This is a genomic window from Exiguobacterium sp. TDN 0502, assembly GCF_050846835.1.
GTDB lineage: Bacteria > Bacillota > Bacilli > Exiguobacteriales > Exiguobacteriaceae > Exiguobacterium_A.
Window position 1 is genome coordinate 57,299 of the sequence record NZ_JBOZGJ010000007.1, and the last position, 57,465, is coordinate 114,763.

Genomic DNA, 57,465 nt, shown 5'->3' on the forward strand with positions numbered 1-57,465 from the left:
ACACATCATCGAGTAAGATTTCACCATATCCTTCAGTCGGGATTGGTACGATGACCGTTGCGCTGCGCCCTTCTAGCATCTGCTCCGAAAAACCAAGCGACTGTTCCGCTTGCGCCATTGGAACGAACAAGAAGATATGCATCAGCGTCGTCACTAACAATGCTATGACACTGCTGATGATCAGAATTAACATCGAACCAAGCGGACTGAGCTGTTCAAGTCCGAAGCCGATTGCGGATGTCATGATGACGAAAGATAAAATTAACGTGGGATGGAAGATTTGATCGACGCCTGGAATGACATCTGAGAATAGGATCGACACAAACACACCACACGCAGCAGCTGCCAATGCATAGAGATAAAGCGTACTAACGTCCATCTTCGTTCACCTCGATGTAAGGATGCGAGCCATACAGTTCGTGGTACGCACGCTGATAGGCGGTCCGATTCTCTTCGTATAATAACCGGGCAAGCTCTCTCTCACGCTCATCATGTGCTTCTTGCTGACGGCGTAAGTATTTTTTTTGCGCGGCAAAATGACGTGCTAACCTTGCCTCGATCGACGGTTCTCGTTTACGTGGCAACTCCGGTTTCATCGCTCCACTCCTTTCTGAAGTACTGGCTTTCTTTCTCTTTTACGCTGACAGACTTGAAAATGTTTCAAATTGAATTCCATTTCTTTTCCTTTCATTAAAGAAAAAACGCTTGTCCTCTAAATAGGACAAACGTTTTGTGTCACGCACGTTTAGGACCGATTCGGTCGACGAACGATGAGTCCGTAATAGAGAACGAGCGCCAGACAATCAAGCGTCATGATGATCAGCCCCATCGGAACGGCCGATTGCTCCCCCATGATGCCGACGAGTGGTGAGACGAGTGAGCCAACGAGCATCGGGAGTAACCCGAGAAGTGCCGAGGCACTCCCTGCCGTGGATCCGTAATTTTGCATCGCTAATGTAAAACCGAGTGTTGAGATCAAGCCGACACTTGAGACGACGAAGAACAGTGGAATCATGACGAAGATGAGTTGATCCGTCAACGTCAAAGCGAGGAACAACAAGATACTGGCACTTGCAACGACAGTCAGACTGATCCGCATCAGTCGTTCTGAATCGACACGACCGGCAAGACGACCGGCGATTTGCGCCGCTAAGATAATTCCGATTCCGTTTAAACCGAACAAAAAACTAAACTGCTGCGGCGAAGCGCCATAAATGTTTTGCAAGACGAACGGTGAACCGGAGATATAGGCAAACATCGCGCCCATGACAAACGCTTGGGCAAAGGCATAACCGATGAAGACCCGGTCCGTCAACAGGCGACCGAATGTCTTCAGCGTCGTCGTCAGATTTCCTTCGACGCGCCGCTCAAGCGGAAGTGTTTCCGGTAAACGCAGGGCAACGGCGAGTAACATCAATGTGCTTAAAATGGCTAGCAAGTAAAAGACGAAATGCCAGTCACCGAATCGAAGGAGTTGTCCACCGATGACGGGTGCGAGAATCGGTGCCGTTCCGTTGACGAGCGACAAGGCGGCGAAGAATCGCGTCAATTCTGGTCCCTCGAATAAGTCACGGACGATTGCTCGGGAAATGACGATACCCGATGCACCGGCTGCCCCTTGGATGAACCGGAGCGCAATCAACACCTCAATCGTCGGTGCCATGGCGCAAGCAAGAGACGCGAGCAGATATGCAAGTAAAGCGAGCATCAACGGACGTTTGCGTCCGCGAACGTCACTGAGCGGCCCCACAACCAGCTGTCCGAGCGCCATCCCGAGCATACAAGCGGTTAGACTCAATTGAATCAGGGAGGCACTCGCATCAAACGAGCGTGACATATCCGGAAATGCGGGTAGGTACATGTCGATCGAGAGTGGTCCGAGTGCAGCGAGTGAACCGAGGATCAAGATCAACGTCAGGCGGCGTGGAGTCATCGTTTCTTTCCTCATGACGTCACGTAATCCAAATCATGCAGGACATAGGCAAGGAAAAAGACGACGGATGGATTTTCGTACGTCATTTGAACCTTTTTCAGCTGTGCCCGGTAGCCTGTCTCGTATTCGACACCATTTAGTTTCCGTTCCATGTTCATCTTGATCAGCGCGTCGAGTTTATCAATCACGTCGACCATTTGTCCTTCATACGTCTCGTCCTTTGCTTCAACGACGAACCGCCGAAACGGTGCCCGGATTTCTTCCGGTAAATGATTGATCAACATCTCGCCCTCTGTCCGTTCGAACGCTTCAAAGGCAGCTGCCGTGACGGGTGTCGCATGTTTGACGGGACCGAGGACATCTCCTGTCGTGCCTTCGACGAGATCATGGCACAAGAGACGGGAGACGACCTCTTCGATGTCGATCGTGACGCCGTATTTCTCTGTCTCGATCAAACCATTGAATAGACCGAGTGAGGCTGCCCGAAACGCATGGGTTGCATCATTATCATCAATCGTGTTGAAACGTCCCTTCCAACGCCGTACCGTGTCCATCATCAGAACGTTCTCGATGAAATGAGACATCTCATCTTCTTCCATGACCGATCGTGTCAATCGGCGAATCGAGAGAAGTGGGTGTTGTTCAAGTAGTCCCTGCAGTTCAGCCGCCTTCTGTTCAAAAAAGACAGACTCTGTCATCCGCGCTTCCCGACGTGCATATAGCATCGCATCAAACGTATCGATCGCCTCAACGATCCGTCCTTCCGGTGACTGGTCTTCGGCATGGACGAGATACGTCGTAAACGCCGGTTGAAGCGATTTCGAGAGTAGCGCCACGAGCTGTTCACTTGCCTGCTGCTCCATCGCTTGAATATGTGCATGTAACGTTGGCTCTTTTTTCGTCCGGTGTTTGATTGGTCCGGTGATGACTTCGTTCATGTCATGGAATAGGGCTTTTCCGAGCAATGTCAGGCGGTCGACTGGCGTTTGTCCATTTGCTTCTTCTAAATAGCTTGCCATCAAGCTGAACAAGGCGACGCGAAAGCTATGACTGGCTGCATTATCTGGAAAACGTGGTGCATATTCATCCCAGCGCGGGACGTTTTGCATCCGTGTTAGCATGCGTATGAAATTACCATTTTGCATAAAATCACTCCTAACGAAAGACGGACAGGGTCTCCCTGCCCGTCCAGTGTATTATTTCTCCGACGAACTCGAGCTATGTCCACTACGGAACCAGCCGATGATTAAAATCAAGGCAAGGACGACCCAGAAGATTGTTTGCCATACCGTGCTTTCTGGAAACTCCCGTGGCAAGACATCAATCGATGGGTGTGCAAGCGTCATGACGACAAGTTTTACCCCGACCCAGGCGACGAGCCAAAAAGCTGCCTCTTCGATCCCTGGTCGTTTTTGAAGTAAGACGACGAACCAGCTGGCGAAGTAACGCATGATGACAAGACCAATGATTCCGCTGAAGAAGACGACCCAGAATTGTCCTGTGTTCAGTCCTCCAATCATTCCCCCAACCATCGGTAAGGTCGTCGCCATGGCGACAGCAGCAAGCGTCGAGTCGACGGCAAACGCAAGATCCGAAAACTCGACCTTGACGACCGTCCACCAAAAGTTCGGTGATGCCTTTTGTGAGGCGATTGCATCTGGCACCTGATGTTTATTCGACCGTGCCTCGACAATTCCTTTAAACGCGACATAAAAGAGATAAATTGCTCCAAGGGCCTGAAGTTCCCAAATGGTTGCTAAATACGAAGCGAAGAAAATCGCTACGAAGCGCAACACGAGGGCACCGACCAACCCATAAAAAAGTGCTTTTTTACGCTGATCATCCGGCAGCGGGCGAACGAGTACGGCCATGACCATCGCATTGTCGGCAGAAAGTAACCCCTGCAAAATGATCAGTACGAGTCCAACGGTCGCATACTGCGTAATTAATCCAATATCCATACAAACGAATCCCCTTTTTTGTTCAGTCTATTCATTATATGCCGGTCGACCGGAAAGAAAAAGATGAAAGCTCGACTCAAGTCCTTAACCTTGTGGTTTATTCCCATTGTTTAAGAAAACCTAACACAAAAAAACGACCCGCCATCGACGGATCGTTCCATTTCTTATAAGTTTTGATCGACTTTCTTTTCAGCGTCCGGATTTGGTTTTGTTTTTGGAGAAGAGAACCAACCCCACAGTGCAAGACCGACCATGACTGTCCAGAAGAATGCCTGCCATGGCGTGCTATGCGCAAATCCTTCAGGAAGTTTTAAGGCTTCAAAGATTGTTCCTTCGATTGATGCATGATATTTCGGGTGTTCAAGCGCAAGAACGGCTAGCTTCACACCGACCCAGGCAACGATCGCAAAGGCTGCTGTCTCAAGACCTGGACGCTCTGCGAGCAACTTCACGAAAACACGTGCTGCAAAACGCATCAAGACGACACCCATTAAACCACCCGTCAGGATGACGATGAAGTGCCCTGCATTCAAGCCGCCGATTTCCCCAGTCCCCCAATCGGGAAGGGCAACAGCAAGCGCAACGGCCGCCAAAATCGAGTCAACTGCAAACGCCAAGTCGGCAAATTCGATTTTCGCGACTGTCCGCCAGAATTCACCTTTTGAAACGGGCTCTTCCGACTTCGGTTCTGTATCGAGTTCATTTTCAGCGCCATGATTCTCACCGAGTTTCCTTGCCTTCACGGTCTTATAAATATGCCGCAGACCCATGATGAGCAGGTATGCCGCTCCAAGTGCCTGGATTTGCCAAATGTCGACGAGGAACGAGATTGCGAACAGTGCCGCGAATCGTAAGACGAATGCTCCGGCAAGTCCGTAAAAGAGTGCTTTCTTTTGTTGCTCCCCTGGTAAGTGCTTGACCATGACCGCAAGTACGAGTGCATTATCCGCTGAAAGTAATCCTTCTAGCGCGATCAAGACGAGTACGACCCAGGCATACTGTAATAGTAACTGCCAATCCATCTCTGTCATCCCTTTCTCTAACTACCTGTAAAATAAAAAAGCCTCAATGATTGACTAGGACAAAAACAACAATTACACGTTCACCTGAACATATACTATAGGATAATATACCCGATTGCAAGCAAGTTATTCCTTTAGAGATGGAATGTGTCGATTTTAAGTCGTGCGAGTTTCGTTTATCGGACGTTCGTGATAAAATTCAAGTCAATACTTCTAGCGATGAAACGATGAAACACATTTGCGGAATCATCAGACTTGCTCGTCTCTAGCATTCCTGTCATGTTATTACTATTGAAACACTACAAAAGGACAAAGGGGCCAATGAATATGTCTACCTACCCGATCACGTTACCAACAAAAGAAGAGCGCCATAAGCTGTTCGGTTCGGTACCACCGATTAAAGGAACAAAACCGACTGAAAAAGATAAGATGGTCGACTTGCAAAATACACCGAAGAACTTCCTGTTCGCACTGGATGCTGTCGGCATCTCAAACGTTAAACATCCCGTCGTCATCCAGGACGGAGATCAGACACAAGCGACAGTCGCGACGTTTGAACTGTCAACGTCACTCGTACAAGATCGTAAAGGAATTAATATGAGTCGCTTAACGGAGCAACTCGATCAATACCACAACGAAGGGTGGACAGTCACGAATGCGTCACTTATTCAATTCGCACGCGATTTAGCCGATCGCATGGAACAAACAGAAGGTCAATTGACGATCCGCTACCCATGGTTCTTCACACGTAAAGCACCGGCAACAGGACTCAGTGGCTTGATGAATGCCGAAGTATGGCAAACGGTCAGCGTCAACACAGAGACGGATGAAGCGACATTGTCTGTCGGCTTGACGATCAACGTCACGACACTTTGCCCATGTTCAAAAGAAATCAGCGAATACAGTGCTCACAACCAACGCGGTTACGTCACGATGGAAGCCTCGTTACGTGATGAAGCAGAAGACTTCGATTGGAAACAATCATTGCTTGATGCTGCTGAATCGAATGCCTCAGCGCCACTTCACCCGGTTCTCAAACGTCCGGATGAAAAACGCGTGACAGAGATGGCATACGAAAATCCACGTTTCGTAGAAGATATGGTGCGCTTGATTGCTGCTGACCTGTACGAAATGGATCCAATCGCTTCGTTCTACGTCGAATGCCGTAACGAAGAAACGATTCACCAACATGATGCGATCGCCCGCATCACGTTCGATAAAGACGCACAATAAGTAAACCTGCCGTACGCCCTCTTCGTTAGAGGGCGTACGTTTTTTTGTATACCGGCATTGCTCTCCGTTTTGCGAGCGTTTACACTTAACTCGAATGGAGGGCTGCACATGCTGGAATTGATTCCTTTTTTACTTGAACGACTCGGTATCATGATCATCTTAGCGTTCATCCTCGCGCAGTGGGGACCGACACGGAGGTTGCTCCGTCAGCCGGACGCCGGCTGGCAATTCCGTGTCCTCGTCCTGTTTTTTGCGACGTACGGGATTTTAAGTAACTATACAGGGGTCAAAGTCGACTTAGCAGAATTCTTGCCCCATGCGTGGCTCGAAGACGTCGATGGCACAGCAGCGATTGCGAACACACGAACGATGATTGTCGTCATCAGTGGATTACTCGCCGGTCCACTCGGTGGATTGATGACCGGACTAATCGTTGGGATTCATCGGTACTCCCTCGGCGGATTCACAGCGTTCGCTTGTGCGCTTTCGACCGTCATCGCCGGTGGTATTAGCGGATGGCTTCGTCCTTACTGGCGTGACCGGCTCGGCAGCCAGGCTTTGCTGCCCGTTTGTCTGACTGCCTTTTTGATGCTGTTTGAAATGTCGTTGATTTTACTGTTCGCCCGCCCCTTTGATGCGGCAGTCGAACTCGTCCAGTTCATCTTCTTACCGATGACACTCGTCAATGTCCTTGGTGTCTGGCTGTTTTTATCAATCATCCGACTCGCTGCGAGGGAAGAAGAGACCGTCCGGGCACGCGAAGCGGAACGATCGTTGCATATTGCGGATTTGACACTCCCCCATCTGACGCGTGGTCTACATATCCACACGGCAGAAGCCGTCGCGAAAATTCTGTTGCAACAAACACGGGCAGAAGCCGTCTCGTTGACGGATCGATCCGTTATTCTGGCCCATATCGGTACCGGGAGCGATCACCATCAAGCGGGCAGTCACTGGACGACGAAACCGACCGAACATGTCTTGCAGGACGGACAAGTTCGACTCGTCACGGAACGACACGACATCGGCTGCCCTGTACGGGACTGTCCACTCCAAGCAGGAATCATCGCCCCACTCATCGTCGGGGAAACGACGATCGGGACGTTAAAAGTCTACTATCCGCATGCTGAATCGCTTGATGCGGTCGAAGTCGAACTGATCGAAGGACTGGCGAAACTGTTCTCGACACAACTGGCACTCGGGAACGCACAGCGTCAAGCTGGTTTACTGAAAGATGCCGAAATCCGGGCACTTGAAGCGCAGATTCATCCGCACTTCCTGTTTAATGCGATCAATACGATTTATGCGCTGTGCCGGACAGATGTTGAACAGGCACGCACGTTATTGCTCGAATTATCGACATTCTTCCGCAGTAACCTCCAAGGCGCGCGCTCGACGAAAATCCCGCTCCAAAAGGAACTTGAGCACATTGAAGCGTTCACCTCTCTTGAAGCTGCTCGTTTTCCGAATCGACCGTTTCTTGATATCGATTTAGCAGACGAGACGTCGTCTTTACTCGTCCCGCCGTTCATCTTACAACCGTTGATCGAGAACGCATTTCTTCATGCCTTTTCGACTGAACAGACGGGGTATGTCGGTGTGACGGCATGGTGTGAGTCAAATCAACTTTGTCTCGAAGTCGTCGATAACGGACGCGGGATCGACGCCTCTCGTCTTGTTCGACTCGGTCGAGAAGTCGTTCCGTCCTCAGGCACCGGTACCGCGTTATTTAATACAGCAGAACGGATTCGCAGCCTGTATGGTGAAAAAGGACAGTTTACGATCACAAGTGATGGTCAAAACGGAACGACAATTGAAATCCGTCTCCCGATTGAAGTCAGAAAGGAGGTCCAGCATGCGCACCTTATTGATTGAAGATGAACCGCTCGCACGTGACGAGCTTCGTTATCACGTGACCGCTGCCGGTCTTGAAGTCATCGGGGAAACGGGCAGTGTCGAGGAAGCGGAACGACTCGTCCGCTCCCTTCAGCCCGATTTAGTCTTTCTCGACATCGAACTGACGGACGGAAGCGGTCTTGAAGTCGCGAAACGTTTGAAGTCGATGCCACGTCCTCCGGCTCTTCTGTTTGTGACAGCGTATGATGCTCATGCGCTTGAAGCGTTTGAGCTCAATGCCTATGACTACATCTTAAAACCGTATGATCCGGCACGGATTGTCCGTGCGATTGAAAAAGTCGCGCGACCGCTTCCGAAAAAAGCCCCTCGACTTGAACGTTTAGCTGTCGAGACGGGTGAACAACTGAAATTATTGTCTCCTCAAGATATCGATTACATCGTCGCCGAAAACGGGAAAACGAAGATCGTGACGGAACATGAGGCGTACCCTTCAAACGAGACCTTACTCGAACTTGAACGTAAACTTCAAGATCATCGGTTTTTACGGGTTCATCGCTCGTATCTCGTCAACTTATCAGCAATTGACGCCATCGAGCCTTGGTTCAATGGGGCTTACAACTTAAAGATTCATCAGATTGATGTGCCGGTCAGCCGGACGTACGTCAAACTATTGAAAGAAGCGCTCGGTATTTGAGCGCTTCTTTTTTGTGATTCAACGTTCTTTTTCAACCTTTCATCGGACAAAACCGACAACTCATCTAAAAATCAAAGAAAGCGCTTCCATAACTTGTATACTAAATCCATCATAGTTCATTCAAGAGGAGGAATTTTAGATGAGCGCTACTCCCATCGTTATTGCTGTCATCTGTATCTTATTAATCGCGTATCGTCTCTACGGCACGTTCATGGCCGCGAAAGTCTTAAAAATCAAAGATGATCGCGAAACGCCCGCTCATAAACTAGCGGACGGAAAAGATTACGTCCCAACGAACAAATGGGTCTCGTTCGGACACCACTTCGCAGCAATCGCTGCTGCCGGTCCACTCGTCGGACCTGTCCTTGCTGCGCAGTTCGGATACCTTCCTGGCTTACTGTGGCTCTTGATCGGTGCCGTCATCGGTGGAGCGGTCCATGATATGGTCGTTCTTTTTGCCTCGATGCGCCAAGATGGTCAGTCGCTGTCGGAAGTCGCTAAAAAAGAATTAGGTCCCGTCGCTGGTTTTTGTGCCGGTCTCGCGATGCTGTTCATCATCACGATCACGATGGCCGGTCTATCGATGGTCGTCCTGCACGCACTTGAACATAACCCATGGGGTACATTTGCTGTCTTCTCGACGATTCCGATTGCGATGCTCGTTGGGATTTACTTACGCAAAGGTGGTAATCTAGCACTTGCTTCAACGGTTGGTTTCTTACTGATTCTAGCGGCAATTGGTTTCGGTCCCCAGTTGACGGAAACATTCATCGGTGATTGGTTCGATCTTTCGTCACGTCAGCTCGCGATCGCCCTACCGATTTATGCCTTCTTCGCTGCTGCTTTGCCGGTTTGGCTCTTACTCGCACCTCGCGACTATTTATCAAGTTTCATGAAGATCGGTGTTTTCCTTGCGTTGATCGTTGGTGTCTTCATCATCAATCCGGATATTCGTTTCCCTGCGTTCACGAAGTTTGTTGATGGTGGCGGTCCAATCATCGCTGGTCCAGTCTGGCCGTTCATCTCAATCACGATTGCCTGTGGTGCGATCTCTGGCTTCCACGCTTTCGTCGGTTCTGGTACGACGCCAAAAATGATCAATCGCTGGAGCGATATCAAACCGGTCGCTTTCGGTGCCATGCTTGTCGAGTGTCTCGTTGCCGTCATGGCATTGATCGCTGCGACATCTCTTGAAGTCGGTGACTACTTCGCCATCAACTCAACTCCTGAAGTATTCGCGACGCTCGGTATGAGCACGGTTTATCTCGATGAGCTCTCACGTGAAATCGGTCTTGATCTGGCAGGTCGAACAGGTGGTGCCGTCTCACTCGCCGTCGGTATGACGTTCATCTTCCGCGCCATCCCATGGTTCAAAGAGATTGCCGGCTTCTTCTTCCAATTCGTCATTTTGTTCGAAGCTGTTTTCATTCTGACAGCAATCGATGCAGGAACACGTGTCGCCCGGTACTTGATTCAAGATTTCTTCGGTGAGTTCTACAAACCGCTCAAACGCGTCGACTGGATTCCAGGTGCCATCTTCGCTTCAGCACTCGGAACGTTCTTCTGGGGCTATCTCCTGTTCTCGGGTGACATCGGTTCGATTTGGGCATTATTCGGGGTATCCAATCAGCTAATGGCGTCGATCGGCTTAATCATCGGAACGACGATCATCTTGAAAATCGCTGATAAAAAAGTCTATGCGTTGACGACGTTCATCCCGCTCGTCTACCTTCTGATCACGGTAACGTTCGCGGATATCTGGATGGTCGCAAACGTCTATGCGAATCCGGATTCTCCAGGTTTCAGCATCTTGAATACAGTCTTGTCCGTCACGATGGGGCTGCTCGCGATCGTCATCACGATTTCAGCCGTCAAGAAATGGATCGAATTATTAAATTCACCACGTTGGGAAAATCAAAAACGATCCGCGTAAGTGGATCAATGATATGACAAAGGGGTTGACTCAAAAAAGAATGACTCGTCTTTTCACGCCCTTTCCTCAGGCGAGACACAAGCCAGTTTTCCTGCTTCGTTCAAGCAGGAAAGCGGGTCTTGTTTGTCTCTGACAGCGCAAAAATGCGCTTTTTCCTGTAGGAGTGGCGCGTAATGAGTCATTCTTTTTTACGAGATAAGGGTGGCAGATCATCATTCTGCCACCCTTATCTTTGTGGAAACTGACTTTTAAGTCAGCCCTTTTTCGCATCCCGTTTTAAAATGGATTATAAAAGCAGTCACCATCATAGAAAGTGACGACAAATGAGAAAATCGTCAACAGTACTACACAACTGATCGCGACATAATCGATTCGTGTCGTCGTCTGTTGGTTGTACCACGTCCGCTTTCGTCCGGCACCAAATCCACGAAGATCCATCGCATTGCTGACTGTTTCATTCCTGACGCCAGGGTTTTTTACTCAGAAATTTTTAAATTCGTCGTCCGGATCGTTCCCCATGGTGACACATCCGCACGGACTTCCAGGGCTTTTGCTTTCTCATATTGTTTTCCGCTTCCCTGTTCGACATAATACTGTGTCAGCTGTGGAATCGACACATATCGATCATAATAATCACCAGCGACACTTCCAAAGAATCGTTCATTCGAAATCCGATCGATGTGAGCATAACCAGAAGCATCCGTCTTGAAGCTGACATAGACACGTCCGTTCTGAATCGTCGGACCTGGTTTTAAATCCGGATACTGAAGCATCACGTATTCACCGTAAACGGGATCAAACGGATCAAACGGTTCTGCCCGAAAGCGATACGATGTTCCGAACCAAGAGGTCGCAAAAAAGCTAACGATCAACAAACCGACGGCGCACGTCTGCAATACGGGCATGAGATAGCGTTTCATGACGCCACACCTCCTCTACGGCGCAACCACCATAAGACACCCGACAATAGGAAGATGAGCAGCGCACCGATGAGGAAAAATAAGGACATGTTCAACCGATCCCACGCATAGATGACGTATATCGCGATTTGAACGAGAATGAAATAGAGAAAAGCTGGCCAGACGACGGCATGACGGCGTTCTTGATATAACAGATACAGTAGCGCGGATAATTCAAAAAGGATAGCGAGTAGAATCGCCTGTTCATCGAGCCAAAGGACTCCGACGAAACCAAGCGGAACGATGAATAATAAAGAACGGTGTTTTTGATAGAGGAAGATTCCTAACCCGATAGATACGATTGCTAGCAGAACTGCTTCTGTCACGGAAGGTAATGCAACGGTTGATTCCGCCCGAACGGACAGATAGACGATTGAACTAATAGCAGCAACAATCAGATAGATCATCTCAACGATTCGGCGGTTGGACTCCTCGCGAACAAGCCAGAGCACTGGAACGAGTAAGAATAGCGTCCAGACCGGCCACAGGAATCCGTCATATGACACGAGGAGAAATAAGGATAAGCCGCTGAAAAAGAGAAACAACCAGCTAAACAAAAGTGACGGCAGACGCTGACTGAAGTAAAACCAGCTGAACGACAAAATGACCATCAGACCGAATGATGTCCAGTCGAGATAACTCGCCTGCTCCTGACCAAAGCCCCCGAGACTTGTGAAGATTGTCCATCCGGAAAGGAAAGCGACGACACCGTATGCTTCGTGACGCCACAGCACATAATGCACTAATGCGGCGACAAACACACACCAACCGAGTAACGCGCCTTCCATCGGCAAGTGAAAACTTTGAACAACAACAAGAATCGAGGCACCAAACGCTAGAATTCCACCGATTCGAAAGATGATTGGATGAAGAATACTCCGACGCTCCGAAAGATCTGCCATGACGTAACAGCCCCACATCAGTGCTACGACGAGTCCGATTTTCCAGCCGATCGGCATCGCTTGCCAGTTGGCAGCTAAAAAGCTGAACACAGCTAATGCAACGAACGTACCGCCTACGATTAACAAGAGTGGTAGACGTTGCTTCTCCTTACGATGGTTCTCATAATTAACGATTCGTTCAATGGTTGCTTCGTCCAAAAGACCTGCTTCGCTCCACTCGGTCAACTTGCGTAACTGCTTCACCGTACCCACCTCCTTCGACGTGTTAGATACTTATTAAATTCCCGTTTTAACGTCGTCTCAAGCCCGGAACAACACGGATTTCAAGTTATTTGTTCAGTCCGTCACAGAAATGTTGACAGACAAAAAAAGCCAGGAAGACAGGCTTCCTCGCTTTTTGTAATCAATTGTTTAAACGCGGAAACGGGCAACGAGTACCTGTAATTCTTCCGCCATATCGGATAATGCTTTCGCTGATTGCGAAATCTCTTCCATCGCACTCAACTGCTCTTCCGTCGTCGTTGCGACTTGTTTTGACGCAGATGAGTTCTCTTGCGCGATATGGGCGATTTCCGTCGCAGACGCTGACACTTCTTGGACGTTCGCCGCAATCTCCTCGACCGTCGCCGTCACGTCTTCGATCCGTGGTGTCATCTCCTGCGTGCGTTCAAGGATCTTCTGGAAACGTTCTGCCGATGCTTCTGTCGTCGACAAACCGGCTTTCGTCTGCCCTGAGACTTCCTTCATCAGCGTGACCGACTGATCCGTTTCCTGTTTGATGTTTTGAATCAGCTGCGCAATCTGCTTCGTTGAATCCTGCGACTGCTCTGCCAGTTTACGTACTTCACTCGCGACGACGGCAAAGCCTTTTCCGTTTTCGCCTGCGCGTGCCGCTTCAATCGCCGCGTTCAGTGCCAATAAATTCGTTTGTTCGGCAATGCCATTGATGACATCGACGATTTTTCCGATCTCATTTGAACGATGTGCGAGTGAACTGATGACGCCACCAAAGTTTTGAACAGAGGCATCGATTTCTTTCATCTGCTGGACGTTCTGCAGTACAGCAACTGTTCCGTTCTCAGCTTCTGTAGCCGTTGAACGTGACAGTTCCGAGACGTCCGTCGAGCTCTCGGCGATTCGCATGATGCCGGCTGTAATCGACTGGAGCGAAACAGCGTTCGCATCGAGTTGACGTTTCGATTGATCTGCTCCTGCTGCGACCTGTTGAATCGATCCCGCGATCTGTTCCGATGCCGATGTCGTTTGGGCAGAGTTCGCCATCAATTCCTGGGAAGAGCCCGCCACTTGTGTGATTGACTGATCGAGATTGATGATGATGGAGCGGAGTGAATCGACCATGACGTTAAAGCTTTGTGCGACCTGTCCGACTTCATCGTTTGACTCGACGATGACGGGTTCCGTTAAATCACCAGCTTGAATCCGTTCTGCTCCACGCGTCAAATGACCGAGTGGGCGGAGGATCGACCGCAGAATGAAATAGATGAAGACAGCTGCAATAAGCAACATCCCACCGATGACGGCGAGTGTCGTCCAAAGAATACTCGACGTCGCATCGGTGATTTCATGATCGTACAGTGTTCCGGCAACTTTCCACTTCGTCAGATCGTTCGTCATGAAATCCATCTGCTTGCCTTCATTTTCGAATTCATACGAAAATCGTCCGGCAGGATCCGCATAGAGTGGGGCTACCCAGCTCCCTGTCGCTTTTTCACCTGGTTTTAGTGTCGGGTGCGTAACGAACTTCTTATTCGAATCGAGAATCGTCACATAACCTTCTTTACCAATTTTAATCTTTTTTGCGATTTCCGCGATGCGGTCGACATCGACATCAATCGCCACGACGCCTTTGCCGTTACCCGTTGTCTGTGACAATGTCACCATCATCTTGTTCGAGGCCGCATCAACGTACGGATCGGTGATGACGACTTTTCCGCCTGCTGCTTCCGCTGACTGATACCATGGGCGTTCACGTGGGTCATAATTCTCGGGCATGACCTGTTCCGGGAAAATGTTCATATCTCCTTCCGTCGTCGCGAAATAGATGTTCGCTGCTTGCGGATGCATATCAAGGTATTCCGTCATTTTTTCCTTTAACGCTGCATTTTGTTTTCCTTGTTGATAGAGCGTTCCATCAATCCGGTCCGCAAAAAAGGCAACATCGCGTCGCATCGGATCAATGATGTTCTGAATCTCATCGTTCATCCGATCGACTCCACCGTGGGCCGATTGCAGGATTTGTTCCGTCATCTTTTGTTTCGCGAGATCATAGGCAACAAAGCCAATCACTAACGCAGGAATCATTAAGAGCAGAACTGATGTCACGATTAATTTTTGTTTGATACTCATCGTTCGTTTCATCTTTTGTTCCATGTGTCACTCCATTCTCGAGTGCAGGGACTCGCTATTCTACCTTCTTTATCGGAAGAACAACGAAAATGTTCATAGAAAAATGGATAATCGTTCATAGATTCACATGAAAAAAGACGACTCCTTTTGAGTCGTCTGAGACTGAAGACAACGTGTAATTGTTCTCTAACGAGAAGGATTTGCTTTTTTGTTCGTCTCGCATCGTTTTCCTGGGACAAGCATCGCGCCGCTTCACTTCGTTGCAGGGTCGCTCCTGCTTGTTTTTCCCTAGGAAGCGATTTCGAGTGAACAAAACGCTTCTCTCCTCTTTCTTCCGGGTATAAAAAAAGTAGAAACGAAGAAGGAGGAGGACTTCCAATGATGGGTAAGAGAAATCACCATCATCGATCAGAACATGTCACCATCACATTGGAACAACTGGTCCCGCAGGACCACCTTGTCCGCAAACTCGATGCGGTTATCGATGTCGACTTCATCTATCGTGCCGTCAGCGAAAATAATGGCAGACCAAGCATCGACCCCGTCCTATTAATCAAGATGGCGCTTCTCCAATATGTATTCGGTATTCCTTCCATGCGACGTACCATCAAAGAGATCGAGACTAACGTGGCGTACCGTTGGTTTTTAGGTCTTGGGCTGGATGAGAAGGTGCCCCATTTCTCTACGTTCGGGAAGAACTACGTCCGTCGCTTTCGGGATACGGACGTCTTTGAGAGTATTTTTTATCGTGTCCTCACTCAAGGAATCGAAGCCGGGTTCGTGGACCCTTCGGTCCTGTTTATCGACTCCACCCACATCAAGGCGAACGCAAATAAACGGAAGCTCAAGAAGAAGCTCGTTCGGCGCGCTGCCCAGCAGTACAAGGACGAATTAGATCAAGAAGTCAACGAGGATCGGATCTTACATGGAAAAAAGCCCTTCACCCCCAAGACGAAGAGTGTTGAAGAACGTCAGATAAAGGAGAGCACGACAGATCCGGAGAGTGGCTATTACGTGAAGGGGGAACGTGAGAAGCAATTCGCTTATTCGTGTCATACGGCCTGTGACCGACATGGTTTTGTCCTCGGGATGATTGTGACACCAGGCAATGTCCACGATAGTGTCGTCTTCCCTTCACTTCTTCAAACCGTCACGGAACACTTCGGGAAACCATTCGCCGTCGTTGCCGACGCTGCCTATAAGACGATTCCGATCGCCCACCGTCTTCGCGAACAAGATATTTTAGCAGTCTTCCCGTATACACGCCCCGGAGGGGTGAAGGGGATGTTAAAGAAGAAGGACTTCTTTTATGACGAATACTATGACTGTTATCTTTGTGAGAACAATCAGATCCTCCGTTACCGGACGACGACTCGGGATGGCTACCGGGAGTATGTCTCTGATCCTCGTATTTGCGAGACATGTCCACTCCTTTCACAGTGTACGAAGAGTCGTGATCACAGAAAAGTCATCCTCCGTCATCTCTGGCAAGAAGCAATGGATGAAGTCGAGCATCTCAGACATACGGATGTGAATCGAGCGTTGTATCGAAAACGTCAGGAAACAATCGAACGTGTCTTCGCAGACGCGAAAGAGAAGCATGGCATGCGTTGGACCCGCTACCGCGGAGTGAAAAAAACGACGCTTCAAGCGATGCTTACTTTCATTGCCCTGAACCTCAAAAAAATTGCGAATTGGTCCTGGGATTCCTCAGGGAATCCACGTTTCTTTGACATTTTAGTGATCAATACATACAACAAACCCTCATTTCGCTCACGAAATGAGGGTTTGTCTACAATCTGAGACGACTCCTTTTGAGTCGTCTGAGACTGAAGACAACGTGTAATTGTTCTCTAACGAGAAGGATTTGCTTTTTTGTTCGTCTCGCATCGTTTTCCTGGGACAAGCATCGCGCCGCTTCGCTTCGCTGCAGGGTCGCTCTTGCTTGTTTTTCCCTAGGAAGCGATGTCGAGTTAACAAAACGCTTCTCTGATCCTTCTTTCGGGTATAAAAAGAATGAGACGTTACACGTCACTCCTACAGGAAAAAGCGCGACTTTGCGCTGTCAGAGACAAACAAGGCCCGTTTTCCTGCTCAAATGGAGCGGGAAAACGGGCTTGTGTCTCGCCTGAGGGAAGGGCATGAAAAGACAAGTCATTCTTTTTTTGAGAGTCAACCCATTTGTCTAAAATCTGAGACAATCTGAGACGACTCCTTTTGAGTCGTCTCCCTTGGTAACGCTTAGGCTTCTTGATCGCCCTTCCAGTTCATCATACCGCCTTCAACGTTGACGACGTCGTATCCGTATTGCTCGAGGAAACGACCAACGTTTTCACTGCGTCCGCCGGCTTTGCAGATCAAGTAGTACGTTTCGCCTTCTTGTAATTCTGTATAGCGTTCACCGATCTCAGACATCGGAAGGAAGCGGACATTCGGAATATGTCCTGCATCATATTCGTCCTGCTCGCGTACGTCGACGACATGCAACGCCTCGCCCGCCTCTAATCGCTCTTGTAATTCATCTACATGAATCGTTTTCATCTCGTATGACCTCCTGTATCGTTCTGACGTAAGTGTAGCAAATCTCTCATTAAAACAAAACGAAACCGTTCTATACAATGGAACGAAAAAAGACGGATCCACTTACGGATCCGTCCATAGTATTATTCCCCTGATGCCCGCCGCGTCGATTGACGTGTCTCCTTATGCATTCCCCGTGCATAATAGACAGCAATCAGAATCGCATACCACAGTGGTCCGACAACCAGCGCAATCCGTGTACTTGCATCAAACGCCATCAAGACGATGACACCGGCAAGTGCTGCGAGTGCGATATAGTTCGCAACCGGGAAGAACGGGACAGCGAACTCAGCTGAACCATGTACTTTCCGGGCCCGCATTTGTGCGATTAAAATCATCGCCCACGTCCAGACGGCACCGAACGTTGCGATACTCGTCACGATTGCAAAGACATCTTCCGGTAAGAAGTAGTTCAAGGCAACACCAACGAGTAAGGCAACACCCGACAAAATCGTCGCCAGTGCCGGAACACCGTTTTTCGAGATTTTCGAGAAACTGCGTGGTGCTTCACTGTTCTCAGATAGGTTCATCATCATCCGGGCTGTCGAGAAGATCCCCGAATTACATGACGAGAGTGCTGCCGTCAAGACAACGAAATTGATGATACCGGCTGCTGCCGGAATACCAAGTGAATCAAATAACAATACGAACGGACTGCTGTTGTTCGCCCCGACTTGATCCCATGGATAAATCGATAAAATGACGAAGAGCGCCCCGATGTAGAAGACTAATATCCGAAGGAAGACGTTATTAACGGCTTTTCGAATCGTTTTCTTCGGATTCTTCGCTTCCCCTGCTGTGACCCCAATCACTTCAATTCCTAAGAAGGCAAACATGACCATCTGCATGGCAAGGAGTACGCCACCGAATCCGTTCGGCAGGAATCCACCATGTGACCACAGGTTTGAGATTCCAACCGGTGTGCCGCCGTTTCCAAGACCAATGACAATCGTCAAAGTCCCTAAGATGATCATGGCGACGATGGCGACGATTTTAATTAACGCAAACCAAAACTCGAATTCACCATAAAATTTAACAGCAATGAAGTTGATGCTCGTCATCAACACGAGTGCCGCTAGCGCCCATACCCACCCCTGGGAATCCGGGAACCACACTTTCATGTAAATACCGACCGCCGTGATTTCCGCCATACACGTAAAAATCCAGAGTAACCAATAATTCCAACCTGTTAAAAAGCCAGCTAATGGACTGACATACTTTCGGGCATACTCGGCAAAACTACCGGCGATCGGCTCCCGCACCGCAAGCTCCCCAAGTGCTCGCATGATGATGAAGATGATGATTCCGCCAATGAGATATCCGAATAAAATTCCCGGACCTGCCAGTTGGATCGCTTTCGCTGATCCGAGGAAGAGTCCGACACCGATCGCCGCCCCCAGCGACATCAATGTAATATGACGTTCTTCCAGTCCCCGATTCAACTCTGTCTGTTGTTTCATTTCTACGACGTCCTTCCCGTCTCTGTTTGATTCTTAGCAGTTCCCCGTACCGCTACGTTGTCAGTATAAAGAAGATGTGTCGATTTTGTAAACGTTTTCATATAATATTTATTACCCAATACACATACTCGGAATATTCTGATTACGTTAGCAGTATAAAAAAAGGAACCTCCTGCTACTAAATAGTATACAGGACGGCTCCTTTCGGAAAGTTACAATTGTTAATCAACTTTAGCAAGTGGCGTGTCTACTGACTCAGACTTCCCGGTCAACCGGAAGATCCCGTTCAGTAATAATGCCGTGAGAGAACCCGCGACGATCGGGCTATCCGTCAAGACACGGATTTGCGACGGCAGACCGGCAACGATTTCAGGATTCATACTGATACCTAAACCGATTCCGAGGGCAAGTGCCACCGTGATGACGTGTTCGTTCTTCGAAAAATCAACCCGCGACAGAATACGAATCCCGCTTGCTGCGACCGTTCCGAACATGATTAACATCGCCCCGCCCAAGACGGGTTTTGGAATCAACGTCGTAAACGTCGCGACTTTCGGCAAGAAACCGAGCAAGATCAAAAATCCACCGGCAAACAAAATGACCTTACGCGTCTTAACCCCTGTCAACTGGACCAGACCGACATTTTGGCTGTAGGTCGTATACGGGAAACTATTGAAGATGCCGCCAACGATTGTCGCAACGCCTTCTGCCCGGTAGCCACGTGCCAAATCCTTGTCCGTCAAACGGCGATCCGTAATCTCACCAAGCGTTAAGAATACACCCGTCGATTCGACCATCGAGACAAGACCGACGAGTGTCATCGTCAAGATCGCCGTCGCATTAAATGTCGGGACACCGAAGTAAAACGGCGTCACCATCTGGAACCAGGACGCTTCCGCCACCGGACTGAAGTCAATCATCCCCATACCAAAGGCAACGAGTGTACTGATCATCACCGCAATCAAGATAGCTGCTGCTTTTGAGAAGACCGTACCATAACGGTTCAAGATTAAAATCAAGACGATCGTTAGTCCGGCGAGTCCGAGATAACGTAAGTCACCAAAGTCCTTCGCTCCCTGTCCACCTCCGATATCGTTGATCGCAGCCGGAATCAAGGAAATCCCGATGATTGTCACGACAGAACCAAGGACGACTGGCGGAAATAAGACCGCAATCTTACTAAACCATCCTGAAATGACAAGAATGATCAGCCCACTTGCAATCAAAGCGCCATAAATCGCCGTAATCCCCTGAAGACTACCGATTGCAATCATCGGACCGACTGCCGTGAAGGTACAACCGAGGACGACCGGTAGACCGACGCCTGTATATTTTGTGACGAGCACTTGTAGTAGGGTCGCTACTCCACACATGAAGAGATCAATCGCAACTAAATAAGCTAATTCTTCACCTGACAATCCGATCGCACTCCCGACGATCAGTGGAACGACAGCTGCTCCTGTGTACATCGCGAGCACATGCTGAAGTCCGAGACTGGCGGCTTTAAAGTTCGATAGTCTCATACAGTCACCGTATCGACGAACGTCGCTTTTCCGTCCTTCAACGACTCCACGCGTGCGAGTGACTCGACACGGAATCCGGCGTCGATCAGTTTTTGACGCCCTGGTTGGAATGACTTTTCAATGACGATCCCAAAACCAGCAACTTCCGCACCTGCCTGCTCAACGAGGCGCGCGAGACCAAATGCAGCTTCCCCGTTCGCGAGGAAATCGTCGATGATCAAAACACGTTCGCCCGGCTGTAAGTACTTTTCTGCGACCGTAATCGTACTCGTCTGTTGTTTCGTAAACGAGAAGACTTCAGCTGAAATCGTTCCTTCATTCAGCGTGACCGATTTCGTCTTCCGAGCATAAACCATCGGTACCCCTAAGCGGAGTGCCGTCATCATTGCCGGGGCAATACCCCCCGCTTCGATTGTCAAAATCCGCGTGATACCGGCATCTTGGAAGCGATCCATGAACTCATAGGCGATTTCCCACATCAAAGTCGGGTCGACCTGGTGGTTTAAAAAGGCATCCACTTTCAATACTTGATCCGATAAAACGATTCCCTCTTGATTGATCATGTCGTGTAGACGTTTCATACATGCATTCTCCTCTTTAAAAAACGAAAAAACGTACAGCCGCTACCCGGGGGCAGCCACTGTACGCCAAAAAAGAGAGCAGTAACTCACCACCCGTAGTCGGACCGTTACGGCGATCCGGTAGAGACTCGTGGGCCAATTCCCACTATTATACGAGCGTTGCTATACGTTTACGTTTCGTGATTTTCGTGATGTGTATCATTGTACGGGGTTTAGCGAAAAAGTAAAGACTTTTTCACACCGCGCTTAGGCTTGGCGTTCTTCGACCGCTTGTGCTGCCGTAATGATCGCAAGTTTGTAGACATCCTCTTCGTTACAACCGCGTGAGAGATCGTTGACCGGTTTGTTCAAACCTTGAAGGATCGGACCGATTGCTTCGAATCCACCAAGACGTTGTGCGATTTTGTAGCCAATGTTTCCTGCTTCAAGACTTGGGAAGATGAAAACGTTCGCTTGACCCGCAACATCTGATTCTGGTGCTTTTGATTTCGCGACGCTTGGCACGAATGCAGCATCAAATTGGAGTTCACCGTCGATCGCAAGCTCTGGCGCACGTTCTTTAGCGATGCGCGTTGCTTCAACGACACGCTCTGTCTCAGGTGATTTTGCTGAACCTTTTGTCGAGAAGCTGAGCAATGCCACTTTCGGATCGATCCCGAATGTTTTTGCTGTTTTTGCAGAGGCGATTGCGTTCTCCGCTAGATCGTTTGCATCCGGTGCGATGTTGATCGCGCAGTCTGCGAAGACGTATTGCTCATCGTCACGTACCATGATGAAGACGCCGGATGTTTTTTTATAGCCTTCTTGCATCTTGATGATTTGAAGTGCCGGACGCACTGTATCGCCTGTTGCGTGCATTGCACCCGAGACGAGACCTTCTGCTTGTCCTGTGTGAACGAGCATCGTACCGAACGTGTTGACGTCCTTTAGAATGACTTCACGCGCTTGCTCTTCTGTTGCTTTCCCTTTACGACGCTCAACGAACGATGCGACGAGCTCATCAATGCCAGCGTAAGAAGCCGGGTCGATCGTATCGAGTCCCGTGACATCGATGCCGTTCGCTGTTGCTGTTTCTTCGATTTGTGCACGTGGTCCGATGACGACCGGTGTGACAAGACCGTCTTTTTTCAAACGGACAGCTGCGCCGAGAACACGCGCGTCAATTCCTTCTGGGAAGACGATTTTCGGTTGGTGCGCTTTAATCTTTTGTTCTAACATATCGAATAATTGCATGAGTTTCTCTCCTTTTTAGGTAAACACGACGTCGTCGATTTGATCGATTTTCTTTTCCATCGTTTATTATACACAGTTCTCAATCGTTGTTAAAACAATTTGCAAAAAAGTTATCTAACAAAAGCACTGAAGCCATATTCACCGACTATTACAGTCATTTTCAAGAATGGTACAGAGACTATTTCCAAGCAAAGTAATCTCCACTTCCCCTTTTACCCACTCTCTGCTTTTTTCATGTGTTACGATCTCATGGACAAAGACCTTTTCGGGCGAAGCGTTTCAATAGAATGTGATAAGATAGGATATGGAAAAAGACAATTTATTTCAGACTCAGGAGGTCATCCCATGCAACACCAAACATCTGAACCGACTGCTACGCAACAAGCCGCTGAAACACTCGACGGCTGGTATACATTACATGATTTCCGCCGGATCGATTGGTCACGCTTGAAACAAGTCGACGCGACAGAGCGTGCGCGTATGATTGAAGAATTCCAAGCGTTCCTCTCAGAGCTTTCTGGCGTCGAAGCGGCAAAAGACGGAAGCCACGCACTGTATACGATCATTGGTCAAAAAGCCGATCTCGTCTTGATGGTCCTTCGCCCGACGATGGAACAAATCCAAGACGTCGAAGTCAAGATGCAGAAACTTGATCTCTACGATTACTTGATTCCGACGTACTCTTACGTCTCTGTCGTCGAACTCGGTACGTACCGTGGTTCAGGCGAAGGAAACCCATACGAGAACCCTTACGTGCGTGATCGTCTCTATCCAATCTTGCCGCAAGCGAAGCACATCTGCTTCTATCCGATGAGCAAGTCACGTCGCGATGGCGACAACTGGTACACGCTCTCGATGGAAAAACGTAAAGAGCTCATGTATCGTCACGGTATGATCGGTCGGAGTTATGCTGGGAAAATTCAGCAAATCATCGGTGGATCAACTGGATTTGACGATTGGGAATGGGGCGTTACGCTCTTCTCAGACGACATTCTTCAGTTCAAGAAAATCGTCTATGAAATGCGTTTTGACGAAGTCAGCGCGAAGTACGGTGAGTTTGGTGAGTTCTTCATCGGCAACCGTCTTGAAAGTGAACAATTAACTACTCATTTTGCACTTTAATGTGTTGAATGACGTTTGATAGAAATATCTCATGGGAATATACTCCTTGCGGCTACAAAACAGACTATAAAATAGTAGGTTGATTACGTAAGGAGGAATTACCATGGGGAATGCTATGAACCGATCAACACGATCGCGTGAATTGCAATTCGCTGTGCTTTCAAAAGAGCTGAAACCGGTTGCAGATCGTGTACTGGATCGCTATGAGCAAGCATTATCGAAGCTAAACAAAACTCAAACGACAAAACGATGAATTCGTTTTGATACCTACGCCTACTCCATCGCGAGTAGGCGTTTTTCATACAAAAAAAAGACCGTTTTTCTCCAAAACAGAAGAAAAACGGTCCATCCTCATAATCCTTTATAGGCACCAATCGCGACAAAGATCCAGGCCGCGATGAATAAGACGCCACCGATCGGTGTGATCGCTCCCAGTTTCGTCACGTTCGTCAACGCCATGACGTACAGACTACCTGAGAAGAAAATGATTCCGGCGAGCATCAGCCAAGCAGCCAACGACCATTGTGGAATCGATGCTTTTAACAAGAGTCCACCGAGTGCTAAAATACCGAGCGAGTGCATCATCTGATACAGGACACCGGTCTGCCAGTTCGCGAGCATCCGTTCCGTCAACATATCTTTTAAGGCGTGGGCACCGAATGCACCCAGCGCGACCGATAACATCATCGAGATCGCGCCAATCATAATGAATACTTTCATGTTTATTCTCCCCCTAACCGTCGTGCCGGTAAATTCCATTCATAATAATACGATAGCATACGTAAAACGGTGATGAGCCCGAGCAATGTGAACAAATGCAGAGGATTCGTCAATTGGAAACGGTCAATCACGAGTGCTGCCATGACGGCCCACATCGCATAAATCTCTTTATGCAAGACAAGTGGCTTTCGACCGGCGAGCAAATCGCGAATCACCCCACCGCCAACACCCGTCAGCACAGCAGCTGAAATCGTTGCCGACAATGGCAACCCTTTTGCTGCCGCCATCAACGCCCCTTGGATCGCAAACGCAGACAACCCGAGCGCATCCGCGAGGACACCCCAACGTGTCCAGTGCGGCAAGAACAACTGGGGCAACATGAAGATCAACAAGGCAACAAGAATCGCGACTAAAAAGAGACCACCTTGCGACCACAGCGCCGATACCGGTACACCAATCAATAAGTTGCGGATGGCACCGCCACCGAACGCCGTAATTAAAGCAAGCAGCCAGACGCCGAATAAATCATATTTTTCTTCCATCGCAACGATTGCCCCACTCATCGCAAAAGCGACCGTGCCGATGATATTCAATAAGTCCCAGGACATGCACACATTTCACCTTTCTACAAAGAAATTCCAATACTTACTATACTCTCTTTTCCGTTTCCGTAAAGCATTAATTTTCTGTCACCGTTTCGACCGTTTGCGAGTGACGATTTTAGGTAAAGTAACCTATACTGAAACAAACTGTACAGGAAGCTAGGTGACCGTATGAAACGTTGGGCGCTTTATCGCATCGTCGTCATCGTGACGATGTTCGCACGTTATATTTTTACGATCTATCGATTCACCCGGAAAAACCGGCCAGGTACGAATAATGAAGAGTTTGAGCGCATCATGATCCGAATTGCGCGTGATTATAAGAAAAAAGCGTTACGGCTAGAAGGCTTACTGATCAAGCTCGGTCAGTTCTTGTCGATCCGAGCCGACTTGTTTCCGCCGTCCGTCTTGATGGAACTGACCGAACTCGTCGATAAAGTGCCTTCGAGCAAACTCGGCGAGTCACGAAAGATCATCGAAGAGGACTGGGGAATGCCGATTGAAGAGATCATCTCGGACATCAGTCCCCGCCCTGTCGCTTCGGCCTCGATTGGTGAAGTCTACAGCGGCATCCTAAAATCCAATGGTAAAAAGGTTGCGATCAAAGTCCAGCGACCGAACATCGAACAAATCATTAAGACGGATTTCCGTGCCATGCGCATCGTCATTGCCATGCTGCGCCGGACGTCCTTAAACAAATCGACTGATTTACAAAGCTTGTATCGCCAGATGGTCTTCGTGATCGGTGATGAGTTGAATTACCGGACCGAATTAAAAAACGGTCTCTACTTTAAAAAGATGTACGAGACGAACCCGGTCATCTATATTCCGAGTTATTATGAAGAACATTGTACGAATCGGGTGCTCGTCATGGAATGGATTGAAGGGACACGGATCACGGACCTTGATTATTTAGCAGAACACCAAATCGATCGTGACGAACTGGCGCGTAACCTCTTCCTGAATGCCGGTGAACAATTGCTATTTGGCGGGAAATTCCACGCCGATCCGCACCCGGGCAATGTTCTCGTCCAGTCCGATGGAAAAATCGTCCTGCTTGATTTCGGGATGATCGGCGCAACGACACCAGAAGACATGCGGGCGATCCAGCGGATTCTCCAGTCCTTTGTCACGTTGGACTATGATGCAATCGTCGATGGTCTAGAAGATCTACGTTTCCTGTTGCCGAATGCAAACAAACAAAATATCCGACAAGCGATTGAAAAAGCGGTCACGTTCTATCTCGAGAGTGATATGGAAAACGTCGATACGAAACTGATCGAGAAAGTCTTATCCGACATCGAATTGCTCGTCCGAAACGAACCGATCCAGCTCCCTGCTGAGTTTGCTTTCTTCGGACGCGCCGCCTCGACGATTCTTGGCATCTTACAAATTCTGTCACCACAGATCAATTTACTGGAACTCGCTAAACCAATGGTTCGACGCTGGTTAGATGACGAAGGGAAAAACCAGAACCGCTACCTGCAGATCGCCGGATCATATGGTGCGCGGTTGCTTGCCTTCCCGCGCCTTGTCAACGATGCGCTCAGTGAACCGACGCGTTGGCGGATCATGGAGCAGCAAAAGTTCTCTCGCGTCGCGAACATCGAATCCCTCAAAATCCGGCAGTGGACGAGTTCACTCGTCGGGATCATCAGTCTGCCGTTTAGTTATCTCGGCTATTATTTTACGCAGTACGACGTCATGGGGATTTCCTTGACGATTGCCATCATTGCCTTATGGAATGGTCGGCGGATCGGGCGACAAATCGTTCGGATTGCTGACGAACCATTCCGATAAACGACACGTTTCTTCACACCCACTTTGTGGGTGTTTTTTATTTCACAATAACTTTATGCTGCATTGATAGGTTTTTCCGATTGTCTTGCGGGGTACACCTTCAAGTAGAGAGACTACAGTAAGGAGAGGTGAAACACTTGCTTGATATTTTAATTGCCATCGTTCCCGCATTAATGTGGGGATCGTTGCCGCTCGTCGTCTCGAAAATCGGAGGTTCGACAGCGCAACAAATTATCGGAACGACTCTGGGTGCTTTGCTATTTGCCATTGTTACCTTCTTTTTTGTTAGTCCAGAGATGTCGACGACTGCTTGGGTCGCCGGATTCTTCTCGGGTGCCTTCTGGGCCCTCGGTCAAAAAAATCAGTTTGCCGCCTTCCGTCAGATGGGCGTCTCGAAGACGATGCCGATCTCAACTGGGATGCAGCTCGTCGGGACTTCCTTATTCGGGGTTCTCGCTTTCGGTGAGTGGTCAACGACAACTGCATTGATCCTTGGTATCAGTGCCCTCGTATTAATCATTGCCGGAGCAGCTTTCACCTCTTATAAGGAAGATAAGAGTAAAGAAGATGAGAACATCGGAAAAGGGTTGACGCTTCTTTTGATTTCGACCGTTGGATATGTCGGGTATGTCGTCATCGCCCGCTGGTTCGATATCAATGGATGGGAAGCGGTCTTACCGCAAGCGATCGGGATGGTCGTCAGTGCAATCCTTCTATCTTTACGTGAAGGTGACCTCTTCACTAAGAAAACAGGCGGTAACATCATCGGTGGTGTCATGTGGGCAGTCGGGAACGTTGCTCTTTTATTCGCTACAGCAAAAGTCGGCGTGGCAACGAGCTTTTCGCTCTCCCAAACCGGTGTCGTCATCTCAACGATCGGCGGCGTCCTCTTACTGAAAGAATCGAAAACGAAGAAAGAAATGACGTTCGTCATCATCGGCTGTATCTTAGTCGTTGCCGGCGGAATCATGATTGGATTTACGAAACAATAACATTGAAGGAGTGAAGGATCATGTATGAAAGCTTAAAAGGAAAAGTCGCGATCGTGACAGGTGGATCAATGGGAATCGGCGAAGCCATCGTACGCCGTTATGCAGAGGAAGGAATGCGTGTCGTCATTAATTATCGCAGCCACCCGGAAGAAGCTAAAAAAATTGCCGAATCCATTCAATCCAATGGTGGAGAAGCTATCACAGTTCAAGGAGACGTTTCAAAAGAAGACGACATGATTCATTTGGTCAAAGAAACGGTTGACCGTTTCGGTCGATTGGATGTATTCGTCAATAACGCCGGTGTCGAAATGCCTTCGCCTTCACACGAGATGTCGCTAGAAGACTGGCAAAAAGTCATCGACGTCAACTTGACAGGTGCGTTCCTCGGAGCACGTGAAGCCTTGAAGTATTTCGTTGAACACGATGTCAAAGGCAGCATCATCAACCTGTCGAGTGTCCACGAAGTGATTCCATGGCCAACGTTCGTCCACTACGCTGCAAGTAAAGGCGGCGTCAAACTGATGACGCAAACACTTGCGATGGAGTATGCGCCAAAAGGAATCCGCGTCAATGCAATCGGACCGGGTGCCATCAATACGCCGATCAACGCCGAAAAATTCGAAGATCCAGAACAGCGTAAGGAAGTCGAAAGCATGATTCCAATGGGGAATATCGGGAAGCCGGAAGAAATCTCAGCCGTTGCTGCATGGCTTGCGTCTGACGAAGCAAGTTATGTCACCGGTATCACACTCTTTGCAGACGGTGGAATGACACTTTATCCATCTTTCCAAGCAGGTCGCGGTTAACCTATTTTGAGTAGACAAGGAGAGAACCGCTGATGGCTACTTTTTTCTCATTGATCCGCCGTGGAAACAAGTCAGCACTTGCCGCCGCGATCGTCAATGCGATTATCGCTGTAATCAAATTCGTCGCTTACATCTTGACCGGAAACGTGGCGATGTTCGCTGAAATGATGCATACAATCGGTGATGCGGCGAATCAATTTTTCGTCTATATCGGTTCTGCTCTTAGTAAAAAAGCACCGACGAAACGGTTTCCGAACGGGTTTGGGCGTCTCGTCAATCTCGTCCTGCTCGCTGCCATTCTCGTCGTCGCGCTTCTCGCTTACGAGACGATCCGGGAAGGCATCCTGCATATCACGCATGGTCCTGGTGAAGAAACGACGGGACTGTGGATCATTCTGACGGCGCTTGGCATCGGTGTCATCCTCGAAGTCAGTGTCTTTTATAAGGCGATGACGGAAATTGCTCACGAGACCGGATTGAAATCTCGTGGTTTGGCGCTCGTCGCCCAAAGCTTTGCTCATCTCGGACAAGCTAAACCGGCAACACGTCTTGTTTTTATGGAAGATCTTGTTGCGACGCTCGGTGGCATCATCGCGATCATCGCTGTCCTGATTTCACATTACACTTCGTTTTATCAAGCAGAGGGCATTGCCTCGATCTTGATTGGACTGATGATGTTTTATGTCGTCTATAATGTCTTCATTCAAAACGCAGCCGGCGCACTCGGTGAAATTGATGAAGTCCTGACGGCTAAAATCGGGGAAATCTTATTACGTGACGAAGCGGTTCGCGATATCGAAAAACTCGAAGTCATCAAGGAGGGCGATCATTTTCATGTCGAAACTGAAATCGAAGTCGATCCGAACATGACAATTGCTGAGGCCGATGACATCAAAGACCGGCTTGAATTGCAAATCCGGATTCTTAAAGGGGTCACAGATGTCACGATTTCCTTTGATGAAGATGATAACGTACAGCAGTATCAACCACCGCCACCACCTGTATGACGGGGCTGACTCAAAAGTCAGTTTCCACAAAGATAAGGGTGGCAGAATGATGTGCTGCCATCCTGATCTCATAACAAAAAGAATGACGCGTTTCACGCAACTCCTACAGGAATAAGCGCATCTTTGCGCTGTCAGAGACGAACAAGACCCGCTTTCCTGCTTGAATAAAGCAGGAAAACTGGCTTGTGTCTCGCCTGAGGAAAAGGCGTGAAAAGACGCGTCATTCTTTTTTGAGTCAGCCTCGTGCTTATTAGCGCGCCGCCCGGACGAAGCCGGATTCTTTTGCTTCTTTTTCGGTACAGAACCGTTGTTCCGGCTTCACCTCGTCGTAGGATTGACCACCCGGTACATGATAGATTTTTTTACCGGACCGATTGATGTTTCCTTTGATTGCACAGCTTTCTGCCGCTTCACCGTTCCGGTCGCTGACAGCCTGATCATCAAAACCGCGATTCGTAACATATCCGTCAATCTCCCAAATGTTTTTCTTTTGTTCTTTCGCTTTCTGCTCGATGTCTTCAAATACATCGACATACCTTGTATCCGGCTCATAGACGAACGCCACACGCGCCAACCCGTTGCGAAGTAACTCCTGATTCAACATCTTGTCCCCATACCAGACATAGGCCAGTACCCGTCCGTAACGATCGGTTCGGGAATGATCCCGTTCGAGCCGGATGGCTGTTCCGCTTGGTAATGCCTCTTTCGTGAACTGGGATGCTTCGTTTCCGTAAGGCTGAACCGGCGTATCCGGTTTAACGGTTTCCGGTGTATCGACCAGCAACAAACGGACACTCTCCGCTTTTCCGTCAGCGAGTCTCACTTTCAACGTATCGCCGTCAATAACCCGTTCGACCGTTGCTTTCGTGATGTTCTCATCATTCGGTTTTTTGATTCCTAGTCTATTGGTTTCTTCCGGCGCACACCCCATGAGGGTCAACAACAATACCAAAACGATCATAAAGAACCGCCGCATACTCGTCTCCCCCTTTCCATACAAATACGGGTTCGGTTTGCTTTCCGAACCCGCACGTCCTCCTGTGTTTTCCGTACTCAGTCTGCCGATAAAACTGTCTCGACATCCTCTTGTTTCGTATACAGCGTATAGAAAGCCTCTGCGACGTTTTTAGGATCGAGTGCCGTTCCGCGCTTGACTTCCCCGGCAATCGTCACTGTTCCGACGTATATACCGTCCTCTTTTAATGTATCGTGTAGCATATGCGTCACTTGACGAACACCTGCTTTACCGATTGAAAGCCCCGGTAACGACTTAATCGCTTGCATCGCAGCACCGCCGCCTGTAATCAGGATGGCTCCCTCTTTTCGTTCCTGCATCGCAGGAGCTACAAGTTGGGCGGCATGCAGTGCACCGAGGACATCGATTTCGAACTCTTTCGTGATCTGTTCCGCCGACACGTCAAGCACAGACGCTTGATGTAAAATCGAAGCATTGTAGACTAAGACATCGACTTGTCCGTACTGTTCCTCTGTCCATTCAATGAGTGACGCGATATCGGCTTTTCGAGAAGCATCACACTCCACTCCGACCGCCTCTACACCCTCTTCTTTCAGTTCCGTGATGACGGCTGCGAGGGTTTCCTGTGTCCGCGCCGCACAGACGACTTGAAAGCCTTCTCGTCCGAATCGTTTACTGATTTCATATCCGTTTCCTGGTCCTGCTCCGATGACGATGACTGTTTTCATGACATATCTCCCCTTCTCGTTTCAACTGTGATAGTTATTCCCTGAATTCAATCATTTCATTCAAAAATCAAGTAATGAAGTGCCTTTTTCTTCTTTTTCCTGCGTGACTCCCATGAAGCGCGCTAACATCGGATCGACCGCTGGTGGTTCCTTCGGTGTCGACGAAGGTAGCGATATCGTTGAGCTTGGCGTCGATTCGGATTCGAGGAGTAGTTCACAATAGACCTTCATCGCTGCAATCTGTTCTTTTTGGGTTGCCCCTGTCGTTTGATCGATCCGCTGCATCGTCTGACGCATCTTTTCGATGATGTGCTGTTCGGTAATCATATCCGATTCCTCCTTATGGTAGATTGGGGGTATGAACTTGAAAAGGATGTGTTTTCTATGATTCGTACCGCTTTAGTTGGTTTTGGTCTTGCCGGTGAACATTTACATGCCCCTTACTTAAAAGCACCTGATTATCAGTTGGTCGCCGTCCAATCCAGTCGTCCGGAAGCGGTCGCCGCCTATGACGCGACACTTCCTGTTATCCGACGCTTGAAACGTTACTTGCTCATGAACAGATTGATTTGGTCGTCATCGCGACGGCGAATGATCTGCATTACCCACTTGCACGACTCGCTTTGCTCTCGGACTGTGATGTACTTGTCGAAAAACCGTTCACTGTCACGCTTGAAGAAGCCGCAACGCTGACAGAGCTGGCACGGACACACAATCGGTTACTGACAGTTTATCACAACCGCCGGTACACGAAGGACTTCCGTACGCTGATGACCTTACTCGAGTCCGGGCGTCTCGGTACCCTTCAGACGTTCGAAGCGCACTACGACCGTTACCGTCCCGATGTCAAGGACCGCTGGCGTGAACAGGACGTTCCCGGTGCCGGACTCCTGTACGATCTCGGATCCCATTTAATCGATCAGGCACTGATCGCTTTTAACGAAATACCGGATCGTGTCTTTTGTGACCAAACGATTCAGCGACCGGGCGGAATCGTCGACGATTACACACATCTGATTTTAGCATTCGGTTCGCGCCGCGCCATCCTTCACATCGGTTCGCTCGTGCCTGCCGTTGGTCCTTCGCTGATGGTACACGGCACACAGGGCAGCTACTTCGTCGATGAAGTCGATACGAAACGAACGACCTATCAATTCGCTGAAGTCAACGGTTCTCTCGAAGAGTTCCCTTTTGTACCCGGTCACTTTGGTGATTTTTATACGGATCTTGCTCCGGCCCTTCGGCAACGAACGACACCTCCCGTTTCTGCAAAACAAGCCGAACTCGTCATGAAAATCATCGATTGTGCTCAAAAGAGTGCAAAAGTGGGTACATGGATAGAAGTAGGGTAATCATCCATTTCAGACGAACAGGGGGAAGACAATATGTTTTCAAGTACGGAACGGACAGCATGGTTAGAAGAGATGGGGCAAGAGCTTCTCGATGTACTCGTTATCGGGGGTGGGATCACAGGAGCCGGAATTCTGCTAGACGCACAAAGCCGGGGTATGCGCACTGGTTTGATTGAGATGCAGGACTTCGCTGAAGGGACATCGAGCCGTTCGACGAAACTCGTCCATGGCGGATTGCGTTATCTGAAGCAATTCGAAATTAAACTTGTTGCAGAAGTCGGTAAGGAACGTGCTATCGTCTATGAGAATGCCCCGCACGTGACGACACCGGAGTGGATGATGCTTCCACTCGTCGAAGGCGGAACGTTCGGCAGTTTCTCGACATCCATCGGCTTACGTGTCTATGACCAACTCGCTGGAGTCAAACGGAACGAACGCCGGACGATGCTCAGTAAGGAAGAAACATTAGGTTACGAACCGCTGTTGCGCTCGGAACATCTCGTCGGCGGCGGGCGTTATGTTGAATATAAAACGGATGATGCACGCCTGACGGTTGAAGTCTTAAAAGCGGCCATCGGGTATGGCGGACGGGCCGTCAACTACACGAAAGCCGAGTCACTCGTCTATCACAACGGAAAAGTCGTCGGCGTTGAAGTACGTGACGTCTTAAGTGGAAAAACCTATACGATCCGGGCGAAGAAAATCATCAATGCAACGGGTCCATGGGTCGATGAACTGCGTGAAAAAGACGGGTCAAAAGCCGGAAAATCACTTCATTTGACGAAAGGGATTCACCTTGTCATCGATCAATCTCATTTCCCGTTGCAACAGGCTGTCTATTTCGATGTGCCGGACGGACGGATGATCTTTGCAATTCCGCGCGAAGGCAAGACATACGTCGGAACGACGGATACGAACTATAAAGGAGACATTCTCGAACCTGGCGTCACTGCCGAGGACCGGGATTATATCCTAGAAGCTACGAATCAAATGTTCAACGTCGATTTGCGACCAGAACACGTCGAATCGACTTGGTCGGGACTTCGTCCGCTGATTCATGAAGACGGAAAAGATCCGAGTGAACTGTCCCGTAAAGATGAGATTTTCGTCTCGAAATCCGGTCTCATGTCCATCGCAGGTGGAAAACTGACCGGGTATCGTAAAATGGCAGAGCGCATCATCGATATGGTCGCTGATCAATTCAAAACGGAAGAAAATCGGATTTATCTCGCATCACGCACACACGATATTCTGCTTGGTGGAGGTCATCCACAAGGGAGTAAAGGATTTGCACGTTATGTAAAAGAACAGCAACCAAAAGGGGAAGCACTTGGATTGTCCCCAGATGAAACGACATGGCTGATTCAGCGTTACGGTACGAACGTCGAACGCGTCTTCGAATTGATCCGGACGCGTGGGGACGAAGCCGCTCGTTATCAACTACCGCTTCACTGGTTCGGTGCCCTTCTATACGGACTCGAAGCTGAACTCGTCATGCAACCCGGTGACTTCCTGAACCGCCGTGCTTCAGCTGTCTTCTTTGATTTCCCGCATGCGGAACAATACGCAGACGGTGTTCTCGCCTTGATGCGTAGCGAACTCGGCTGGTCGGCAGAAGACGAAGCGAAAGCCAATGAAAGCATTCGTCGTGAATTCGATGCCGTCCGCGTCAAAGGACCTGTCCCGCAATAATGCTACGAAACAAGACCCGGTCGCTTACCTGCGACCGGGTCTTGTGCGTTACTTCTCTTCTTGTGAAGCCGCTAATTCAGCAGCCCCTATATTTCCTGGGTGTAGATTCGAACTCTTCCGCGCAAAAGTAAAGTAAATGACTAAACCGATGGCGAGCCAGATTCCGAAAGCAATCCACGTCTCCTGCTTTAAGTTGAACATCAAGAAGAGACATGCAGCGATGGCTGCGATTGGAACATACGGCATACCCGGACATTTGAACGCCCGCGGGAGATCCGGTTGTGTCTTCCGAAGAATCAAGACAGCGACAGAGATCAAGACGAATGCTGCGAGTGTTCCCATGTTGACGAGGTTCGCAATGACATCAAGCGGAACGAATCCTGCGACGAGTGAGCTACCGAGTCCAATCATCCAAGTCGCCTTGAATGGCGTTTGGTACTTCGGATGTACTTCAGAGAAGATTTTCGGGAACATTCCGTCACGCGAGATGGCAAACGCAAGACGTACCATTCCGTATGTCATGACGAGAATGACCGTTGTGATTCCGAGAATCGCACCAAGATCGATGAATCCAGCAACCCAGTTTTGACCTGCCATTTGAATCGCAAGTGAGACCGGGTGATCGATTCCTTCGAACTGTTGATACGGTACGATCCCAGTCATGATAGCGGCAACGATGACGTAGAGAATCGTACAGACAGCAAGTGAACCGATGATACCGCGTGGCAAGTTCTTTTGCGGATCGCGCACTTCCTCTGCTGCCGACGTGACGGCATCAAAGCCGATGTAAGCAAAGAAAACGATCGCGGCACCCGAGAAGACGCCTCCCCAACCGAATGGCGTGAATGGTGCCCAGTTGGATGGTTCAACGTACCCGACTCCGACAGCGATGAATAACACAACGACGGCTAATTTGATGACGACCATGATGTTGTTGACACGCTTCGTCTCCTTAATTCCCATCGATAATAATGCCGTGATCGCAAAGAGGATCAGGAAGGCCGGAAGGTTGAAGTATGTCTTCGCCCCCTCGATGGCACCAGGTGCTGCCGAGAGCGCAGTCGGCACATGGATATTGAATCCCGCGAGTAAGGACTGGAAGTACCCGGACCATCCGGCTGCAACGGCACTGGAGGCGAGTCCATATTCGAGAATCAAGTTCCAGCCGATGATCCAGGCGAAGATTTCCCCCATCGTTGCGTACGTATACGTATAGACGGATCCACTGACCGGAATCGTCGAGGCGAATTCAGCGTAAGCAAGAGCAGCCAGACCACAGGCGATGGCAGATAAAATGAAAGATACGATAAGTCCTGGTCCTGCAGTCAATGCTCCTGTTCCCGTCAAGACGAAGATTCCGGTTCCGATGATGGCGCCAATTCCTAAAAATGTTAAATCCATCGCGCCAAGATTTCGAGCAAGTCCACTGTTTCGTTTACTTGCCGCAATCATAGCGGAAACATCTTTTTTCCGCGTCAAACTCATGATGTTGTTCCCCCTATATCTCTGTTAATTGGTTCTACAAACCGAATCGTCCGTAAGAACTTAATCAAAAATTTACGAAGTTTTCAGATAAATTGATATAGGACCATATACCTATTTGTATTTTAATATACGCTTTCATTTTTAGAATTAAAAAAAGTGCTATTAGAAAATCGCTATGTAACATCTGTTACACAGCGATTTGATATGCTTTCTTCCACTCGTTTTTTATATGGACTGTCGTGTTTTCACCCACTCCAAAAACACTTGGTAATCCAGCTTTGTTCTGGCAACATAGGCTGCTGACCACCGCTCGATTTGCTCAAGAAAAGCGGTTTCCGATACACCGATGGCTTGGATGATTTCGACATCCGCATGATGCGTCAAAACTTTTTCAGCGATACCGGCATCCTGATCGGCACGCGCGTGGATTTTGGCGGTGATTTGACCTTGAATGCAAAGAACGTTCTCCAGGTCCTCCTGACTTTTAATATGTTTTGCTTTCAATTTTTTCTTGTACGGTGAGCGCTCTCGTACATAATATTCCTTTTTTCCGATGCTGAGATAACCAAGATATGGATCTTCATGCGCCTGCATCGCTTTTTGAGATGTGATGATCCGCCGCCCTTGATGGATCGTTTCCGCTTCCGGACGATATGCCGGTACAAAAAGAGACGGAACAGCTGTTTGTGCCTGCTTCATCTCGAGAATCAAATCCTCTTCCTCCCCTGCTCCTTCAATCAGAATGTAATACCGTTCGAGACCGATCGATGCCGTTCCACTTTCCAATTTTCGAACGATATCCTTGATCGTATAAAACGATGCTTCCCTTCGATCATCTGAATCGATCGTCTCGATATAGGAAGACCAGGCAGACTGAATGGACGCTCGTGTTGCACTGTCCACCGCTTCCATATCCGGGAGCGTACAAAACCGTCTGACTCCGTTGACGATCTCTGTTCGTTCTCCCATTAAGGCATCGCGTTTCTTTTCTGCTTTTTTAATCAGCTTGCGGATCGGCCCTTTGGTATTGTCCCGTGTAAAATAAACATTGCTCGGATCCTTTCCTGCAGCATACTTCTTTAAATCATGGACATACTCCAGTACATAGTTTTGAATCGCGGGGGCTGGATCGTATCCCGCCTCTTCTGCAAACAGTCGAACGGAGACTGCCATTCGAATCAAATCGTACAGGTAGGATCCTAAGTACCCTTCATCAAAGTCATTGACGTCGTAGATGATTTCCCCTTTTGCATTGCCGTGGACACCAAAGTTCTCAAAGTGAAGATCCCCTTGAATCCAGGTCGGTTTATCCTGCGGTGTATCAAAACCGAGTGGAATGCGCGTGACATCATAGTAAAAAAGATGCGAGCTGCCTCGGAAAAAGCGAAACGGACTCAAACTCATCTTGTCGTATTTTTCCTGACGTGCTGTCTCATTCAGTTGTCGGATTTCATGATCGTAGAAATCAAGAACCTTCGCAATCGTCATCTGTCGGATTTCTTCATACACGGGTTGAAACATTCTATTCACTCCTCTCGAATTGTAAAAAAAGAGCAGTCAAAACGAAATCGTTTGACTACTCCTTGTGTGTTACTCGAAATGTTTTTTATATTCCCCGTATCCTGCCGAATCAAGCTCTTCGAGCGGAATAAATCGTAACGCCGCTGAGTTGATACAGTAGCGAAGACCGCCAAGTTCTGTCGGACCATCATCGAAGATATGACCAAGGTGACTATCTGCATTCGCAGAACGAACTTCTGTCCGTGTCATCCCGTGACTCGTATCGAGTTCAACTTCCATCTTGTCTTCTGAGATCGGTTTAGCAAAGCTTGGCCATCCACAGTTTGACTGGAATTTATCTTTCGATGTGAAGAGTGGTGTACCATCGACGATATCGACATACAGTCCCGGACGTTCTTCATCCCAGTATTCATTACGGAAAGCAGGCTCTGTTCCGTTCTCTTGTGTGACTTTATACTGAATCGGTGTCAGACGCTCCTTCAGCTCTTTCTCTTTACCATGATCCTTCCACGCTTCCTTGATGAATTTTGCGCGACCTGAGCCGACGCTGTACATCTGATAACGGAACGGATTCTTTTTATAATAATCTTGGTGATATTCTTCAGCTGGCCAGAACGGTTTTTCCGGACGAATCTCTACCGCGACCGGACGTGAGAAACGTCCTGATGCGTCAAGCGCTGCTTTTGAACGTTCCGCCGCTTCACGCTGTGCTTCATCGACATAAAAGATTGCTGGCTGATACGATTCACCACGGTCATTGAATTGACCACCACCATCTGTCGGATCGATTTGGCGCCAGAAAATCTCGAGTAATTCTTCATACGTGATGACGGACGGATCGTACGTCACTTCGACTGCCTCCAAGTGACCTGTCGTTTCCGAACAGACCTCTTTATAAGTCGGGTTCTCTGTATGACCACCGGTATATCCTGAAATGACCTGCTCTACCCCATCATATTTATGGAATGGCTTGACCATGCACCAGAAACAACCACCTGCAAATATTGCTTTTGCCATCTATCTTCCCCTCCTCTGTATATGACTATTTTACCTCGTTCAGAGAATGGACTCGACTTTCCTGCTCATTCAATCCTCCGGGTTCGCTTTTAGGCGACGCATGACGAAATAGATGGCCGCAAAGACAAGGAGAAGTCCTCCAAGCGAATACCAGATGTTATTCAACCGATAAATCATTTGGTACAAGGCAAGTGTCACAAGCAATAACGCAATCGGTAAGAAGGCCCGCTTAAAGTGATACCAGTAGTTCATGAAGATCGCCTCCTGTTTTTCTTTCATCTTACCTGATATATCCTCCCTTCTGCGAGAAGATTATTCAGCCTGACGGTACTCCTCCTCAAGATAGGTCCGGTACTTCGTTTCCCAGGCGTTTAGCGACACACGCCATAAAAGAACCGTCAGTACGACAAGGAATCCGGTAATCGGCCAAAACCAGTTGGAGACGATGCCCGAGATAGAAGCGAGCCCGATCTCTGAAAATAGAACATATGTCCAGACGATGGAGGCACAAAGTAAGATCGAGACCGGGATTGCGTATTTCCATGGGACGAGTTCGACCGCGTGGCGCCGATTGACTCTTCCCGTTTGAACCGCCGGATACCGGTAACCCATGAACACCATGAACGCGACTTCGATGGCAAGGAGAATGCCGTATCCGTGAATGTAGCTGATTCCGTGATTCCAGCCAAATAACTGTCTGAAACCGAAGACGAACAGATAATAGGCGAACACATGGAAAACGATGACGATTTTCGCAGCAATCGCCGGAATCCGTTTCATGAAAATCCCCATCAAGACGATAACGAGAATCGGAATGTTGAAAAATCCTGTGAATTGTCGGATCAAACTCCATAAGCCATCCGGTGCATACATCAAAAATGGCGCGATGATGAAGGAAATCAGGGCTACGATAGACCCGAACCATTTACTGACACGGATCAGGTGCTCATCACTTGCCCCTTTCGCAAATACAGGCTGATAAATGTCGAGTACAAAAAGCGTTGCGATACTGTTTAGCAACGAGTTGAATGAACTGAAGACAGCTCCGAGCAAGACCGCTAAAAAGAATCCCATGAGTGAGACAGGCAACAACTCGGTAATCAGTCGCGGATAGGACAGGTCCCCGCTCGTCAACGTATTCCCATATAAGTGATAGGCGATGATACCGGGAATCAGCATGAAGACCGGAACGAGTAACTTTAGGAATCCTGTCATCAAGACACCCTTTTGTCCTTCTTTTAGATTCTTTGCTCCGAGGACACGCTGGATGACATATTGATTCAGTGACCAGTAAAATAAATTGGCAAATAAAATACCTGTAAAAATCGAAAAGAATGGGACGGCATCCGTCGAACTGCCGATGGCGTTTAATTTCTCAGGCTGTACAGTAGCGATCGTCTTCATCCCCTGCACTAGACTTCCGTCACCGAGAGTAATGAACCCAAGAATCGGAACAAGAAATCCAACAAAAACGAGCCCGATCCCGTTAAGCGTATCGGAGACGGCAACGGCACGTAATCCTCCGAAGATCGCATAAATCGCTCCGATGATTCCGACGATCCAGACGACTACCCATAACGACTGTGTATAGCTCAAACCGAATAGTTCTGGCACGTCAAACAGCTGCAGGACAGCGATTCCGCCCGAATAGAGCATTGATGGAATCGTCACACACATGTAACCAAGCAAAAAAAGCAGGACCGTCATCCGGCGAACCGTTTCGTCATACCGGTGACTTAAGTATTCCGGTAACGTCGAGATCTCGAGACCTAAAAATTTTGGAAGCAGATAGATGGCCATGATGATCGCAGCAAACCCAGCGGTGACTTCCCATGCCATACTGGACATGTTCCCCATGAAGGACTGTCCATTCAGTCCAATCAACTGCTCTGCTGATAAATTCGTCAACAGCAAGGAACCGGCAATAAAAATACCACTCAATCCCCGACCTGCTAAAAAGTATTCATCGGCGCCCTGTGTTTTTCCCCGGGTCAACCGGTACGATATGTAAGCAACCAATAACATAAAAAAAGCAGCGGAACCTAGTGTAAAGAACAGTTCAGATGTCGTCATGCTTCTCCTCCTCATCTCCCATTTCAAATGCTATGCATGAATAAGTATTCATGTATTCCTTTTTTATACTTTTTTAAAACTATATTCTAGAAAACGTTTTCATGAACGGAAACAAAAAACCACCTTCTTTGTGAAGGTGGTTCCTATATTAGGATTGACGAGGATGTTCCGGGAAGTCCATCTCGTCATAACGAACGATCGACGTCCGGTTTTTGAATTTATGTCCCAACCAGAAAGCAAGGAATAATGGAATACCAATATACGTCGCGGCAATTCCGACCCAATCAATCTGGTCCGCGAGGAATGCCGCATAATTTTGACCGACGATGACAAGGAAACAAAGACCGAACGCGAACAACGGACCGAATGGGAACGCCGGTGCCACGTAAGGTAAATCGTTCAATGAGTGTCCTTGAGCGACGAATCCTTTACGGAAACGGTAGTGGCTGATCGCAATTCCGAGCCACGCGATGAATCCGGTCATCCCGGAAGCGTTGAGTAACCATAGATATACCTGTCCACCAAACATCGATGTCAGGAAACAGAGCGCACCGATCGCCCCTGTTGCGAGCAGGGCATTACGCGGTACACCGTTTTTTGAGACTTTTGCGAACAGCTTCGGCGCGTCTCCTTGACGAGCCAATGTATAGAGCATCCGCGTCGATGCATACATCCCCGAGTTTCCGGCAGATAGAACCGACGTCAAGATGACGGCGTTCATGAGTGCTGCTGAGAAGGCAAGACCCGCTTTTTCAAAGACGAGCGTAAACGGACTAACCGCGACGTCCGTAATGTCATTTGAAACGAGATTCGGACTCGTATAAGGAATGAGCATACCGATGACGAAAATCGCAAAGACGTAGAAGAGTAAAATACGCCAAAAGACTTGTCGAACGGCCTTTGGCACATTCTTTTTCGGATCTTCCGACTCACCCGCTGCAATTCCGACGAGTTCCGTACCTTGGAAGCTGAATCCGGCAACGAGGATGATACCGATGACGGTAGGAATCCCGCCGACGAATGGTGCGTCACCCAGTGCGAAGTTTTTGAATCCGACTGGCGGCTCCGATGTGAAGACACCGAAAATCATCGCGACACCAACGACTAGGAAAACGATGACCGTAACGACCTTGATCATCGCAAACCAATACTCGGCTTCCCCGAATCCTTTGACGGAGAAGTAGTTCAAGCCGATCATCAGTACTAGGAATAAAGCACTGAAATAAAATCCTGGAACGTCCGGGAACCAGTACGTCATGACGATTTGTGCTGCAACGAGTTCAACCGCAATCGTGACTGCCCAGTTGTACCAGTAGTTCCAGCCTAAGGCAAAGCCGAATGATGGATCGACGAATTTCGTTCCGTAAGTCGAGAAGGAACCGGCGACCGGCATATACGCTGCCATTTCTCCAAGACTCGTCATCAGGAAATAGACCATCAGACCGACGATGGCATAGGACAGGAGTGCACCGCCCGGGCCTGCCGCTGCCACGGAAGCACCGGACGCGATGAAGAGTCCTGTTCCGATAGCTCCACCAATGGCGATCATCGACATGTGACGGGCTTGCAGCCCCCGTTTTAATCCTTCGGCCGTCGAATCCGTTGTTTGTTTGACATCTAAATTGTTCATTTCGTTCGCTTCTCTCTGTATGAATTTTTGTGAGAGGACACTTTTTGAATGAAAAAACAAAAAGCGCCCTCATCTTCCAGATGGAAGATGAGAACGCAGCATAATAAAATGGATGCGCCTCATTCTACCGTCGTGAAAGATAGCTCTCCACAAGTGAGTGATACCCGACTTGTGACAGTATTAGACCTATTTGATCTAATCCCAATCGATCATCTTCAAAGCGATGACTGATTTCGGCAACTCTCCCTTTCTGATTACCTCATTTGCCGCTTGACGACATCCGTAACCGTACTCTTGAGAACTGCAACCTCCATCCCACTGGTTGAGTGAGAACTGATTTAATTTTGTATTACTACGACATAGTACACAAGCCGCCACGAAATTGTCAATTCCCTTTTTCGAATCTCGAGGAGTCGATGGTAAAAATCCGATAGGTTTAGTACACTAAATGGTAGAAGTCCACTGAGAGAAAGGATGCTGCTTGCATGCCACAGGAACGTGATTTGCTAACTTACCGACTCGAGGAACAGATGCGTGTCATTCTTCGCACCCTTCGACGTGAACTGAATCGTTTGTTTGAAGGAACAGCGACCCGCAGTGAATTTTTCATTTTACGGAGTCTGTCGGAAAACGGTCCCCAACGTCCGACCCTTCTCGCCGAACAGTTTGAACTGGCGACCAGTCAGGTGACTGCCTTGACGGATAAGTTATATAAACAAGGATACGTGACACGGACTCGTTCAACGGAAGACCGCCGATCCATCGTCCTTGCCTTGACAGATGACGGGGAACGCGCATTTCGAGAGCTCGAAATCGTCCGCAAAAACTATCTCCATGACCGGTTTGGTACATTGACGGAAGAAGAACTCGAGACGATGGTACAGGTTTTTGATAAAATCTTACTGACGATGGACGAAGATACTGGTTCGTCCTCTTCATAAAAAACGGTAGATTTCCTACCGTTTTTTATTTTTTCTAAACATTTATCCCTGTCTAACCGTTATCTAGATGAGTATACTGGAAGTATATATATGGAAATCTGTTAGCTGGGGGAGTTGGGAGGATTTGTTGTCCATTATGAATCAATTCATTATTAATTTTTGTTTGCTCTTTACAACGATTACTCTCTTGTTCTTACCGTTTCGAAATCAACCACGTATTTCGATACACTCCAAATGGAGCACCCGGATTATTCTCGGAGCCGTCTCTGGTCTGATTGCCGTGTTACTGATGTTCAACGGTATTCAAATTGATGTCGCCCGTGTTGACCTACGCATCATTCCCGTCGCGATCGCCATGCTGTTCGGTGGTTTCCCTAGTGCCATCGTGGCAGGTGTCATGATAATCGGTACCCGTTACGTGTTGACGCCGGTTGATCAAATGGAGGGATTCTATTTATCCACACTGATTATTTCCATTTTCATCGTGACGATTGGGATGCTACGCCGGTTCGTTCACGTTTCGATGCGATCTTTTCAGTTGATGGTGCTGATCGGCATCCTTTACTCATTACCTGCTATTTATGTGTTGACACATAGCTGGTCGACATTCATTAAAATTTCGGTTGCTTATGTCTTCTTTCATCTGTTAGCAGGCTTCGTTGCCTTTCGTCTGTTGACGGAATTACGCCGTCACTTCGAAAACATTCAGTACCAACAAAAACTCGCGATGACCGATGCCTTGACGGGGCTGGCTAACCGCCGTCGTCTCGATGACTCGCTCTCCCTGGTCAATTCCGCCGACCAAGGGTACTCCCTCGTATTGATTGATATCGATTTCTTCAAGCATGTCAACGATACATATGGTCACGACGCGGGAGATGACGTGTTACGCCAACTCGGCATGACCCTCGCCTCCTTGACGCGCCCTGACGATCTCGTCGGACGCTATGGCGGAGAAGAGTTTTTAATCATCTTACCGAACACTTCTGCTAAAGAAGCACAGAAGATAGCAGAGCTTGCCCGCATGACGGTCGCCCGGAACCTGTTCCCGACAGCGGATATACCTGATTTACAGATTACGATTTCACTCGGAATCGCGCATTCCAGCGGCTCGCATACATCTCTTGAAGCGTTACAGCAGGCGGATAAAGCGTTGTATTATTCAAAAGAGAGCGGGCGGAACCGCAGTACGATCTATACGAAAGAACTCGCGTTCCAACACGCCTGAACATGAGACACTTCCAATGTGGAGTGTCTTTTTTTACGCACTCATTGCGACTCTTTCGGAAATCCGATGCTCTCTACGGTTCCAAAGACGATCATCCGGCTTAACTGATCCGCCATATAAGTCGCCGGATAAGGGCGTCCGTTACGTAACCAGGAAATCAACAGCCCTAACTGCCCACCGATGACGTAGTTCAACAGTAAATCCCGATCGACGAAGGTCGCATCCCGTGAAATCTGTGATTGAAAGACCAGGCGGTAGTTTTCCTTTAACGTATCGAGAAAACGGGAGATGAATGTTTTGATCGGTCCTTGTACGAGCATCGTTTGGTAAAACAGCTCATTCTCTTCGATATGGATGAACAGACGAGCAAAATAACGGCTTACCTGCTCGACGGTTGGAAACACCGTTGCTGTTCCCGTAATTCGAATCGCCTGCCCCAGCGCAGCCATTTGCTCCTCGACGATTTGATCGAGTAAATCATACTTATCCGTATAGTGCGCATAAAAGGTCGACCGGTTCACCCCTGCCCCATCCGTCAACATTTTTACAGTGATACTTGAAAAGCTGTGTGCCTTTAACAATCGGAATAATTCTAGTGTAATACGGTCACGTGAACGTTTTGGTCGTGGATCTCGGCTTTGATTCATTTGCATTTTCCTCCTTTTTCAGTCCATGAATCCGTTATCATCTACTTTTCCGACATTTTGTCGGAAATTGTCGGTTGTTTGTTATCTAACTATCCATATAATTAACTATATTAATTACTCCTCCCCCAGAGGAGTACTTTTTTTGAATCGATTGTACACAAGAAAGGAATGTAAACACACCCATGAGTATGAAAAAACTATTGATCATCAACATCGTCACACTCATCGTATTGATCGGTGGTGGTGTCGTCGGATACTACTATTACGATCAAGCGACAAGCTACGTTAAGACAGACAACGCGAAGATTGACGGAAAAATGATAACGGTTGCGAGTCCGAGCGCCGGGAAACTGACAGATTGGTCAGCAAAAACAGGCGAATCGCTCGACAGCGGCGCAACACTTGGTCACATCATGACAGCACAAGCGGGTCAAAAACCAACAGATCTTTCTGTTTCCATGCCTGCAAAAGCAACGATCGTTCAGTCGATGGCGACAAAGAACGGCTTTGTCGGTGCCGGTACACCACTTGCTTATGCATTTGATTTAAATAACCTTTGGGTCACAGCAAATATCGAAGAAACGGAAATCGACGAAATCAAAGTCGGACAAGCCGTCGACGTCTACGTCGACAGCTATCCTGATACGACACTTTCCGGTGAAGTCGAGCAAATCGGGATGACAACAGCTTCAACGTTCTCGATGATGCCTTCTTCAAACGGAAATGCGAACTACACGAAAGTCGCACAAGTCATTCCAGTTAAAGTATCACTTTCGCAAGAAAAATCACTCGACATTCGACCTGGTATGAATGTGACCGTCCGCATTCATAAGGATTAAGGAGGGACGTTCATGTCTACGACCTTCTTGTTCGGATATAGTGCGTTCACGATTCTAATCATTATCGGCGTCAACTGGATCGCCCGCCGGAATCGTCAATCCGACATCGCACTGGCTACGGATGGACCGACACTTGAGGAATCTCTCGAGACGGAACCGACGATGACCGTGACACCAGCAGTCGCAGCACCGCCAAAACAAGTTTCAACCGAAAATGTCAGCATTCCAAAAGTATTGACGGTCTTATTGATCGGCATGTTCATCGCGATTTTGAACCAGACATTGATTAATGTCGCGTTACCGGTGCTGATCAATGACTTTAACGTGTCGACGTCTACGGCTCAGTGGCTGACGACCGGATTCATGCTCGTCAACGGAATCTTGATTCCGATCAGTGCCTTTTTGATGCGCAGTTATACGTTCCGCCAACTGTTCCTCGCCTCGATGACGCTCTTTTTCTTCGGATCGATCATCTGTTCGATGGCGATGAACTTCCCCGTCATGATGATCGGGCGTGTCGTTCAAGCAGCGGGGGCCGGTATCTTGATGCCGCTTGGATCAAATGTCTTCATGACATTGTTTCCACCGCATAAACGTGGTGCCGCAATGGGCATGCTCGGGATCGCGATGATTCTCGCTCCGGCAGTCGGACCAACGATCACAGGATATGTCATCCAAAACTATGATTGGCACGTCATGTTTTATGCGATGTCATTCTTTGGATTAGTAACACTGTTGCTCGGTGCCGCTTGGTTCCGGCTGACACAGCCACTATCGAAACCTGCTTTTGATGCACTTGGTGTGTTATTCAGTACGATCGGGTTCGGGAGTCTCCTTTACGGATTTAGTGAAGCCGGGAATGACGGTTGGGATAGCCCAATCGTCATCGGCTCGATTGTCATCGGTTTAATCGGAATCGCTGCTTTTGCGATGCGTGAGCTGTCGATGGAAGATCCGATGCTGAATATTCGCGTCTTAAAGGTTCCGGAGTTTTCGTTCACCCTCTTCATCAACGTCATCGTCACGATGGCCTTGTTCGGTGGGATGTTACTTTTACCCATTTACCTTCAAAGTATTCGTGGGTTCTCGCCGGTCGATTCCGGTCTTCTACTATTACCTGGATCACTGATCATGGGAATCACCGGACCGATTGCCGGTCGTTTATTTGACCGCTTCGGCATTCGTCCGCTCGCCATCTTCGGTTTGACGTTGATGACGTACGGAACATGGGAATTGACACAATTGAACATGGATACGTCGTATTACTCGATCATGGGCATCTATATGCTTCGGTCATTCGGCATGGCGTTCATCATGATGCCGATCATGACTGCCGGTATGAACGCTTTACCGATGAAGATGATTCCTCATGGAAATGCGACACAAAACACGCTCCGTCAAGTCGCCGGATCGATCGGAACGGCGATTCTCGTCACCGTCATGACACGTCAAACGACGGCTCACTTAGCGGACGACGCGAATCAGTTCACGGTACTTGATCCGACGCTTTCACAACACTTAAACGACCTCGGACAGCAGCTCGGCAGTTCACAAGCTGCATCGATGAGCTGGTTTACGACGCTGACGAAACAAGCGACGATTCAAGGAATCACCGATGCCTTTTGGATTGCGACAATCTTATCTGCCTTGGCATTGATTTTATCCTTCTTCTTACATGGTAAAAAAGAACCGAATCTTGATTGATTCAGGATCGACCAGTTGATACCACATCAACTGGTCTTTTCTTATACTTTACGAAAAGTTCTTCTTTGCACTTCAGCCTTAAAATCGATACACTAGGAACAATGAGTTTCATATTTAAAGGAGATGCTTTATGGTTGCCTTTCTGCAATTCTATGCGTTCATCTTTGCTTGTTGTTTTGCTTGGCAAGTCGGTCGACCATCCTCTTGGTCGCAAAAGATTGTTCGTGCCTTTTTAACCAGTGTCAACGGGCTCTTCGTATTTGCACGTGCCTCGATCTCCATCTTTTTGTTAGTCGGACCACTATTACTCGTCACATATCTTGTCTTTCCGCGGTTGATCACTTTTGAAAATGGTTTAGCGATGGTGATTAGTGTACTCGTCATCGGACTGGTCGATCGCCTTGTCAGTCTCGTCGTCCTGCCACTTATGCGCTCCTTTTTCCTAAAACGTCAACGCGTCATGCCACAATCGGTGGAAATGGTGCTCTATACGGCGGCAATGGCTGTCCTGCTCTTCATCCAGCTTCATGCTGTACCTGGCGTTCAGATTCATGCTGCGTTAACGATTTTCCTTGGGTTTACGATTTATTTTGCGCACTATTTATTTGCACTGTACCGCATTCGAATGATGAAGAAAAAACTGACGACTGTCGCTCAGGAAAAAGATGAACGGAAAGCCTCTTAGTCCGAATACACGGAAGGACGATTTTCTCTCGGAAATCGTCTTTTTGTTTTCTGAAAAATAACATTGACAATGATAATCGTTATCATTTATAGTGAAAACGTACTCAGTGAGGAGATGAATGCCATGCATGCCCAACAAGTGATCGCAAAACGTCGCTCCATCCGGTCCTACACGGATCAACCCGTACCCGCAGAATTGATTGAAGAGTTACTCGAAACAGCAATTTATGCGCCGAACCACAAATTACGGGAGCCGTGGCGCTTTGTTCTTGCAATCGAAGAAGGACAGAAACGTTATGTCGATGCGTTGATGGAGTTGCTGACAGCACGTGGTCAATTCGAGACGAAAACACCGGAACAACGGCAACAGGCAGAGCAAAAGTTACGAGAAGTGCCGGTCTATTTAACAGTTCTCTGCGCAACCCAAGGAACACCGGATCAACAGCTAGAAGATACGCTCGCAACGGCTGCCATGATTCAAAATTTGCAGTTACTGGCGACAGAACGAGGACTCGGGTGTTGCTGGAAAAGCGGAAAACACTGGTTTACACCGGAGTATGCAACGCTCGTCCATGCTACAGAAGCGGAACGTGTACTTGGCGTCATTCAAATCGGCTGGCCAGCGGTCGTTCCACCTGTTAAACCTAGAACGTCCGCGACGGACAAGTTGACGCACTTTTAAGAGGTGCGCATTCTGCGAGCTACCCCTGCTCGCGCCAATCAAGCCCCAATTCAAAAATAAAAACGTTCCGATGACGTCTCTCTCCCCAAATGGAGACGCTATCGGAACGTTTTTTTGTAATCAGACCGGAGTCTTCGCATAGACCGGTGCTTCCGGTACCGTATCATACAGGATATGATCGACGATTCGTTTCGTCGCTTCTCCATCTTGATACGTAAAGAAACGATTCGCAAACGTTTCTATTTTTTGTGTATCGAACTGACCGGCCTTAATCCAATCAATGACGTCTTCAAACGTCGAGACGATCGGTCCCGGTACGAACGCTTCGTACGGGAAATAGAAGTCACGCTCTGCCTTATACGACTGCAGGTCATTCACAAGGAAGATCATCGGTTTTTGTAACAACGCGAATTCAAAGATGACGGACGAATAATCCGTAATCAGAATATCCGCAAGTTGCATCAAATCATTGATGTCCGGATAATCCGTCATGTTGATGATTTGATCCGCATAGGCTTCCGGTACGACAGGTGGATTCAAGACAAACGGGTGCATCCGCAACAGTAAAATCGTATCGGGTCCGAGTTCCTGACGAAACTTTTCAAAATCTAGCTCCTGATCGTAATGGGCAGTAGTTTGACCGTTCCCCCGAAATGTCGGGGCAAGAAGAATCACTCGTTTTGTCCGCCATTCCGGATGACGCTCATAGAATTTCTCCCGGACACGTGCCTGGCGTGCTGGATTCAGCAACTGGTCCGTCCGTGGAACGCCTAGCGGATGAATCCGTTCCTCCGTCATACCGAATGCTTCCGCATAAGGAGCGAGACATGCCTCACCCGAGACATAGACCTTGCTGTAGTTTCGATGAATCTGAACCATCTTCAAATAATCGTCATCGGGTGAATACGATTTATCGAGTACGCTATATCCGAACTTCTTAAAGGCACCGCATGCATGCCACAGCTGAATGACTTCGGTCCCTTTACGCAAAGGCGAGACGTAGACCGGGTAATAATAGTCATCGATGATGAAATAACGAGCTGTCGCCAATTCATATGTCGCACGCATCATATGAAAGACATAGCTGATTTGACCGCCGAGAGACTGTGGAAATCGCTTCAGTAAAAAAACATAGCGGTACCCTAAATCACGCTGCTCTAATTCATCGTAGACGGCACGGAAGTTATCGACGAGGCGATCCGAACGATACGTCGCAAAGACCACTTTGTTCGATTGGATCGGCAGTCGTTTCGTCACCCAGTACGTCAGGGCAAGCAGATAATGGACCGTTCGTCGTTGAAGCAGACGGATTTTCTGTTTCATGAACACGTCACCTCTAATCGAAGGGGCCTCATTACATGCACCATTCCATGACTGTCTTTCCGAAACGATTCGTTAAATCGTTTTCGAACGCTTTATGGATATCCTCGATCTGACGGATTTGGAAGACACCAGAGACTAAATTCGACAAGTATGCCGGAATGTCAGGATGTGTTTGATACAATTCCATCGTCCGGGCAAAATCAGCCGGTGTACTGCGACTCGATCCATAAACACGCAGTCCTTTTTCAAGAATCATGCGCGTGTTGATCGCCACTGCATCTTCCGATACACCAAGTAATGCCATCGTTCCTTCCGGGATGATGTAATCGATCATCTGATTGATTGCATACTGACTACCGATTCCCCCGACGCACTCAAAACCGTGGTTGAACGAGACGTCTGCTGGAATCCGGTCGATATGATACGTCTCATCCGCGAATGAGAAATAATCCAGTTTCGACTGGGTTTTACCGAAGACGAGCAGTTTGGCTTCCGGGTACAATTTCCGTAACAACAGTGCTGTGATAAAACCAAGATTGCCGTCTCCCCACACTCCGAACGTCTCTCGACGCGGATGGGCAATCTTCTCAAAACGCGTCAATGCATGGACAGAAACGCTGACGAGTTCCGTGAATGCTGCGACCTCAGGATCGAGATCCGCCGGCACCTCAACAAGACGATCGGCTTTCAAGAACACGTAGTCCTGCATATAACCGTCATATCCGCTCGAACGGAAGCGACTCGTCCGGAGATAGTTTTCCCCGATGATGTCATCTTCTTCTGTCGGCGTGTTCGGCACCATCGCAACGAGCATTCCTCGCTTGAACGTGCCGCTCGGATCATGGACGACTTTTCCGATACCTTCGTGAATCATGGCCATCGGCAGTTTTTTAGCTAATACTTCCGCACTGCGGCTACCCGTAAAGTAGCGCTGATCGGCGTGGCAAATCGATAGATAGGTCGGACGGACGACGACACGGTCTGTATTCAAAGACCGCTCATCGTATGTCACCTCGATTTGACGCGGTGCGACGAGTTGATAGACTTGGTTAATCATTGATGAATCCGCTCCTTCAAGATAGCATTCGCGATCCGTAGGTCGTATGGTGTCGTCACCTTGATATTAAAAAGTTCTCCCGTGACGAGGGCGACATCTTCTCCCTTAAGCAGAAGGATTTTACAGGCGTCTGTTAAAATCGCGCGTTCCTCTGCTGACAGTGATTCATAATGCGACTTCAGTTTCGTGATTTGGAAACTTTGTGGCGTCTGACCTTGATACATCTGATCGCGAACCGGAATGTCCGTGATCGTTTTACCATTCGTCGAAGCGACGATCGTATCGATTGCTGAAATGACTGTGTCACATGAACCGAATTCCTGGGCAGCCTCGATATTTTCCTTAATGATCCGATGCGTTAAGAACGGGCGGACAGCGTCGTGTGTCACGATGACATCTTCGTCAGATATCCCATTCTCTTCTTCAATCCAGTTGATCGCTGCCATGATCGACTCATTTCGATCCTGACCGCCTGGTGTGATGACGAGTCGTTCATCTTTACCGATGTATTTCTCCAAAATATCGCGTGTATAGTTGATCCAGGCAGTCGGTGTGACGATGATGATGCGGTCAAAATCCTCATGTAATAGGAATTTCTCTACTGTATGGACGATGATTGGACGTTCACCGATCGATAAGAATTGTTTCGGGCGATCGACATTCCCCATTCGTGTTCCTTTTCCTCCAGCTAAAATGGCTGCATAAATCATCTTCTGACGCAGTGTTTCGTCGTACCATCCAACGAAACACCTGCTTCCCTCCCTTATGAAATAATTCAATTTTGGTTTTTCATCCCTATCCATCAGGGTATGTGTAATGAGGTATTGCGTGTTGAAGTCTTATTTTACAAAAACACAAAAAAATAAAGAAATCCCTATCAATCTCGATTCATCACGATATAATGAGTGGTGATTTCTAGTTTCACTATACTATGTTCACATGAATTTTAAAAATCTATCATTATTGTGTAATTGCATTGTAATTATTCGAGCGAGGAGAGATTGTTTTGACAGAAGAGACACTTACGCCTACTTTGCATGCCGAGGTCACTTATTTGGAACTAGCCGGAACGACCTTTCGTTTCGAGGCACGCCTCAGCGGGCTGACTGATTTTTTACGCGCTGAACAGCTATTATTCGAACATCCTGAAACACAACAGGAAACGGAAACAGACGAACTGGAGGATGATTACATCCAGTCTGAACCCGTTGAAGATCCGGTACCGCTCGAACGTGCCGTCATCTTCCGGAATAAGCGGAATAAGCGGACGTTCATTCTTCGTTTCCCGTTCGAGGGGGACTGGACAGAGGAAAGCTTCACAGGTCAACTGGACCTGAACCACCTGACGCCTACCGGCCGTCCGTTACCGATGGGATATTTCGACGCCTTCTTCGCCATCGTACAAGGAAAGACGATTTTACATGAAGCGCCATTCGGTGATACGCGTTCCCTCATCCCTGTCGCGTACCGCGTCGATACGAAACATAGCAATGCGTTGATTTTACTCGAATACGAATTAGTGGTGCAGTATTCGGAATATAGTAACTCCCTAGGTTTCCATTCCCTAAAAAAAGGCGAATCGAAACGTCTAATTCAAGTCATCGATCGCTATAAAAAGTGGAAGAAGAACATGAAGAAACGCGCGTTTAAGTTCCGTCGCTTCACGTTCAAAGCGATTTATAACATCACGAAGTGGACGCAACCGATTCAAGAAAATAAAGTCATCCTCGCTTCTGATTCGCGGAGTGACATCAGCGGAAACTTCGCTTATATCCTAGACGAAGTGAAACGCCGTGAACTTGATCTTGACGTCAAGACGTTCTTTAAACCGAACTTACAGTCTCGTCGCGATTGGCGTGATAAATTCACTTTGCCGTATCATCTAGCAACTGCAAAAACAATCCTCGTCGATGATTTTTATCCGATGATTTATCCGCTGAACATCCGTAAAGGCAGTGATCTCGTCCAAGTCTGGCATGCAGTCGGTGCCTTCAAGACGTTCGGTTACAGCCGCCTCGGTAAACCGGGTGGTCCAAGTGCCAACTCGCTTAGTCACCGAAACTATACGAAAGCAATCGTCAGCTCACACAACGTCGCACGTCATTATGCAGAAGGGTTTGGTTTACGGGAAGATCAGGTCATCGCGACAGGTATTCCACGGACGGACATGTTCTTCGATCAAGCGTTCATCGAAGAAGCCAAGTCACGTATTTATGAGGAATATCCAATTTTCAAACAAAAGAAAGTCATCATGTTTGCTCCGACGTTCCGGGGAAATGGGGCGAAAAGTGCCTATTATGACTTTGATCAACTCGATCTCGATGCTTTATATGAAGCGTTGCATGAAGAGTATGTCTTCGTTCTTAAGCTGCACCCGTTCATCCGGCGGCGCATGGAAATTCCAGAAGTCTATGCCGACTTCTTCCTTGATTTAACGGATCACCGTGAAATCAATGAGTTGCTGTTCGTTTCAGACATCCTGATCACGGATTATTCGTCGACGTGTTTTGAGTTCTCTCTCTTGAATCGACCGATGCTGTTCTTTGCATATGATCTTGAGGACTATATCTCAAAACGTGATTTCTACTATGATTTTGAGGAGTTCGTGCCTGGTCCGATCGTCAAGACATCGGAAGAGTTGATTGAGCGGATTAAAAATCAAGACTTCGAGATGCATAATGTCAAAGCGTTCGCAGAGTACTTCTTCGAACATCAGGACGGGAAGTCAAGTGCACGATTCGTCGATCAAATTTTGCTCGGTGAGAAAAAATGACTGCTCCTATCAAACCAGTGACCACTCCGTCTTACGATCATTGGCTTGGAAACTATAAAGTCCTGCTCATCTTCACGGTCGTCTTCGGTCACTTGATCGAAACGTTCCGTGACTTGCCAGAAAATGATGTCGTCAAGATGGCCTATAACGTCATTTACCTGTTGCACATGCCTGCGTTCATCTTCATGAGCGGCTATTTCTTTAAACAAGCGCGCCCGAGACGAATCGTTGCGTTCGTCGTCCTTTATTTTATCTGGCAGTCGATTCATGAAATCTATCTGTCTTATACAGCGGACGAATCCCTGCGCGAGATGCTCGATGGATTACTCCATCCGCTCGTGCCGAACTGGACGCTGTGGTATCTGCTCGGGATCATCATCTGGCAGACGGTCACACCGGCATTTCTCGCAATGCGTCTGCCGCTCGTCGTTAGTGTGCTGTTTGCCTTGCTGATCAATGCCAATCCGGATTCGATCACGAACTTTCTATCGCTACAAAAGGTCGTCAGTTTCTATCCGTTCTTTCTGATGGGATATCTCCTCAAGGAACGCGGCTGGTTGACAGACGCCGGCTGGCGAAAGCAGCTGACGACGCCGATCGGTCGTTTAACCGGATTGGTCGTCTCACTGTTGATTGCTGTCTTCATGATCATCTGGACGAAAAACGGATTTGACACAGTCTGGCTGTTCTATCGTGATACGTACGGTGAATTTGAAGTCCCGCTTCTCAAAGGTGTTGCGATCCAGCTGTTTCTTTACGCCGTCAGCACCATCATGATTTTCTCGGTCCTGCTGATCGTGCCGCACCGGTCATTCGGGGAACGGTTCGACCAGATCGGAATTCAGACGCTTGCGATTTACCTGATCCATTCGTTCATCGTCCGGTTGTTCCGGGATTCCGTTCCACCAGCGATGACGGAGTCTCCGCTACTGTTACTTGGACTGTCGTTCCTGCTCGCTGCCGCTCTTGTCTGGTTGCTGTCGAGTCGACCGGTCGTAACGATGTTCCGGCCGCTTCTGTCACCGAATGTAAACTGGTTACTGAAAAAAGAACGCTAAACTGGCAAAAGACGTCGTCCTAAAAAAAGGATGGCGTCTTTTGCCATTCCTCAGCGCATCAACATTGACAGGTACTTTAGCTTGAATCTAAGATAATGAAGGTGAAACAAATAACCGCTTACAAAGGAGCGGGTTGAAAGAAGGGGTCCCCTTGCACGCGGATCAACGAAAAAAATTAACGATTCTCATGATCAATATGTTTATTGCGGTCGGGAGCTTCGGGATCATCATTCCGATTCTGCCCGCTTACTTAACCTCAATCGGTCAAGGTGGAACGGCAGCCGGATTAATGATTGCCATCTTTGCCGGAGCGCAGCTCGTCATGTCACCCATCGCCGGTAAATGGGCAGACCAATATGGACGCCGGAAGATGATCATCTATGGACTGATCGGTTTGACACTGTCGATGTTCGTCTTCTATTTCTCAAATTCCGTCACGGTGCTGTATCTCTCGCGCGCAATCGGTGGTGCCGGTGCTGCACTTCTCATTCCGGCCATCTTTGCTTACGTTGCGGACATCACGACGATGGATCAGCGCGCTAAAGGAAACAGTTACGTCTCGGCTGCGATGTCGCTTGGAATCGTCATCGGTCCTGGAATCGGTGGATTCCTTGCCGAGTACGATTTAAAGTTGCCGCTGCTCGTTTCGGCCATCGTCTCCGGTGCTGCGGTACTGTTCAGTATCCTACTGCTTCAGGAAAGTGAGGTCCATGATCCAACAGCAATGGCTCCGGACGAAGGATCGATGCTCAAAAAACTTGGGACGTCGTTTAAAAAACCGTACTTCGTACCACTCGTCATCACACTCGTCATGAGCTTCGGTCTCATGGCGTACGAATCGGTTCTCGGTCTGTTCGTCGACGATCAATTCGGCGCTTCACCGAAAGACATCGCCATCATGGTGACGTCGACCGGTATCATCAGTGTCATCGCGCAAATCTTCATCGTCGACAAGCTTTCACGCGGTCTTGGTGAAGGAAAGGTCTTGAACCTGTTCCTGTTCATCGCAGCACTCGGCTTTCTATTATCATTATTAACATCAAGCTATGGTGGTTTCTTCGCCATCACCCTCGTCATCTTCCTTGCGACGTCGATTTTACGACCTGTCTTGAATACGATGATTTCAAAGCTTGCTGGGAATGAGCAAGGGTTTGCCATGGGGATGAACAATGCTTACATGAGTATCGGGAACGTGCTCGGACCAACGCTTGCCGGATTGCTGTATGATGTTAACATTCTCTATCCGTTCGCACTTGGTCTGATTTTCCTCGTCGTGACGTTCATCGGATCATTCATCTGGCAAAAACGTCAAGCACGATTAATCGCCAAGGTCGAACAGAGTTCATGACTTCATCAAAAATAGCCTCGATTACTCCATCCAGCGGGAGGTGGTAATCGAGGCTATTTCGTTCATCCCTATTCGTTCGTCATACATATTGTTCCTCTGTTCTTGACACGAGCAGTTTCGCGACGATTTCTGTTAATAAGAATACGAAGACGACTCCTGTAAAATCCAACGTCAACCACGGCATCAGACCACAGCCAATCAAAAGTGTTCCAATCATTAATGGACGATACGAAGAAAAGGACGGTCGATTCGGACGGAGACTCAACAGGATACTCACGAAACCAAGCACGATAAGACACGTCACTGCACCTTCATGTTGAAATGACTTATCCGTACTTCTTTTGATGCGCACGTTTGAGTTCAAGGTATTCTTCGTCCGCCCGGATCAAATCCCACTTTTCTTGGAAGATTGCAGCCGATTTGGCTTTTTCTTCGTCGATCTCGCGTGTATGCAATTCTTTCTTCTCTTTGTCTTTATATTTGCGTCCCCCCTTATAGTTCGCGTAGCGTCGCGCGCGCGTATGCCCCATCTGAATGAACTTCCGCGCCATATCCATGCCGACGAAGTCCCCGTCTTCTTTATAGGCTAAGTACATCTCATAAATTTTGTCGGACGATTCTCGCGCGATCTCTGGTGTCTTAAAACGCCAATGCGGCAAAATCTCACTTTTATAGGGTTCAACGAGCAAGACCCCTTGCTCCCCGCGTCCAACCCGGTACTTTTCCGGCTCCTTACGAAAATCCGTCGTCTTGAAATCGAGATCGTAATCAAACGCCATCCCGGTCACGCTCCCTTCTACTTCGAAACGTTCCCTTCCCGTCCGTTCATCAATCCTCGACCCGGTAGAGTCCTTGCGTATAAATCGTCGCTAAGACGTGCGCGATCTCTTCGATCGTCGCTGTCGCCTCTTCGCGGACGACTTCGAATAAATACATCTCATTCGCGAAGAACCACCCACGGGCGACGAGTTTCGGATTGACATCCTGCCGCGCAAGTCCTGTCTCCTGCGCGTACTGGATATCCTGACTGATCCGATCGATGAACCGTTCCCGAATCGCTTTCCATTTCGCACGGACGATGTAAGACATGCCGATTGCTTGCTCGACGATTCGTAACATCGCTCGTTCTTCTTCCGCGAGACGTAAGAAATCCGTCGCTTGCGTCACGATACGTTCCTTTGCCTCTAGCGGCGTCGCCGGTTCGAATGTTCGTTCCGCGATCGCGTGGAAGCGGCTCATGACATCTTCCATCAGGACGACGAGCAGCTCATCTTTTCCTTCGAAATGGACATAAGCCGTTCCATAGCCAACACCCGCTTGTTTAATCACTTGTGAAATCGTTGCCGTTTGAAACCCTTGTTCTAAGAAGACGTCACGTGCCGCACTCAACAGTTTCTCACGTGTCCGCACCGTGCGCAGA

At 48.5% G+C, this 57,465-nt stretch carries 56 protein-coding genes and 2 riboswitches (2 of these 58 only partly in view); of the genes, 23 read left to right on the plus strand and 33 right to left on the minus strand.

Annotated features, from left to right (window positions below; genetic code table 11):
* From ACRPK8_RS09115 to ACRPK8_RS09140, 6 genes are all read right to left on the minus strand, one after another.
* A protein-coding gene (locus ACRPK8_RS09115; RefSeq protein WP_432237945.1) for an NfeD family protein crosses the window boundary here: on the minus strand, positions 1–379 show its 5' portion. The gene continues 143 nt to the left of window position 1, outside the view; only the first 379 of its 522 coding nucleotides appear in the window; it begins with the start codon at positions 377–379; the stop codon falls past the left edge of the window.
* Positions 369–596 (minus strand): hypothetical protein, encoded by a 228-nt coding sequence (locus tag ACRPK8_RS09120; RefSeq protein WP_432237946.1) that lies wholly within the window; start codon positions 594–596, stop codon positions 369–371. The genes ACRPK8_RS09115 and ACRPK8_RS09120 overlap by 11 nt, the downstream gene beginning before the upstream one ends.
* A 149-nt stretch (positions 597–745) precedes the next feature.
* Positions 746–1,933, minus strand: coding sequence for a multidrug effflux MFS transporter (locus ACRPK8_RS09125; RefSeq protein ID WP_432237947.1), 1,188 nt, complete (start codon positions 1,931–1,933; stop codon positions 746–748).
* Between the two features lie 11 nt (positions 1,934–1,944).
* Positions 1,945–3,078, minus strand: a complete 1,134-nt coding sequence (locus tag ACRPK8_RS09130) for a YfbR-like 5'-deoxynucleotidase (protein WP_432237948.1) — start codon at positions 3,076–3,078, stop codon at positions 1,945–1,947.
* A 51-nt stretch (positions 3,079–3,129) separates the two neighbouring features.
* A complete protein-coding gene (locus ACRPK8_RS09135; RefSeq protein WP_432237949.1) occupies positions 3,130–3,894 on the minus strand; it encodes a TerC family protein in 765 nt (254 codons plus the stop codon).
* 164 nt (positions 3,895–4,058) lie between these two features.
* Complete coding sequence (locus ACRPK8_RS09140; protein WP_432237950.1) at positions 4,059–4,916, minus strand: TerC family protein; 858 nt, start codon at positions 4,914–4,916, stop codon at positions 4,059–4,061.
* 327 nt (positions 4,917–5,243) lie between these two features.
* On the opposite strand from ACRPK8_RS09140, the gene folE2 reads away from it, so the two are divergent.
* The 4 genes from folE2 (at position 5,244) to ACRPK8_RS09160 (ending at position 10,633) form a co-directional block, all read left to right on the plus strand.
* Positions 5,244–6,149, plus strand: a complete 906-nt coding sequence (gene folE2, locus ACRPK8_RS09145; protein ID WP_432237951.1) for a GTP cyclohydrolase FolE2 — start codon at positions 5,244–5,246, stop codon at positions 6,147–6,149.
* A gap of 108 nt (positions 6,150–6,257) precedes the next feature.
* On the plus strand, positions 6,258–8,024 hold the full coding sequence (locus ACRPK8_RS09150; RefSeq protein ID WP_432237952.1) for a LytS/YhcK type 5TM receptor domain-containing protein: 1,767 nt from the start codon (positions 6,258–6,260) through the stop codon (positions 8,022–8,024).
* Positions 8,005–8,700 (plus strand): LytR/AlgR family response regulator transcription factor, encoded by a 696-nt coding sequence (locus ACRPK8_RS09155; protein ID WP_432237953.1) that lies wholly within the window; start codon positions 8,005–8,007, stop codon positions 8,698–8,700. Before ACRPK8_RS09150 ends, ACRPK8_RS09155 begins: the two co-directional genes overlap by 20 nt.
* A gap of 139 nt (positions 8,701–8,839) precedes the next feature.
* On the plus strand, positions 8,840–10,633 hold the full coding sequence (locus tag ACRPK8_RS09160; RefSeq protein WP_294739492.1) for a carbon starvation CstA family protein: 1,794 nt from the start codon (positions 8,840–8,842) through the stop codon (positions 10,631–10,633).
* A 276-nt stretch (positions 10,634–10,909) separates the two neighbouring features.
* Here ACRPK8_RS09160 and ACRPK8_RS09165 read toward each other — a convergent pair whose 3' ends face one another.
* The 4 genes from ACRPK8_RS09165 to ACRPK8_RS09180 all read right to left on the minus strand — a co-directional run bounded on the left by ACRPK8_RS09165 (position 10,910) and on the right by ACRPK8_RS09180 (position 14,873).
* Positions 10,910–11,071 (minus strand): hypothetical protein, encoded by a 162-nt coding sequence (locus tag ACRPK8_RS09165; RefSeq protein ID WP_432237954.1) that lies wholly within the window; start codon positions 11,069–11,071, stop codon positions 10,910–10,912.
* A 38-nt stretch (positions 11,072–11,109) separates the two neighbouring features.
* Positions 11,110–11,553 (minus strand): GDYXXLXY domain-containing protein, encoded by a 444-nt coding sequence (locus ACRPK8_RS09170; protein ID WP_432237955.1) that lies wholly within the window; start codon positions 11,551–11,553, stop codon positions 11,110–11,112.
* Positions 11,550–12,737 (minus strand): DUF2157 domain-containing protein, encoded by a 1,188-nt coding sequence (locus tag ACRPK8_RS09175; protein WP_432237956.1) that lies wholly within the window; start codon positions 12,735–12,737, stop codon positions 11,550–11,552. Before ACRPK8_RS09175 ends, ACRPK8_RS09170 begins: the two co-directional genes overlap by 4 nt.
* Positions 12,738–12,905: 168 nt before the next feature.
* The gene (locus tag ACRPK8_RS09180) at positions 12,906–14,873 is read right to left on the minus strand and encodes a methyl-accepting chemotaxis protein (protein ID WP_432237957.1); all 1,968 of its coding nucleotides are present in this window, start codon (positions 14,871–14,873) and stop codon (positions 12,906–12,908) included.
* A 366-nt stretch (positions 14,874–15,239) separates the two neighbouring features.
* Here ACRPK8_RS09180 and ACRPK8_RS09185 point away from each other — a divergent pair, with 366 nt between their 5' ends.
* Positions 15,240–16,664 carry an IS1182 family transposase gene (locus tag ACRPK8_RS09185; RefSeq protein ID WP_432237958.1) on the plus strand — a complete coding sequence of 475 codons (1,425 nt, stop codon included), beginning with the start codon at positions 15,240–15,242 and terminating at the stop codon, positions 16,662–16,664.
* A gap of 438 nt (positions 16,665–17,102) precedes the next feature.
* Here the strand turns inward: ACRPK8_RS09185 and ACRPK8_RS09190 are convergent, their stop codons facing one another.
* The 5 genes from ACRPK8_RS09190 to pta form a co-directional block, all read right to left on the minus strand.
* Positions 17,103–17,402, minus strand: a complete 300-nt coding sequence (locus ACRPK8_RS09190) for a rhodanese-like domain-containing protein (protein WP_432237959.1) — start codon at positions 17,400–17,402, stop codon at positions 17,103–17,105.
* A 122-nt stretch (positions 17,403–17,524) separates the two neighbouring features.
* A complete protein-coding gene (locus ACRPK8_RS09195; RefSeq protein ID WP_432237960.1) occupies positions 17,525–18,901 on the minus strand; it encodes an amino acid permease in 1,377 nt (458 codons plus the stop codon).
* Positions 18,902–19,122: 221 nt separating this feature from the next.
* Positions 19,123–20,424, minus strand: a complete 1,302-nt coding sequence (locus ACRPK8_RS09200) for a nucleobase:cation symporter-2 family protein (protein ID WP_432237961.1) — start codon at positions 20,422–20,424, stop codon at positions 19,123–19,125.
* Positions 20,421–21,005 (minus strand): xanthine phosphoribosyltransferase, encoded by a 585-nt coding sequence (locus tag ACRPK8_RS09205; RefSeq protein ID WP_432237962.1) that lies wholly within the window; start codon positions 21,003–21,005, stop codon positions 20,421–20,423. The genes ACRPK8_RS09200 and ACRPK8_RS09205 overlap by 4 nt, the downstream gene beginning before the upstream one ends.
* Positions 21,006–21,081: 76 nt before the next feature.
* Positions 21,082–21,181: riboswitch (purine riboswitch) on the minus strand.
* Positions 21,182–21,251: 70 nt separating this feature from the next.
* Complete coding sequence (pta, locus tag ACRPK8_RS09210; RefSeq protein ID WP_432237963.1) at positions 21,252–22,238, minus strand: phosphate acetyltransferase; 987 nt, start codon at positions 22,236–22,238, stop codon at positions 21,252–21,254.
* A 345-nt stretch (positions 22,239–22,583) separates the two neighbouring features.
* On the opposite strand from pta, the gene hemQ reads away from it, so the two are divergent.
* Positions 22,584–23,360, plus strand: a complete 777-nt coding sequence (hemQ, locus tag ACRPK8_RS09215; protein WP_432237964.1) for a hydrogen peroxide-dependent heme synthase — start codon at positions 22,584–22,586, stop codon at positions 23,358–23,360.
* A 103-nt stretch (positions 23,361–23,463) separates the two neighbouring features.
* Entirely contained in the window at positions 23,464–23,613 is a 150-nt protein-coding gene (locus ACRPK8_RS09220; RefSeq protein ID WP_023466754.1) for a hypothetical protein, read from the plus strand.
* Positions 23,614–23,711: 98 nt separating this feature from the next.
* Here ACRPK8_RS09220 and ACRPK8_RS09225 read toward each other — a convergent pair whose 3' ends face one another.
* Positions 23,712–24,080, minus strand: a complete 369-nt coding sequence (locus ACRPK8_RS09225; protein WP_432237965.1) for a DUF423 domain-containing protein — start codon at positions 24,078–24,080, stop codon at positions 23,712–23,714.
* 2 nt (positions 24,081–24,082) lie between these two features.
* Positions 24,083–24,688: a trimeric intracellular cation channel family protein gene (locus ACRPK8_RS09230; RefSeq protein WP_432237966.1), complete on the minus strand. Its 606-nt coding sequence runs from the start codon at positions 24,686–24,688 to the stop codon at positions 24,083–24,085.
* A 165-nt stretch (positions 24,689–24,853) separates the two neighbouring features.
* On the opposite strand from ACRPK8_RS09230, the gene ACRPK8_RS09235 reads away from it, so the two are divergent.
* From ACRPK8_RS09235 to ACRPK8_RS09250, 4 genes are all read left to right on the plus strand, one after another.
* Positions 24,854–26,482: an ABC1 kinase family protein gene (locus ACRPK8_RS09235; protein WP_432237967.1), complete on the plus strand. Its 1,629-nt coding sequence runs from the start codon at positions 24,854–24,856 to the stop codon at positions 26,480–26,482.
* Between the two features lie 137 nt (positions 26,483–26,619).
* Positions 26,620–27,474 carry a GRP family sugar transporter gene (locus tag ACRPK8_RS09240; RefSeq protein WP_432237968.1) on the plus strand — a complete coding sequence of 285 codons (855 nt, stop codon included), beginning with the start codon at positions 26,620–26,622 and terminating at the stop codon, positions 27,472–27,474.
* A 20-nt stretch (positions 27,475–27,494) separates the two neighbouring features.
* Complete coding sequence (locus tag ACRPK8_RS09245; protein ID WP_432237969.1) at positions 27,495–28,280, plus strand: SDR family oxidoreductase; 786 nt, start codon at positions 27,495–27,497, stop codon at positions 28,278–28,280.
* A gap of 32 nt (positions 28,281–28,312) precedes the next feature.
* The gene (locus tag ACRPK8_RS09250) at positions 28,313–29,287 is read left to right on the plus strand and encodes a cation diffusion facilitator family transporter (RefSeq protein ID WP_432237970.1); all 975 of its coding nucleotides are present in this window, start codon (positions 28,313–28,315) and stop codon (positions 29,285–29,287) included.
* Positions 29,288–29,537: 250 nt separating this feature from the next.
* Here ACRPK8_RS09250 and ACRPK8_RS09255 read toward each other — a convergent pair whose 3' ends face one another.
* The 3 genes from ACRPK8_RS09255 to ACRPK8_RS09265 all read right to left on the minus strand — a co-directional run bounded on the left by ACRPK8_RS09255 (position 29,538) and on the right by ACRPK8_RS09265 (position 31,318).
* Entirely contained in the window at positions 29,538–30,263 is a 726-nt protein-coding gene (locus ACRPK8_RS09255; RefSeq protein ID WP_432237971.1) for a thermonuclease family protein, read from the minus strand.
* 77 nt (positions 30,264–30,340) lie between these two features.
* Positions 30,341–30,991, minus strand: a complete 651-nt coding sequence (locus ACRPK8_RS09260; RefSeq protein WP_432237972.1) for an SDR family NAD(P)-dependent oxidoreductase — start codon at positions 30,989–30,991, stop codon at positions 30,341–30,343.
* 60 nt (positions 30,992–31,051) lie between these two features.
* Positions 31,052–31,318 carry a DUF5327 family protein gene (locus ACRPK8_RS09265; protein WP_432237973.1) on the minus strand — a complete coding sequence of 89 codons (267 nt, stop codon included), beginning with the start codon at positions 31,316–31,318 and terminating at the stop codon, positions 31,052–31,054.
* A gap of 57 nt (positions 31,319–31,375) precedes the next feature.
* On the opposite strand from ACRPK8_RS09265, the gene ACRPK8_RS09270 reads away from it, so the two are divergent.
* The 3 genes from ACRPK8_RS09270 to ACRPK8_RS09280 are packed head-to-tail and all read left to right on the plus strand — an operon-like array spanning position 31,376 to position 34,035.
* Positions 31,376–31,684, plus strand: coding sequence for a hypothetical protein (locus ACRPK8_RS09270; RefSeq protein ID WP_432237974.1), 309 nt, complete (start codon positions 31,376–31,378; stop codon positions 31,682–31,684).
* Positions 31,570–32,343 carry a Gfo/Idh/MocA family protein gene (locus ACRPK8_RS09275; RefSeq protein ID WP_432238037.1) on the plus strand — a complete coding sequence of 258 codons (774 nt, stop codon included), beginning with the start codon at positions 31,570–31,572 and terminating at the stop codon, positions 32,341–32,343. Before ACRPK8_RS09270 ends, ACRPK8_RS09275 begins: the two co-directional genes overlap by 115 nt.
* Positions 32,344–32,376: 33 nt before the next feature.
* On the plus strand, positions 32,377–34,035 hold the full coding sequence (locus ACRPK8_RS09280; RefSeq protein ID WP_432237975.1) for a glycerol-3-phosphate dehydrogenase/oxidase: 1,659 nt from the start codon (positions 32,377–32,379) through the stop codon (positions 34,033–34,035).
* Positions 34,036–34,083: 48 nt separating this feature from the next.
* Here ACRPK8_RS09280 and ACRPK8_RS09285 read toward each other — a convergent pair whose 3' ends face one another.
* The 6 genes from ACRPK8_RS09285 to ACRPK8_RS09310 form a co-directional block, all read right to left on the minus strand.
* Positions 34,084–35,520 carry an amino acid permease gene (locus ACRPK8_RS09285; RefSeq protein WP_432237976.1) on the minus strand — a complete coding sequence of 479 codons (1,437 nt, stop codon included), beginning with the start codon at positions 35,518–35,520 and terminating at the stop codon, positions 34,084–34,086.
* Positions 35,521–35,745: 225 nt separating this feature from the next.
* Positions 35,746–37,041: a DUF2252 domain-containing protein gene (locus tag ACRPK8_RS09290; protein ID WP_432237977.1), complete on the minus strand. Its 1,296-nt coding sequence runs from the start codon at positions 37,039–37,041 to the stop codon at positions 35,746–35,748.
* Positions 37,042–37,110: 69 nt separating this feature from the next.
* Positions 37,111–38,058 (minus strand): peptide-methionine (S)-S-oxide reductase MsrA, encoded by a 948-nt coding sequence (gene msrA, locus ACRPK8_RS09295; protein ID WP_035399219.1) that lies wholly within the window; start codon positions 38,056–38,058, stop codon positions 37,111–37,113.
* Between the two features lie 69 nt (positions 38,059–38,127).
* Entirely contained in the window at positions 38,128–38,310 is a 183-nt protein-coding gene (locus ACRPK8_RS09300) for a hypothetical protein (protein WP_035399267.1), read from the minus strand.
* Positions 38,311–38,370: 60 nt separating this feature from the next.
* On the minus strand, positions 38,371–40,131 hold the full coding sequence (locus ACRPK8_RS09305; RefSeq protein WP_432237978.1) for a solute:sodium symporter family transporter: 1,761 nt from the start codon (positions 40,129–40,131) through the stop codon (positions 38,371–38,373).
* A gap of 148 nt (positions 40,132–40,279) precedes the next feature.
* A complete protein-coding gene (locus ACRPK8_RS09310; RefSeq protein WP_432237979.1) occupies positions 40,280–41,761 on the minus strand; it encodes an amino acid permease in 1,482 nt (493 codons plus the stop codon).
* Positions 41,762–41,893: 132 nt separating this feature from the next.
* Positions 41,894–42,082, minus strand: a riboswitch (Lysine riboswitch).
* Positions 42,083–42,246: 164 nt separating this feature from the next.
* Here ACRPK8_RS09310 and ACRPK8_RS09315 point away from each other — a divergent pair.
* Both ACRPK8_RS09315 and ACRPK8_RS09320 read left to right on the plus strand, forming a co-directional pair.
* On the plus strand, positions 42,247–42,702 hold the full coding sequence (locus ACRPK8_RS09315; RefSeq protein ID WP_432237980.1) for a MarR family winged helix-turn-helix transcriptional regulator: 456 nt from the start codon (positions 42,247–42,249) through the stop codon (positions 42,700–42,702).
* Between the two features lie 163 nt (positions 42,703–42,865).
* On the plus strand, positions 42,866–43,930 hold the full coding sequence (locus ACRPK8_RS09320; protein WP_432237981.1) for a diguanylate cyclase: 1,065 nt from the start codon (positions 42,866–42,868) through the stop codon (positions 43,928–43,930).
* Between the two features lie 41 nt (positions 43,931–43,971).
* Here the strand turns inward: ACRPK8_RS09320 and ACRPK8_RS09325 are convergent, their stop codons facing one another.
* A complete protein-coding gene (locus tag ACRPK8_RS09325) occupies positions 43,972–44,577 on the minus strand; it encodes a TetR/AcrR family transcriptional regulator (protein WP_432237982.1) in 606 nt (201 codons plus the stop codon).
* Positions 44,578–44,759: 182 nt separating this feature from the next.
* On the opposite strand from ACRPK8_RS09325, the gene ACRPK8_RS09330 reads away from it, so the two are divergent.
* The 4 genes from ACRPK8_RS09330 (at position 44,760) to ACRPK8_RS09345 (ending at position 48,486) form a co-directional block, all read left to right on the plus strand.
* Positions 44,760–45,416 carry an HlyD family secretion protein gene (locus ACRPK8_RS09330; RefSeq protein WP_432237983.1) on the plus strand — a complete coding sequence of 219 codons (657 nt, stop codon included), beginning with the start codon at positions 44,760–44,762 and terminating at the stop codon, positions 45,414–45,416.
* A 12-nt stretch (positions 45,417–45,428) separates the two neighbouring features.
* Entirely contained in the window at positions 45,429–47,120 is a 1,692-nt protein-coding gene (locus ACRPK8_RS09335) for a DHA2 family efflux MFS transporter permease subunit (RefSeq protein WP_432237984.1), read from the plus strand.
* Between the two features lie 130 nt (positions 47,121–47,250).
* Positions 47,251–47,805 carry a hypothetical protein gene (locus ACRPK8_RS09340; protein WP_432237985.1) on the plus strand — a complete coding sequence of 185 codons (555 nt, stop codon included), beginning with the start codon at positions 47,251–47,253 and terminating at the stop codon, positions 47,803–47,805.
* Positions 47,806–47,928: 123 nt separating this feature from the next.
* Positions 47,929–48,486 carry a nitroreductase family protein gene (locus ACRPK8_RS09345; RefSeq protein WP_432237986.1) on the plus strand — a complete coding sequence of 186 codons (558 nt, stop codon included), beginning with the start codon at positions 47,929–47,931 and terminating at the stop codon, positions 48,484–48,486.
* 120 nt (positions 48,487–48,606) lie between these two features.
* Here ACRPK8_RS09345 and ACRPK8_RS09350 read toward each other — a convergent pair whose 3' ends face one another.
* From ACRPK8_RS09350 to ACRPK8_RS09360, 3 genes are read right to left on the minus strand one after another with little or no spacing between them, the layout of a single operon-like run.
* Entirely contained in the window at positions 48,607–49,809 is a 1,203-nt protein-coding gene (locus ACRPK8_RS09350) for a CDP-glycerol glycerophosphotransferase family protein (RefSeq protein WP_432237987.1), read from the minus strand.
* 31 nt (positions 49,810–49,840) lie between these two features.
* Positions 49,841–50,866 carry a ribitol-5-phosphate dehydrogenase gene (locus tag ACRPK8_RS09355; protein WP_432237988.1) on the minus strand — a complete coding sequence of 342 codons (1,026 nt, stop codon included), beginning with the start codon at positions 50,864–50,866 and terminating at the stop codon, positions 49,841–49,843.
* Positions 50,863–51,576, minus strand: coding sequence for an IspD/TarI family cytidylyltransferase (locus ACRPK8_RS09360; RefSeq protein WP_432237989.1), 714 nt, complete (start codon positions 51,574–51,576; stop codon positions 50,863–50,865). Before ACRPK8_RS09360 ends, ACRPK8_RS09355 begins: the two co-directional genes overlap by 4 nt.
* A 296-nt stretch (positions 51,577–51,872) precedes the next feature.
* Here ACRPK8_RS09360 and ACRPK8_RS09365 point away from each other — a divergent pair, with 296 nt between their 5' ends.
* The 3 genes from ACRPK8_RS09365 (at position 51,873) to ACRPK8_RS09375 (ending at position 56,045) form a co-directional block, all read left to right on the plus strand.
* Positions 51,873–53,639 (plus strand): CDP-glycerol glycerophosphotransferase family protein, encoded by a 1,767-nt coding sequence (locus ACRPK8_RS09365; RefSeq protein WP_432237990.1) that lies wholly within the window; start codon positions 51,873–51,875, stop codon positions 53,637–53,639.
* A gap of 17 nt (positions 53,640–53,656) precedes the next feature.
* Positions 53,657–54,697, plus strand: a complete 1,041-nt coding sequence (locus tag ACRPK8_RS09370; protein ID WP_432237991.1) for an acyltransferase family protein — start codon at positions 53,657–53,659, stop codon at positions 54,695–54,697.
* Positions 54,698–54,848: 151 nt separating this feature from the next.
* Complete coding sequence (locus ACRPK8_RS09375) at positions 54,849–56,045, plus strand: MFS transporter (RefSeq protein ID WP_432238038.1); 1,197 nt, start codon at positions 54,849–54,851, stop codon at positions 56,043–56,045.
* A gap of 79 nt (positions 56,046–56,124) precedes the next feature.
* Here ACRPK8_RS09375 and ACRPK8_RS09380 read toward each other — a convergent pair whose 3' ends face one another.
* The 3 genes in view from ACRPK8_RS09380 to ACRPK8_RS09390 are tightly spaced (at most 49 nt apart) and all read right to left on the minus strand, a layout consistent with a single transcriptional unit that may run on beyond the window.
* Positions 56,125–56,322 carry a hypothetical protein gene (locus ACRPK8_RS09380; RefSeq protein WP_432237992.1) on the minus strand — a complete coding sequence of 66 codons (198 nt, stop codon included), beginning with the start codon at positions 56,320–56,322 and terminating at the stop codon, positions 56,125–56,127.
* 49 nt (positions 56,323–56,371) lie between these two features.
* Positions 56,372–56,824 (minus strand): DUF4385 domain-containing protein, encoded by a 453-nt coding sequence (locus ACRPK8_RS09385; protein WP_432237993.1) that lies wholly within the window; start codon positions 56,822–56,824, stop codon positions 56,372–56,374.
* Positions 56,825–56,873: 49 nt separating this feature from the next.
* A protein-coding gene (locus tag ACRPK8_RS09390) for a TetR/AcrR family transcriptional regulator (RefSeq protein WP_432237994.1) crosses the window boundary here: on the minus strand, positions 56,874–57,465 show its 3' portion. The gene runs 38 nt beyond the window's last position; the window shows 592 of its 630 coding nt (coding positions 39–630); the start codon falls outside the window, past its right edge; its stop codon occupies positions 56,874–56,876.

Excerpts from the sequence above, each read along its gene's own strand:
- ACRPK8_RS09185 (WP_432237958.1), top strand. The coding sequence starts at position 15,240 with ATGATGGGTAAGAGAAATCACCATCATCGATCAGAACATGTCACCATC.
- ACRPK8_RS09200 (WP_432237961.1), bottom strand. The coding sequence starts at position 20,424 with ATGAGACTATCGAACTTTAAAGCCGCCAGTCTCGGACTTCAGCATGTG.
- folE2 (WP_432237951.1), top strand. The coding sequence starts at position 5,244 with ATGTCTACCTACCCGATCACGTTACCAACAAAAGAAGAGCGCCATAAG.
- ACRPK8_RS09195 (WP_432237960.1), bottom strand. The coding sequence starts at position 18,901 with ATGAAACAACAGACAGAGTTGAATCGGGGACTGGAAGAACGTCATATT.
- ACRPK8_RS09180 (WP_432237957.1), bottom strand. The coding sequence starts at position 14,873 with ATGAAACGAACGATGAGTATCAAACAAAAATTAATCGTGACATCAGTT.
- ACRPK8_RS09310 (WP_432237979.1), bottom strand. The coding sequence starts at position 41,761 with ATGAACAATTTAGATGTCAAACAAACAACGGATTCGACGGCCGAAGGA.
- ACRPK8_RS09165 (WP_432237954.1), bottom strand. The coding sequence starts at position 11,071 with ATGGATCTTCGTGGATTTGGTGCCGGACGAAAGCGGACGTGGTACAAC.
- ACRPK8_RS09280 (WP_432237975.1), top strand. The coding sequence starts at position 32,377 with ATGTTTTCAAGTACGGAACGGACAGCATGGTTAGAAGAGATGGGGCAA.
- ACRPK8_RS09385 (WP_432237993.1), bottom strand. The coding sequence starts at position 56,824 with ATGGCGTTTGATTACGATCTCGATTTCAAGACGACGGATTTTCGTAAG.
- ACRPK8_RS09345 (WP_432237986.1), top strand. The coding sequence starts at position 47,929 with ATGCATGCCCAACAAGTGATCGCAAAACGTCGCTCCATCCGGTCCTAC.
- ACRPK8_RS09235 (WP_432237967.1), top strand. The coding sequence starts at position 24,854 with ATGAAACGTTGGGCGCTTTATCGCATCGTCGTCATCGTGACGATGTTC.
- ACRPK8_RS09305 (WP_432237978.1), bottom strand. The coding sequence starts at position 40,131 with ATGACGACATCTGAACTGTTCTTTACACTAGGTTCCGCTGCTTTTTTT.
- ACRPK8_RS09160 (WP_294739492.1), top strand. The coding sequence starts at position 8,840 with ATGAGCGCTACTCCCATCGTTATTGCTGTCATCTGTATCTTATTAATC.
- ACRPK8_RS09130 (WP_432237948.1), bottom strand. The coding sequence starts at position 3,078 with ATGCAAAATGGTAATTTCATACGCATGCTAACACGGATGCAAAACGTC.
- ACRPK8_RS09315 (WP_432237980.1), top strand. The coding sequence starts at position 42,247 with ATGCCACAGGAACGTGATTTGCTAACTTACCGACTCGAGGAACAGATG.
- ACRPK8_RS09270 (WP_432237974.1), top strand. The coding sequence starts at position 31,376 with ATGATTCGTACCGCTTTAGTTGGTTTTGGTCTTGCCGGTGAACATTTA.
- ACRPK8_RS09205 (WP_432237962.1), bottom strand. The coding sequence starts at position 21,005 with ATGAAACGTCTACACGACATGATCAATCAAGAGGGAATCGTTTTATCG.
- pta (WP_432237963.1), bottom strand. The coding sequence starts at position 22,238 with ATGCAATTATTCGATATGTTAGAACAAAAGATTAAAGCGCACCAACCG.
- ACRPK8_RS09150 (WP_432237952.1), top strand. The coding sequence starts at position 6,258 with ATGCTGGAATTGATTCCTTTTTTACTTGAACGACTCGGTATCATGATC.
- ACRPK8_RS09220 (WP_023466754.1), top strand. The coding sequence starts at position 23,464 with ATGGGGAATGCTATGAACCGATCAACACGATCGCGTGAATTGCAATTC.
- ACRPK8_RS09125 (WP_432237947.1), bottom strand. The coding sequence starts at position 1,933 with ATGACTCCACGCCGCCTGACGTTGATCTTGATCCTCGGTTCACTCGCT.
- ACRPK8_RS09325 (WP_432237982.1), bottom strand. The coding sequence starts at position 44,577 with ATGAATCAAAGCCGAGATCCACGACCAAAACGTTCACGTGACCGTATT.
- ACRPK8_RS09225 (WP_432237965.1), bottom strand. The coding sequence starts at position 24,080 with ATGAAAGTATTCATTATGATTGGCGCGATCTCGATGATGTTATCGGTC.
- ACRPK8_RS09290 (WP_432237977.1), bottom strand. The coding sequence starts at position 37,041 with ATGTTTCAACCCGTGTATGAAGAAATCCGACAGATGACGATTGCGAAG.
- ACRPK8_RS09190 (WP_432237959.1), bottom strand. The coding sequence starts at position 17,402 with ATGAAAACGATTCATGTAGATGAATTACAAGAGCGATTAGAGGCGGGC.
- ACRPK8_RS09260 (WP_432237972.1), bottom strand. The coding sequence starts at position 30,991 with ATGAAAACAGTCATCGTCATCGGAGCAGGACCAGGAAACGGATATGAA.
- ACRPK8_RS09245 (WP_432237969.1), top strand. The coding sequence starts at position 27,495 with ATGTATGAAAGCTTAAAAGGAAAAGTCGCGATCGTGACAGGTGGATCA.
- ACRPK8_RS09255 (WP_432237971.1), bottom strand. The coding sequence starts at position 30,263 with ATGCGGCGGTTCTTTATGATCGTTTTGGTATTGTTGTTGACCCTCATG.
- ACRPK8_RS09335 (WP_432237984.1), top strand. The coding sequence starts at position 45,429 with ATGTCTACGACCTTCTTGTTCGGATATAGTGCGTTCACGATTCTAATC.
- ACRPK8_RS09230 (WP_432237966.1), bottom strand. The coding sequence starts at position 24,688 with ATGTCCTGGGACTTATTGAATATCATCGGCACGGTCGCTTTTGCGATG.
- ACRPK8_RS09120 (WP_432237946.1), bottom strand. The coding sequence starts at position 596 with ATGAAACCGGAGTTGCCACGTAAACGAGAACCGTCGATCGAGGCAAGG.
- ACRPK8_RS09330 (WP_432237983.1), top strand. The coding sequence starts at position 44,760 with ATGAGTATGAAAAAACTATTGATCATCAACATCGTCACACTCATCGTA.
- ACRPK8_RS09155 (WP_432237953.1), top strand. The coding sequence starts at position 8,005 with ATGCGCACCTTATTGATTGAAGATGAACCGCTCGCACGTGACGAGCTT.
- ACRPK8_RS09300 (WP_035399267.1), bottom strand. The coding sequence starts at position 38,310 with ATGAACTACTGGTATCACTTTAAGCGGGCCTTCTTACCGATTGCGTTA.
- ACRPK8_RS09265 (WP_432237973.1), bottom strand. The coding sequence starts at position 31,318 with ATGATTACCGAACAGCACATCATCGAAAAGATGCGTCAGACGATGCAG.
- ACRPK8_RS09340 (WP_432237985.1), top strand. The coding sequence starts at position 47,251 with ATGGTTGCCTTTCTGCAATTCTATGCGTTCATCTTTGCTTGTTGTTTT.
- msrA (WP_035399219.1), bottom strand. The coding sequence starts at position 38,058 with ATGGCAAAAGCAATATTTGCAGGTGGTTGTTTCTGGTGCATGGTCAAG.
- ACRPK8_RS09285 (WP_432237976.1), bottom strand. The coding sequence starts at position 35,520 with ATGAGTTTGACGCGGAAAAAAGATGTTTCCGCTATGATTGCGGCAAGT.
- ACRPK8_RS09170 (WP_432237955.1), bottom strand. The coding sequence starts at position 11,553 with ATGAAACGCTATCTCATGCCCGTATTGCAGACGTGCGCCGTCGGTTTG.
- hemQ (WP_432237964.1), top strand. The coding sequence starts at position 22,584 with ATGCAACACCAAACATCTGAACCGACTGCTACGCAACAAGCCGCTGAA.
- ACRPK8_RS09350 (WP_432237987.1), bottom strand. The coding sequence starts at position 49,809 with ATGAAACAGAAAATCCGTCTGCTTCAACGACGAACGGTCCATTATCTG.
- ACRPK8_RS09135 (WP_432237949.1), bottom strand. The coding sequence starts at position 3,894 with ATGGATATTGGATTAATTACGCAGTATGCGACCGTTGGACTCGTACTG.
- ACRPK8_RS09360 (WP_432237989.1), bottom strand. The coding sequence starts at position 51,576 with ATGATTTATGCAGCCATTTTAGCTGGAGGAAAAGGAACACGAATGGGG.
- ACRPK8_RS09250 (WP_432237970.1), top strand. The coding sequence starts at position 28,313 with ATGGCTACTTTTTTCTCATTGATCCGCCGTGGAAACAAGTCAGCACTT.
- ACRPK8_RS09140 (WP_432237950.1), bottom strand. The coding sequence starts at position 4,916 with ATGGATTGGCAGTTACTATTACAGTATGCCTGGGTCGTACTCGTCTTG.
- ACRPK8_RS09355 (WP_432237988.1), bottom strand. The coding sequence starts at position 50,866 with ATGATTAACCAAGTCTATCAACTCGTCGCACCGCGTCAAATCGAGGTG.